We start from the raw sequence: 57671 nt of genomic DNA on the forward strand, positions 1-57671 counted from the left end.
AAGTAAAAATAACGGAAAGTCTCAACGAAATTATTATGGTAGAGCTTGATGAAAGTGTTTTGGGGGGTATTGTGGTAGTTGGTGGTGCCATTTCAAATGATAATATGCCATATATATCTGAAGAAGCGCGCGAAAGAAAAAAGCAAAGAACGTTTGCCCGTAAAAACGCTGCGACCTTCTATAAGCAAAAACGAAAAGACGACAGATTAAAAGTAAAAAGTGGAATGGTAGAACGCACAAAGGCTGGTAAATTTCTTCATAACATCACCAATGTATTTAGAAAGAAAACCAACTAGCTTAGTGCACCGGACTTTGAGTACACGGACAGTTACTAATACCTTGTAAAAAGTTTAATCCTATAGTAACTACATGGGTACCTGAATTGTATGCAGACAAATCATTGGTTGTTATTTGATAGGCATACCCAAAATAGAAAATGGATTTTTGGAACCCTACCATAGGCCCTATATTTAAGGGCTTAAAAAACTGGTCATTTAAAAAACGATATGAGATACCTGCCCAAAAATAGTCTTCATTTCTGTTAAATTTCCTGAATTTAAAATTAACATCGGTACTTGAACGTTTGTCACTACTAAACATTTGATAAAAAACAGAAGGTTCAAATTCCAAGCCGCTTTTCTTTGGCCCTCTAAAGGTATAACCGGAATATATCTGGTAGTTCAAAAGTAAATTTGGTTCAGCAGCCCTAATGTTTTGATCTATTTTTTTATCCAGGATATTATTAACATTAAAACTTAAAAAGAATCCTTTAATTCTGTATAATGCGCCTACATCAAAGTTGTTATTTGAAGTTCGCCTGTCATCAGTTATAAACGGGTCTATTATTGGATTTTCATACCCTGTATTAAAATTATTAATATCTATTCTGAAGTTATTAATGTTATATGAAATACCAAAAGATAAATATTGTTTTGAGTAGTAATCTAAAACCAGATGGTGTGCAAATGAAAACTTCACCCCCGTTTGAATGGTATTACCATTTCTATCATTATATAGAGATAAACCAATCCCTGAACGATCAGCAATTCTAACATCTCCATAAATAGATTGATTATCAGGAGCACCTTTAATACCTACCCATTGTGTCAATCCGTTAGCTCTAATTTTTAAATTATCACCAATACCGGCATACGTCGGTGATATTACAAAATTATTATCTGCCAAATGCTGGGTAAATACCGGCAAATTCAATTCCTGGCCATAGCCGTTTGCTACAACCAAAAAAAGGATATATATCATTAATTGTCTTATCTGCATAATTTTTTCATTTAGAGGTTTAAACCGCTAATTATTATCTATAAAGTGTAAAATGTCCAACAAACTCACGATCATCTTTGGGGTCATTAAGCTTAACAACATACCAATAATCTCCTGTAGGAAGTTCAATACCATTATACTTACCATCCCACTTATCTCCTGCTCTTAAGGTGGCTATTTTACGACCATATCTATCATAAATATCAAATGTTAAATCTTTATATTGCGATGTACATCCTGGCCCCCATCTATCCAAAGTACCATCACCGTTTGGTGTGAAATAGTTTGGTATACATACATCTATATATTCAAAGAATCTTGTTGCCGTTGCTACACAACCATTAGCATCTGTAACGGTTACTGTATAGTCTCCTGACGCATAAATAATAAACGTGTTTTCACTTCCATAAGCTTCCCCGTTTAATGTATATTCATAAGGTTCTACACCTCCTGAAGTAGCCGCTACAATCTCATTAAGCCCGCCATCTTCTAAAGCTAACTCTAATGGATCCACCTGATCAATATCAAAATCCAGTGTTGGTTTTATACATCCGTTTGTATGTCTTACATTGATATAATGGCCAATCCCAGCCGGTACATCTGTAAACACATGACTTGTTTGATAAGGGCCTCCGTTTAATGAATAATCTATATCAGCAAGATTTGTAATACTAGGATCAACAGAAACGGTAACCGTATTGGTTGATAAGTTGTTAACACAACCATAATCAACAACAACCTGAGGATCAAGAAGCACGGATTCAGGAAATGTAATATTCCATTCAGATTCACAGCCTTCATTATCTCTAACATAGACAATATGGTCTCCACCTGCCAGGTTATCAAAATCAAATTGTGTTTGTGTGGCTCCTCCTGTAGTGTATGTCCCATCAATATCATCTAAACTCACACTATATGGTAAGTTTCCACCGGAAATATCAATACTGAAAGCCCCGTTTAAATCTCCTGAGCAAACTTCGGGTATTATTGAATTAGGCACTATGCTTAGTACTACCGGAGTAGGCTCGTCTATAGTAAAATCAATAAGTACAAAACAGCCTAACTCATCTTGTGCTATGGCCTGATAAGTTCCCGCAGTAAGATTTTCAAAAATAGGAGATTCAAAAAACTGATTTAGTTGTGGAGAAATGGCATATTTTATAATACCGGTTCCTCCTGTTGCTGTTATCTCCATAATACCATCATCTCCACCGTTACATGCAACATCCGTAGTAGTATATGAAGCTTGTAATGCTAATGCAGGTTCTGTAATAGAGACCTGAGCAGATACTTCTTCACAATCCACACCGCTGGTTACTCTAACCTGATAAGTCCCTGCGGTAAGGTCTGTAAATACTCCCGGGCTATTTTGGGTTGGTGCTGGTGTAATATCTGTACCGGACGCATCTTGTAAAATGTAAATGTAATTACCAAGGCCTCCCTGTGCCTCAGCTACAATAACCCCTGTATTATCTCCTACACAATTAATCGTGGCATTTGTAGCATCTAAATCTATTGTTAATACCGGTAACGGATCAACTGTAATTTCGTTAGAGACCATTGATGTACACCCATTGGCATCTCTCACATAATACATATATGTACCCGGTGTTACTGCAAATGTCACATCAGAAGTAAATGTTCCTAAAACACTAGAAAAAGCCATATCATCACTATATTCATATGACCCTGTTCCTCCCACTGCGCTTAAAGTAAGTGTGGCATCAACAGTACAGGTTTGTGATGTGGCCTTAACCAATGTGGCCTGTATGGCATTTGGTTGCGTGATTATAACATCAGCTGTGGTAAACTCACAATTGTAACCGTCTCTTACAGTTACATTGTAGGTTCCTGCTCCTAATCCGTTGAATATTGGTGAGGTTTGCGGCCCCGAAGAGGTCACTGTTGGCAACACCATATTCAAAATATAAGTATAATTACTTCCCTGTCCACCTGTCACATTATTTACTGTTATACTGGCATTAGTATCACCAAAACACGAAACCAAAGATGGCGTTGCTATTGCCTGAGCATCAATAGGCGCCGGATTTACAAGTGGCACATTTACTATAGCAATACAGCCAGCACTATCCCTTACACTGACAATATAATCACCAGCCATTAGGTTCGTAAAATTGGGCACAGCACTGAATGGTGTTATAACTGTTCCTCCTGCCAGCTCCAATTGGTATTCATAAGCTCCCGGCCATCCGCCAGTAGCCGTAGCAGAAATTGAACCATCGTTATTACCAGCAATACAGGTGATTTCTGTATGTGTTTCTGAAATAGCCAGAGCTGCCGTTGGTGCAGAAATTGTAAAACTTTTACTTACTGTACAATATGGTGTATTAGTCAAGGTAGCCGTTATGGTATATGTTCCGGCAGCAAAGCCCGGAATATTTACCGGTCCAGCATTAGCAACCGAACCAGAGGTTACCGGATTACCCAATGCATCAACAATATTATAGGTAAACGCTCCAGACTCATCCGATGGTGTTGGTACTCTATCTATAAAAGTAACATTAACACTACCATCAGAATCATTAAAACAAGTTACATCAACAACATTATCAATAGTCAAATCAAACGTGTTTGGATCATCTACATAATGTGTTGTCTGTAAACTACAACCTGTATCTAAATTAACCACTGTAACCAGATAATTACCAATTGGTAAGCCTGTAAACACACCTGTAGTATTAGTTTGACTGTAAACCGCTCCTAATATTGTCCCATCTACATCTTCAACAGTATATTCAAGATTGGTTGGTGTGCCACCTGTACTGGTCACTGAAACAGTAATATCTTCGTCATTTGTACATGTAATGGCATTATCTATTGTTATGTTCAATGCATCTAACCCAATAAACGGTTGAATAGTCGCCGTAGTACTACCTGAACAACCGTTATCATCATAAACATTAATGGTGTAGGTACCTCCTAACAAATCGGTTTCCGTATACACATTATTGGCAGTAGCCTGAACAACAGTGCCTCCCCTAATAAATTCATATATAGTATATACTGAAGATCCACCGGTTACTCCATTCACGGTTATTGTAGCATAATTAGTTGCATTGGTATTTGCAGTACAATCATACTCCGCTACTATAGGATTTGCAATCACTACAGGGTTTGGTTCCCCAACAGTTTCTGATTGTGTCAACGTACAATTTCTTCCTGAGGTTACCGTAATATTATAAGTACCTGCAATTAATCCTGTGAACACATTAGACGTTTGTGTTGTAACACCTCCGTCAAGGCTATAAGTGTAAACCGGATTATCATTACTTGCGGGTAAATTAACCGTTATCATACCGTCACTACCTCCATTACAACTTACATCTGTTGGCACAGTTGTAAAAGTAACCGGTGTAGCTGCATCTAAGGTTACATTAACAGTTCTGGTACATAAGGTTGTAGTATCTTCTATGGTCACGGCAAATGTACCTGATGGCACCCCCGAGATCACATGTCCTGCAATAGAAACCGATGCGGGGCTTGGGCTAATAGAATACACATAGTTTCCTGAACCACCCGAACCAGTAATTGTAATTTCCCCATCATCATTTGAACAACTTGGTAAGCTTGTTATGGCTGCTGACAAGTCTAAAGCAGGATATACGGTTATAGTAGTTCCTCCGGTAACCTCACAACCATTTCCATCTCTAACCGTTACAGCGTATGTTCCCGGTGTAGATACTGTAAATGTAGGACTTGCCTGGAATCCATTTCCAATAGAATACGTAAATGGTGCAATACCTGTTGTTCCGGTAACTGTAAACGTATAAGGGTCTCCCGTTAAATTACACTGGTTTATTGCCAGTGCCGGTACACTTATTGTTGGCAACGGATCTGTAGCAATAACAACATCTATTTGATCTGTACATCCATTACTGTCCATAACCCAAACATCCCAATCCGTACTAATTGCAGGATCTAAGATGGCAGAAGTACTACTAGTATAATCCGATGCTATTGGTACAGAGCCATCCACAACAAAAGCATAAGTATAATCAGGAGTACCTCCTGTTGCCGTAACAGATACCTGGGCACCAAAGTTACAATGAGCATTTATATTAGTAGCTTCTACTAATATCAAGGCTGTTGGTTCTCCAACATTTACTGTAACAGTATCTGTACACCCAGTAAGCTCATCGGTAACCACTATGGTTTGAGCTCCTATAGCTAATCCTGTTAACGAAATTGTTCCTGCAGTTTGTCCTGTAATGGCACTACCTCCATTAATAGTATAGCTATATGTTGTTGCAAAACTTCCAACTGTAAACTCAACGGCTCCATCTGAACCGCCATTACAACTAACATCGTTAAGCAATAAACCTGATACTGTAATGTTTGTTACCGGGTTTACTGTATAGGATTCTGTATAATAACAACCGTTGGCATCTGTAACTGTAAAGGTATAAGTGTCCGGTGTTAATCCGGTAAAGATTCCGGTTGATGCTCCTGTAATATTCCCTGTAGCACTTGCTGGGGCTATAATAGCGTAACTTAATGGCCCTACTCCATTAGTTGCAGTAAGTGTCACATCACTTGTTAGTGCTAAACAGGTTACTGCTGTTGAAACAAAATCTAAATCTGTTGGAACATCTAAGGCCGGTATAACAACATCTATTGGTGTAGTTATAATACATCCATTAGCATCCTGAATATAAGCTGTTACAGTTCCTGAAGTATTGGTTGTGAATGTATTGGTTGATGTATAATTGGCTCCTCCGTCGAAACTATAAGTGTACGGTACTGTTCCCCCACTTCCGGTAATAGTAACTGTTGCCGGTTGTGTGGCATTACCTGCACCACAGGTTAAACTTTGGGTCAATGTTCCTGAACCGCTTACTGGTGAAGGCTCTGTTATTGTTACTGTAACCGGTAATGAATCACAGTTCTTACTATCTCTAACCACCACATCATAAGCTCCCGCTGACAGTCCGGTAAACACATTTGAAACCTGGAATGTTGCACCGTTATTAATGCTGTATTGGTACGGTGCAATACCATTGGCCGCAGTAATAACTATACTCCCGTCTGCTCCTCCATTACAGCTTACATTAGTTTGCACATATGTGAAGGTTGGCGTGGTATTTGGTGTTACAACAACAACATTTGATATTGCCTGACAGCCCTGAGAGTCTGTTACTCTAAACAGGTATGTTCCATCTAAAGTTGTTGTATATGGTGACCCTCCGATAGCGACATACCCTCCGCCATTATAGTTAACTTCATAAGTTGTATAGGTTCCTGTTCCTCCATTTGGATTTAAGGTTATACTGGCATCAAGAATACAGGTTAAATCCTGTGTTAAATCTGCATCTAATAACAATGGCGGTTCTACTACAAATGTGTCTGTGGCTATACACCCATTACCATCTCTAACACTAACAGTATAAGTCCCCGCTGTACTAATAGTAAAGGTATTACTGGATTGATAGGCTCCTCCAATACTATAGGTTAACGGTGCAATAGCTGTTCCAGTACCCTCTACTAAAGTAATAGTGAATGGTGTTCCGTCAAAACATTGCTGAGATACCGGGTTAATAGTTGGCTCAGGATCTCTTATTACAGTTACTGCAGCTTGCCTGATACAATTATAGGCATCCTTTACATAAACAATGTAGCTATCAGCACTTGCATTAAATGTATTTGCTGACCCCCAACCTGGGCTGGTTGCACTTGGTGCTGGATCTGTGGCCAACAACAATTGATATTCATATGGTGCTGTACCATCTTGGGCTACTGCAGAAATAACGCCTAACTCATTACAGTTTTCATTCTTCGAAGAAGAAGCTGTGATAGCTAATTCAACTGCTGATTCTGTAATATTAAATGTGGTAGAAGCTACACTACAACCTGCATTTGTAGCTCCCGCTAATTCTTCTACTAAAACCAAATACTCGCCAAATGGTAATGTTCCAAAATTAGAGATTGAAACCGTTCCGTTTGCCGGAATTGTAGTAGTACCCGAAATACCTGTGGTTACTAACGTCAGGGAATTATAAATTTCATAGCTAACATCTGTTGAAGCCGGATAGATACTTGTAATATCAAAACTTACATTACCATCGGCACTTCCTGTACAGGTGATATTGTTTGATGTTAATGCGCCAACTGTTAAAGTGGAATTAGTCGGGATTGGAGTATCTGCAACCTCATAGTAGTAACACCCGGTTAATTCATCATAAACTATAAACGTATATGTTGCACCAGGTATTAAACCTGTAAATGTTGATGTTTCACTTCCTGGAGCATCCTCATCCTGCCAGGGTGCAGTTGTTGGAGCGGTATAAGTCATTCCCGGCCCAGTATAAATGGCAAAATGATAAGGTCCGGAACCACTCAATGGAGTTCCTATTGAAACCTCTGCTGTTCCACCGGTAATACAATCGGCCGTAGCATTAATATTAATATCCAAATCATCTGGTGGAGATGCTACTAATATATTGGTTTCAATAGCCGTACACCCATTAGCGTCTGTAATTATTATTTCATACAAGCCAAAATCTACCACTTCAAAAACCTGTGTTAATCCTGTTTGATTAAGTAATTCCTGATTATAACCATTAACTCCGGTTACATGATAAGTATAATTTGGCGTGCCACCACTAACTGAATCAATAATTATTCGCCCTAACGAAACACCTCCTGCGCCACAGGTTATTGGATCTACACTATAAGCTAAATTAACTGGTGTTGGTTCAGCTATTGTAATAGTTTCCGTATCTGTACATCCATTAGCATCGGTTAATGTAATGGTATAATCTCCTGCTGCCAACCCGGATGTTTGAGTTCCATAGTCAGTACCGGTTGTATCATTATTCACATTAATGACAAAGGGTGCCAGACCTATCGTGTTATCAAAAGCAATATTAATTGCTGCGGTCTCTTCACTACTACATAGAATAAATTGGGTTTGGGTAACACTTGTAATAAGCGGATTATCTGGTGTTGACACCACTACTACATTAGTCTCTCTTGTACACCCATTAGCATCAGTAATTCTAAACTGATAATTCCCTGCCGTTGAAGCTGTATAAGGCGAACCTGCTATGGCTGTGTAAGTAGTACCTCCATTGGTACTAACTTCATAAGTGTATGGTGCATCACCTCCGGATACTGAGATGTCAATATTGGCATCTGTTGGCCCGGAACAGGTTAAACCTTTAGTCAATACAGCACTAGCTGTAATTGGTGCAAATACATCTGTAGTTGTAGGGCTTGTTGCCGTACATCCATTGGCATCTCTGACCGTAATAGTATAACTGCCCGGTGTGTTTACTGTAAACGTTGGACTTGATTGATATGAAGCCCCTCCGTTAATACTATACATAAACGGTGCTACTCCTGTTGGAGTTGAAACTGTAAACGTAAACCCAGATGTTACTGTACATTGATTAGCAACACCCGGCGCCGTTACTGTTGGTAAGGCATCTTCAATAATGGCAACTGTATTTATTTCAATACAGTCATTAGCATCTTTAACATAAACATCCCAGTTTAAGTCAGTACCTGTATTGGTATCAACATTTACAATATGACTACTGTTATAATCTCCAACTCCCGGAGCTGGGTTACCTGAAATAACTGCCGCATAGGTATAAGCAGGAGTCCCTCCTGAAGCTGTTACCGTAATTTGAGCATTATCATTGTTACAATTTATGTTTGTTGCTGTTGTGGTAAAACTTAAAGCATTTGCCGGTTCAGAAACTATTATGGTCTCATTAGCTGTACATCCTGTAGTTGTGTCGGTAACTTCAATAGTATAAGCCCCTACAGTCAGGTTCGTTAAGTTTATTGGTGATGTTCCGGCTACTGAAGCGCCTCCATTTATAGTATAGCTGAATCCAGTGGTATCGTAAACGGTAAATTCAATAGCTCCGGTATTTCCCCCTTGACATAATACATCACTTTGTATTAACCCAGTTACTGCAATTGGTGTTACCGGATCTATGGTGTAGGACTCTGTGTAATAACATCCGTTGGCATCTGTTACCCTAAATACATAAGTACCTTCTGTCAATCCTGAAAACACATTTGATGTTTGCTTTCCAACGATGATTGGTGACGGTGCAATAGTTTCATATTCCAGTACTCCTACCCCATCAGTTGAAGTTAAGGTTACTGTTGACGTTGTTGCCAGACATGTTATTGCCGTAGATACAAAATCAAGATCTGTTGGAGGGTCTAATTGAGATAGGGTTACCGAACCTCCTGCCGTACATCCCTGGGCATCCTGAACCGAATAAGTAATAGTTTGATCTGTACCGTTATCATTTACGGTAAAAGTATTAGTTGCGCTATATCCTGAGCCGTTAAAACTGTATAAATATGGCGCCGTTCCTGTAGTTGGTAAATCAACGGTGACTACAGCAGATTGGTTTGTATTTGCCGCATCACAACTAAATGCCGTTGCACTTGCCGAAACTATCAATGCTGTAGGTTCTGTTAATGTAACTGAGCCACTGAATACACAGTTTTTAGCATCTCGTACCTCATAAGAATAATTAATCCCTGCACTGAGTCCGGTGTATAAAGAAGTAGTTGTAAAAGCACTTCCGTTAAAACTATACTCATAAGGCCCCACGCCATCTGCCGGAACAATTTGCACAGAACCGTTAGTATCTCCATTACAGCTTGGATTTACAACTGTTGTTGTAGCTGTTGGAAATGATATCGGGCTAACTGTAATAACATTAGACAAGGCCTGGCAACCGTTAGCATCTGTGACCTGAAATTGATAAGTTCCATCAGATGCGGCAGTATAGGTAAATGGTGTCCCTGTAGCTCCCAAAGTACTAAAAGCACCTCCGTTTACTGAAACTTCATAGGTATATGGTGGGTATCCGTTAGAAATTGTACCTGTAATTTCTGCATCGGGTGAGCTTGTACAATCTAATTCTTTTGTAAGAACAGCACTGATTTCTACCTGTGTTTCTATTATTTCAGTTGGTAAGCTAAATGTACACCCGTAAGCATCTCTTACTGTAATATCATAATTACCGGGCGTTAGATTAGTAAATGAAGGTGACGTTTGAAAAGCGCCTCCATTGATATTGTATTCATATGGTGACTGACCTCCGGAAGCAGACACTTCAAGTGTAGCTCCATTGGTACCATCATAGCAATAATCAGCATTAATAACAGTAGCTGTTGGTGGTGTTGAGTTTACTAAACTTAGCGGTGTTGTATCTGTACAGCCATTAGCATCCGTAACTCTTACAATATAGTCTCCTGCTGTTACATTGGCCAAAATACCACTACCCGGGAAGTTTGATACTAAATTCAGAGACGTATCCAATAATTCATAAGCATATGCGGCTGTTCCTCCTGTAGCTGTTGCTGTAACTGTAGCATCATCAAGACAGGTAATGGTTGTTGCAGATGCACTAACATCAACTGATGCCGGTGTTAAAATATCCTGGTTAAATGTAAATTCACAAGTATCTACAGCATCTTCATAACGAATTTGCACTGTATAACTTCCATCAGTCAATCCTGTAATGGTATATGGAGAGGTCATTTGAGTAATCCAGTTCACACCATCTAACGAATACTGATAGCCATTTGCTGTATCAAAATTTTGAGCCGAAATAGTAATTGAGCCATCATTAGAGTCATTACAGGTTACATCAGTTGCACTTACAACCTCAGCTGAAAAAGCATTTCCTGATTCAATAACTATAGGAAAGTCTACTTGTGTAATACAAGTAACCGGAAGTTGAAAAACCTCTATATCATCAACAGCAAAGTCAATACCATTTCTTTGGGATAATTCTAAACGTAATACAAAATCTAAAGAGGTGTTGTTTCCGGGGTTGATTGTTCTAACATACTCTACCCATCCATTTGTTTTAGGTATACCTCCCGTAGACTCTGAAGACAATGCTATGCCGTTAGTGTCTTGTAATTCTACTGTAAGTGAGGCATCCGGTTGATTATTACCAACCCTTAATAAATTGGTTGCGAAAAAACGAACCTGTATAGGTTGATTGGGTATAATGTCACTAATGGTCTTTCTATAAAGAACAGCGTTATTTGGTATTGCATTTCCAGCATCAACCGCCATATATCTTCCATTAGAACTTCCACTGGTATGATCTACCGGGTTGTGCCAACCGCCATAAAAATTCCCCTTAAGACTATTGGTAACTGTATATTCCCCGTTTCCTAAAGTCCTTCTATTGTGGCATTTTGTAGCCTCAACTTGCCTTTCAAAACAAAATGCCGGATTAATACCTGGAGAAGGCACCTCTGAACCGGAGCCAAAATCTTCAATCAATAAATTACTATAAGTAGGTACGGTTTGCAATTGATAGGTTACACTAATGGTATGTGAACCGTTTGGTACATCTAAAAACGTAGTTGGGTCTGCCGTATTTGTATTTTCTACACCGTCTAACAGATAGGTATAAGTGTAGGCATTTGTTCCTGTATTATTTACGGTTACTGTGGAATTTGCCGTACCATCACAATTAAAGTCCGGATCTGAAATATCAATAGTTGGTGCTACCGGTTCCGGATCTAATGTAATATCTGTCATAGGGAAAATACAACCATTAGCATCTCTTATATATAAGGTATAGGTTCCCGGCATTACATAAGCTTCTGGTGTAGTTGACCATGTAGCCTGGTTGTCAAAACTGTATTCATAAGGAGCTGTTCCTCCCTGTGGATTAGTAATTCTTAATAACCCTTCACCTCCGGGACCACAACCTGCAAGTTCTGTAACCCCTGCTGAAGCTGTTACTGCTGCATCCGGTTGGGTTATAATAACATCTTCAGGAACACTAAAACAATCTGCGCCATTCAATGAATATTTAATCATGGTTTGGTAAGTTCCCGCACCAAGATTGGAAATAGTTGGATTGCTTCCATAAGTTACACCATTATCTATACTATACTCAATAGTGTACCCATTGGCATTGGTCACATTAAATCTGATTTCCCCGGAATTATCTCCATAACATAAAATATCTGTTTTATCTACGGTAAATTCTGGTGCATCAATTTGGTCAACTGTAATGGAGGTATCTGTAGAACAGTTATTGGAATCTACAACAGTAATATTATAAACTCCTGCTGCTGTAACCGGAATTATAGGTGTACTTTGAAATACCGTAGTACTATTTACAAAATAATAGTAAGGAGGGGTTCCACCGGTTGGATATACTGTTATCTCTCCATCTGTACAAGTGAGTGGTTGTGTAAGCGCTACAGTAGCTTCAAGTAATGGTGGTTCAATAATTTCAACATCTCCGGAGAAAACACATCCGTCTTCTGTAGATACATCTACGGTGTAAGTTCCCGGGTTTAAATTTGAAAATGTATAATCCCCTTGCATAATTGGGCCTACACTATTTATAACCGTAGCCCCCTGAGAAATAGAAAAGTAATATTGAGGTCTTACATCATTTGCTGCTACAGCAATACTTCCCAACTCGCCATGACACAACGGTTGAGTAATAATAGTTGACACTGAAAAATTATGATCAACAATCTGAACATCAGGAACGGTAAAAATACATGGGTTTGGAGACACTCCAATTTGTCTTATATAAACTGTATACAGGTTAGCTGTGGTTACTGTAAATGTATTACTTGGCTGGTAGTTAACACCATCAAGACTATACTCATAACCACTAGGTACCCCACCTACAACAATTTCGCCAGGGGTAGTACAATAAATATCCCTTGAGCTTACCGTTGGCACTAATAAATTGGTATATATGTTAAAATAAAACTGATTAAAACATCCTCCTGAATAATTTAAAGTTAACCGGTATTGTCCTGCTGTATCTGCCGTAAAATCCGGTCCGGAAGCTACCTGGTTCCAGGTACAACCCGGATCTTCATTGGCACAATCCTGATCTACAACAGCAGCACAACTGGTTTCATCCAGTTTTTCCCAGATCATAGACGTAGTATCTGTAATTCCTGTTTGTATTAGCCTGGAATCGTTAGCGCCACACAAAAATATATTAGGCAATTCTTTTCCGTCATTAGGGCAAATCACCACCTGATCGGCAAAAGGAATCACCGGGTTGGTTACGTTAGCTCCAAAGGTAATGACATTAAATACCTGATCTGTATCCTGACAAGGTGCAATAGCTGAATTATGTACATAATAAGTTCCTGTTTCCGTTACGGTAATAGACTGTGTTGTTCCTATTACAGGAGTTCCGGTTGGACTTGTAGACCATGAATATGAGTCATAACCACTACCAGCGGTCAGAACTACATCTGCACCACACAATATCACTTCTTCTTCAAATGTACAATCATTTAGATCGGCTAAAAAGTTTGTTGCTCCCGGTGTTATTAAACAGCCTGTATTTGTATTATAACTAGGATCATCAGAAATTGTGAAATCAGGATTTATAGTCCCTTTGTAAGTTGAATATGCCTGATTATCAATAATATTAGAACAGGCATCACTTAATAAGCTACAAGTAGACACTACGGTAACTTTAAAACGGATTTCTGAAACCGGATCATTCTCTTCTACAACAGACCTATTTACCCTAAAAACCAATTCTCTGGTTGCAGGATCATAGCTCTCAACGGTAACTCCCGGTGGTAGATATTCTATATCGGTAGGGTAATCAAATACTATATTTGTTGGAAGCACATCTCTAATAGTCAAATCTGTTGCGTCGTCATTCCCTGTATTTTGTAAACCAATAGTATAGTATAATTGGTCACCTAAATCTACTACCTGGCCCTCTATATTGTTACCAAATTCATCTTCTACAATTTTTGTTAAGACAATGTTTGGAGCAATAATTTCAATGGCAAATGCATTAAAATAGAAATAATAGATATCCAGATTACTCCCCAAACTAATGGTTGCCGAAGTAGCGCCATTGGCTATTACTGTATTTCCTGCATTGGGAATATTGATTATCCCGGAGTCAAAACCTAATGTATTTGATCCATTGGGATTCCTTGCCGTTAACAACTCCGGTGTATTTGTAACCGGATCAATTATTGATGATGTACTATTAAAAAAGTTATTGCCTTCACGAATCACCGTTCCGGCATTATTTGTTGCACTCACTGTAGTTCCGTTTAGCAATAAATAATCACCAGTCCATCTTCTGTCTCCTTCAATAGTACTAAAGGCATACTTAGCACGAACCGGCCCGGTTGGAATAGTTCTAAAGCCTGTAACTGGAAAGGTTTCATTAATACTACTTGTAATTTTAGTAAACCCATCAAAAGAGGTAATGTATTGACTTGGTAAAAGCGGATCTTCATAGATAACAAAAAGTGACCAACCCGCAGATAGTCCCTCGCTATTTGGTTTAGGGCCTACCATTGAAGAAATATTGGCAACGGTATAAGTCCCTTCGGGGTTTGGTAATGCCGAAAGAATACTAGTTACATCATGGTAATAAGCATAAGTATTTGAGTTTACATTATTTGATGCGTTTTGAAAATATATTTGGGTTCCTGTAATATCAATATATGAACCACCTGGTGTTTTAAATTTAATATCAGACATTGGCGTAGAACCATTGACTACAGAACTCCAATACAAACCGGCATATACTATTTGATAACAGTTTGTATCACTGGGAACATCCAGATCGGCACTACTTGAATTGAACGTTGTGGAATCCCCGTCAATATCTACATGAACCGCAGCATCAAGTCTATCATTGGTATTAGTTCCATTATAAGGATCAGAAACATGAATACCTACGTTACTATTTCCTATGAGAAGCATATCTCCTTTAATAGCTTCATCATATCTGGGTGCAAAAGGCACTAAATTTTGACTAAACAACGGTATGCTTAATACAAGCATTAGAACAACAAGTCCTTTGTTTAAACAAGCAGGTTTCTTCATGGCGGTTATTTTTAGTACTTCTTCTTAGTTTGGGCACTAAAAAGAAATATTATACGTTAATTACAATTAAACCAGAATGTTACGAGTAGGAATAATACTTCAAACATAACAAAACAACTGTGTTTAATGTATTTAAACGGTATAAATATCGTAAAAATATTTGTAACCTTGATGAATAAAAGTTAGAATTTATGCATTTAATCGATAAAACAATACTTTAAACTAAATTATTTAATTTTTTTGTAATATTTTAAATACAAAAAGATAATATTAATTTAAAGCATTCGTTTAGCTAAGCTTAGACTTGCGTTATTTAGTTCTAATTATATACTTAGAAATAAAGTAACACGCTTTATTTATCTGAGTGTTTTTTGATAAAATTCGTATCGGGAATACTATTTATTAAAAACTCTCACGCTCTCATTTTTATGTCTTTCAAAAAGTAAGCTGTTTATGAAAGACATAAACAAAGCTTACTTAAAGAAATTCAATACTAATTTTCAATTTTAACCATGGACATTTTGCCATTGTATGGTTTATTGCCTTTATTCTGCATGGCACCTTGTGCCTGATTCAGTCCATTGAATTTTTCATAATAAATATAATACTTACTTGTATTTACATCATAGAAGAAATTTACATCACTTTGTCCTGAAGCTACTGCTTTTCTTAAGAATTCATCACGTTTCTCAACATCAGAATGTACCGCTATTACCAAATAATAACCACTCTCTACATGTTTGACATCTTTAACAATTTGTATATTATTCAGTTCTTCTCCATAATCAAAATCTTCAGCTGTTAAAGGCGTGGAACTTACTGCTGTATTTTGTTTAATTCTATTTAAAGTAGCCCTGTCTTTTTCATACCTATCATCTTCATTATCATATAGAGCGCGTTTAATTCTTCTTTTTCTTTCTTCTTTTATGTCTTCTTTTAACTGTTCAATTTTAGTAAAAGAACGTTGCCTTAGCTGAATAGCCTGCATTTGTTGTGCCTTTAATTCCTGTATTTTTTCTTTATAATAGACATTGGCAGGATCATTTTTATCAGAGACATCTTTAAGTCGTTCGTTATAAATTCTCTCTAACCTTCTGATCTTTTCATTTTGCGATTGTATAACGCCTTCTATCTCTAATGATAAGGTTTCCAATTCTCTATTCTCTGCCGTTACACTTTTAAAAGGCTTGGGTGCTTTTACTATACCCTGTTCACTAAGATTATTTTCTTCTATCAGATCATCCAGATCTTGTTGCTTGATGGCCACTTTTTCGGTTAATCTTGATAATAATTCCTCTTGCTCTTTATTTGATGCTACAGTTTCTTGTGTAATATCATTCATTAATTGAGTAACTTCATCAGTTGGAACAATACCGTCTTTCAATGCCGCTTCTTGTTCAGCTTTTGCCTTTTCTATATCTGCTAATCGTTTAGCTTCTGCTTCGGCTAAAGCCTGAGCTTCCTGCTCTGCTTTTAGTCTGGCTGCGGCTTCTAAACGTTTAGCCTCTTGTTCGGCTTTTGCCTTTTCTATATCTGCTAATCGTTTAGCTTCTGCTTCGGCTAAAGCCTGAGCTTCTTGCTCCGCTTTTAGTCTGGCTGCGGCTTCTAAACGTTTAGCCTCTTGTTCGGCTTTTGCCTTTTCTATATCTGCCAATCGTTTAGCTTCTGCTTCGGCTAAAGCCTGAGCTTCCTGCTCTGCTTTTAGTCTGGCTGCGGCTTCTAAACGTTTAGCCTCTTGTTCGGCTTTTGCCTTTTCTATATCCGCCAGTCGTTTAGCTTCTGCTTCGGCTAAAGCCTGAGCTTCCTGCTCTGCTTTTAGTTTAGCTGCCGCTTCCAATTCAGCTTGCTTCTCTAACTCAAGTTTGGCTTTAGCCTCTTCTGCAATTTGATCCTGTTTCTTTTGTTCAGTTAATACTGAAGCTGTAGCTGCTTTTGGTTTATTTACTTTTCTTGTACTAGGCTTTCTCCTGGCTACAGGACGGTAGCTTTTCTTTTTAGGAATAATAAGCGCTTCTTCCTCATCATCACCGCTATAATCATACCTGTTTCTGTTTTTAAACTTATAGGCTATTGTGATATCATGAGCATTTCCTAAAGCTGATAAATCCCCTACCGCCTTTTCATAATTATATTCTAATGCAATTTGAGAACTGATGTTAAGTCCTATACCCGCTGAAACGCCATAAAATGAACTATAGCCTACCTGTCCCCAAAATCCTTTTGGTATGGTAAGCATCATAATTCCTGAAATTATAGTTTGATCTTTCTTGAATTCAGATCTTATCAGTCCCGAAAATTTACTTTCATCAAAAAAACCGCGACTGTTAACATAACCGGTATACATAGCATGTGCCTGAATACTTTGTTCCGGATTCTCTTCAATCATTTCTGATGACGTCAAATTATAAGATGCCAGATTATTTAGGGATACTCCGAAATCAAAAAAATCGGTTCCATAGTTTATCCCTGGGTTAATGGTAATTATTGAATTAGAAGGTATATTGCTTAAAGACGGATCCGGGAAATTAGTAATAACATTCCCTTCATTAATACTACTTTTATAAAAGCCAAGGTTTAATCCAAAGGTTAAATTATTATAACGGTCAAGTACCACATTATAAGCAAAGTTCAGGTTTCCTCCAAAGGTTGTTAAAACCCCATAGTCTTGCTGGAACAAACTTAACCCGGCACCAATATTTTCTCTAAATCTTCCAGAATACCCAAACAGATAGGTCTGAGGAGCGTTGTCAAACTGAACCCATTCCCGTTTATTATTAAAACTTATATATTTGTTTTGCTCTCTTACAAAACTAAATGTTGGATTAATAAATTGCCTGTTGAACTTTAGTGAGTTTCTCACAGGAATATTAAGAGCCACAACGCCATCCTCCTGAGCATTAACTTGTGACAGTAAGCAAAAAAATAACACGATATGTAGTATATATTTCATCATGTTACTTAATCAATGTAATTGAACCTTTTTTTTCACTGCCATTTGGTGGTGTTATAATATAGTAATAGATGGGATTAACATTGGTAAACTCTATTTGATTTTCCGGCCAGTTATTTTGGTAATTATCGGTTTTCAATACAACCTTTCCTTGGGCGCTTAAAATAGTTACTTCTGTATTGGTTCCGTTTACATAAGCTTGAGGGATGACCCAGGTGTCATTAATTCCATCTCCATTTGGACTAATCAGATTAGGAATATTGGCTACATCAGGAAAAGGAGAACTTACATTAAATAAAAATTCAGTTGATGACAAACATCCTATAGTTTGCCTAACAACTGCCCTGTAGTTCCCAACTTTAGTAACTTCATAATTGTTAGTAGTAGCTCCGGAAATTTCAGAGTCATTTAAAAACCATACAAATTCAGGGTTGTTTGCTGAAGTGGTGACCATTACCGGTAATGTTTCACCATCCTCCAGCATATTGTTTTCTTCAACATTTATACTACTGGTAAATCCGGTGTTATCTAAATTTATAGACGCACTAGTTGTACAGGTCCCTAAATCAATATTGACTGAATACTCTCCGGATTCATTAGTTTCATATGTTTGGCTGGTAGCGCCTTCAATCGTTTGTCCGTCTTTGTACCATTGGTAACTTCCTCCATTTGTTGTACTTAATATGGTAGGGCCATCTCCTATACAATATGGATTTCCTAAACTTGAATTTATAGAAGTAGAGCCTCCTGAAGCTATCTCGCTAACCTCTACCCTGTTTGAATATGAATTTGATGTACAGGTTCCATAATTAGTCTCTACAAAGTATGTTCCGGATTCGCTAACTGTTAAACTTGATCCGGCGGCTATAAACTCTTTGGTGGTTGGGCTTGTTTCCCTATACCAGTTAAATGTAAGCGATGGGTATTGTAAGGGAGAATCATTATCAGGTCCTCCGGGATTATCTATAGTTAACAGATAGCTACCCCCTGCGCAATAATTAGCCGTTGCAATTAAATTGTTTATTGAAAATGGTGTGTCTTGTAATTTGTAATAAGCAGGAAAGGCATCTGAACCGGAACTTGTAGCTGCCGGTGCCGTACTCTTAATTCTAACTTTATAGGATTGCCCTGAAACCGTAGTTGGTACGGCAAAACTCAAAGTGGCCGGCGATGTTTCGACCGAGCCCGCTGCTGATGTAAAAACAACTTCGGCATCTGTAAAGCTTCCTGATTCGTCTGAAAGTTCAATAATAAATTGATTGGTTGATACCAAAGACGTTTCAGGGGAAAATGAAAATGTGACATTATATGTATTAAATGAAGGGCTGGCACAGGCCTGGCTAAACCCCAAATTAGGCTTCCCTATAACAATCTGCCCCTGAATTGTTCCCAAAAAAGCAAAATATAGAAAGACCACAATATGTAATACAGTAAAATTTTTCATTGTTTTTATTTTCCATTGAAAACAAATCACCATATATAGATACTGAAATTATAAAGCATGCTTTTTGCAATGCTTTATAATTTCTACTATTCTATCCTATAAAAATGCCTGATGCTTTGTTAAGTTTCAATTTGGTTTGTAGAAAAGGTTTAGGGGCTATTATTACAACTATTTAATTTACGAAACAATGCTAAACATTCTAGTTATCCTTTAAACCAGAATCAACTTCATTTGATGCTATTATTTTATTAATTCTTAATCTGTAGTCCGGTCTTCTGGAACTGGCAATATCTATAAAGGTTTCTGCATTAGGGCTTTTAGAGTATACATTAAAAAATGCGTGGTTTCCATACCAATTTTCCAGATCCTCATTATTTGAATTATGCTCAACAAAAATATTTCCATTACAATTGTTAAAATACATATCCGTAAACTTAATTTTTTCTAAGTTTTCCTGGTTTATTGCAATCTTATCTTCAAAAATCACTGCTGGATTAAATCCTGAAATCACACTTTTATTCATATCAAGTGAAGCATTTTCTCCTATATAAATTGCTTCCTTAACCAGACCCATTTTAATATCTTCTTTAAGACTTTCACTGGCATTCAGCATAGTCAGGTTTTCGGCAACTAATGATGTGAAATTTTTAGTAAAATCAACTTCTTCTTTTTTGTCATAAGAAGCTATTTGCAAACATCTGGATCCGTCACTACTAGATACATAAGGCGATCTAACGACTAATGAATTTATTAATTCACACTGAGCGCCATAGTTAAATTTAAAGTCGTTATTATTAGATCTGTAAGATATCATTCTATTTAAATTCACGTTCCCTCCCCAAATCTGAACGGAGTTTCCTGCTGAATAGCTCACCATAATATTTTCTAAAACCGTTTCTCTTCCTACACCTGCCAGTAAAAGTCCGTTAAAATGGCCGGCACTTTTAATTCTATTACCCGCATATTCAATTCTTACATACCTCATCAAACCTGAATTACTATCCGGATTATCTCCCCCAAAGTTTGTATTGGCATAGTTTGCCGGGTTTAATTGCTCATGAAATGATGCAACAGATCCGTTACCAAATTTATTTGTGGCAGCTTCTCCAAGAATAATTATACCACCCCAATCTCCTGCTCTTTTTACGCTTCTATTTGACGTAAAAACAATAGGATCTGTTTCAGTACCGTTAGCATTTATAGCTGAACCTTTTGAAATTGTTAGAGACCCTTTTGATTTATAGTCTCCAATAATTACAGTTCCCGGTTCAATAGTCAATACCGCTCCATTAGCAACAAACACACTACCAACAAGGAGATAGACATGCCTCTTAATCAATTTTTTATCTTCTGTTATATTTCCCGTTAAAATTTGAGTAGGTTCTCCGTAATCCTGAGAGTTTGGATTAAACTCTGTCCAATTAGAAAGCCAGTTATTGACTCCTATAATTCCTTTTTCTTGTTGAGCAAAAACATTTGATAAAGCAAAAAGAAATATGAAAACGATTTGGGTAAAATTTTTCATAATAAACAATTTGTAGTTATAAACTAGTATGGTTTTAAAATTAATTAACAGTTCAAAAATAGAAAAAAATCTATGAAATACCAATTATTTCGACAAAATACACAAAATTTATGAATTTATATGAAATTTCCATCGATGAAATGCACAATAAAAATAGCTGAAATGAAATTTTAAGTGTGTTTTATAATTTTTTAAATGAATTCAAAAAAAAGATATCATAATAACCATTCTCTAAATAGAGAAAACTTATTATAATATCATCCTATAAATTATCAGAAAGAGAGATTTTTTATTTAGCGAAATTCATTATACTGATGCAATGATTTCATAATCTCTTCATAAAATAATATAGCGGCTATTAAATTTCTTGTGTCAGAATAAGGTAAATACTCTTTATGAAACTCAAGTGTGTTTTCTAAATAGGTATCTGTATTCTCAAACTGATTATCCAATGCCTTAATGTTATCGTTATTTTCAGGAATACCTAAAGTAGTCATTGTAACTCCTGGCTTAGTAGCAAAGGCTATATAGGGTAGTGTACTAATGAGCACTTTATTTCTTTCTGTATAAAGTGCTAATAATTGCCCCTTTTGCATACGTTCTAACTCTTCTTTATTGTGATATTTCCCAATAGTAACTTTCTCATTAATAATGCTTTTAGGTCCTTTGCCTTTTTTCTGGGCAAAACCAATTCCTGTTACCAAAAAAAGGCTAAAACTTAATAAAATAATCTTCGCTTTCATATCTAAGATTTAGGGATTCAATGCACAAATTTATGTAATTAATCGTAAAAAACAAGCGTTTTATCGATTTTTTTAATTAAATGTTAAATTTTACAAGCTTTTTTTAGCTTCTACAACGTCTTTGCTGTATTTAGAAGCGAATTAGATTATTGATAATCAAATATCAGTAACTTAAAAACGACATTATTTAATTAACTTAAACTTTTTCTTCCTATAAAATGCCAAAACTGATACTATAATGACCACAGCTACAAGAACATAAATAAAAGTTGGAATTGGCAAAGGATCTCCGGCAGCATAACTGTGTAAGCCTGACAAATAATAATTTACTCCAAAAGAGGTCATTATTATAGATCCAAAAGCAAAAACACTAGCTGTATTTAAAACATATGTACTTTTTAAATTAGGAATGAGGCGCAGATGTAATACTATAGCATAAACTATAATACTTATTAAGGCCCAGGTTTCTTTGGGATCCCATGCCCAATAACGTCCCCAGGATTCATTGGCCCAAATACCTCCTAAAAATGTACCTACTGATAATACAAATAAACCAATAGTCATTGAAATCTCATTAATATAGGTCAGTTCCTTTATTCTGATATCTATTTCTTTCTTTGATTTTTTAGTTTTAAAAATCATAAGCAATAATGCCATAAATCCTAAAATAGCGGAAAGCGCTAATGGGGCATAACTACTTACTATTGTGGCCACATGTATTTTTAACCAAAATGATTTTAAAACCGGCATTAAATTGGTTATTTCCGGACTTAGCCAATCTAAATAGCTCACAAACAACAAAGCCCCCGAAAACAATGTAGATAAGGGTAATGCAAAATCGGATTTTCTAAATGTTAACAATCCGCAGAGTAATAATACCCAGGACACAAAAACCAGCATTTCATAACCATTACTCCATGGGGCGTGCTGTGCTACATACCACCTGAGTATAATATTTCCGGTAAAACATATAAATGTGACCAGCGTAATAATAATCAATAGATTCCATAAAATATCTACGAGTTTCTTCTTAGTAAATATTTTTATAAGAGCCAGTATTAGGAGTATTGCTCCCAGGGTAAAGTAGACCTGAAATAACCAAAAATTTAAGTTTAACTGATTATACCATAGCTCAGCCTCTACCCTTTTACGACTGGGAATTATTTCTTTTCCTAAAACATCTTGAAATGTTTTTATATATCCTAATTTTTCACTGGCCTCTATCCAGTTTTTATTATTTACATCATTAAAATAAGTGGGGATAATCTGTTTTGCAAATTGTCCGTCTTCAGCAGGAAAATCCTGAAAATGATGTGTTTGACTGTGCCATTTATTGGTCTCATCATTACTATTGGGGAAAATTTTTAAATAGTTTCCGGCAAATACATTGTATAGAATATTGAAACGCTCATCAACCTTAAGTACCTCTTTATCAAATTCGCTTCGCTCTGCAGGCTTTTTTTTATTGGCAGCTTCCACGTCCTTTCCCAACATATATTTTCCTTTATCATCAAGCAAAGTAGTAAAGGAAACCAAGCCATCTTCACTAACATCTAAACTTTTAAACAAATCCCCTCCTTTTTGAGTATCTACTTTTATCAGTGGTATATATTGCCAAATATTTGACGCTGATTGCATGGACAGAAATGCCTGGTTGGCACTAAAACGAACACGTTCTCCTTTTTGAGTAAATTTAAAATACGGTTTGCGGGAAAGCTTTCTTAAAAACTCTGATGCCAAAGTATTCATAGGCTTTATTCGTCCGTCTAAATCCTGAACCATCAAACGCCCAAATAGCTCTGCGTGCTGTTCATCTATTCTAAGTTGCTCAATGGCCTTTACGCTGATCTCTGGTGCTTTTGTCTGTGCCCCGATAGCAGAAAAACTTAATAGCATTAAAATGAGTACTGCGCTTTTTAATTTTACCTTTTTCAATTTTTTATTTATAAGCATAAACCGGGAGGTTTTTCCAAAAAGTGTAAAAAACATACCAATCATCATCAAAAAATACCCTAAGTACGTCACATTCGTGCCTAAAGCATCATGATTAACAGCCAGCACTGTACCTAGCTCATCGGTATCATAACTGGCCTGAAAAAAGCGATAGCCTTTATAATCCAAAACATTATTCATAAAGATTCGATGTGGGATTTCCTTATCATTATCAAGTACTTTAACTTCACTGGCATAAGCTGAAGGGCTGGTAGACCCAGGGTACCTCTCCAGCTGGAAATCATCTAATTGTATTGAAAACGGTGTGATTATAGGTTCTGATCCGTAAGATAATGTTATAAGTATATCATCAATTTTCACCTCATGGTTTGTAGGCAGAAACCCTTCGCGGTATAATAAGGTTGACGTTTCTGTAGCTTCTCCTAAGGTTACATCTACCATCAATGCATCGTCTTTTTGCTCATCGTTATCTTTTGGTTTCTCTGAGGCACTTATCAAACTAATTTCAGCCTTTGGATGGTATGAAAGTGGTACAAACGAGGCATCTCCATCTCTATATAACGTTCTTAATTGTATAGTTTGAAGGCTGTCCTTTTTTATGGTGCTTGCCGTTTCAGTAGCCATAACAAAAGCACTCAAATTTCTGGGTGACAAAATACTGAATTCGCCATCTTTCTCTGTGATGTTAATAACACCTTCCTGGTTTACATCAAAACCTACTTTATGTTGATGTGCTCCAATAGCTTCTATTTCACCCTTTTCTAAAAATACAGTTTCTCTACCATTTCCGGCAGAAACCACCATTTGAATCAAGGGCTTACCGTGTTCTGCACCGTCAACTATTTCCGGAACAGCATCTGCTATAAATTTGTTATAAGAAATAGTTACAGCTCTACCTTCAAACTCACTATTAACTTCAAAGTCGTTATTACTTATTGGTGAAAAATTAAGGGCTTTTCGTATTGTTTTAGTAGTATTACCATTAGTTATATGAACATGAAGATAGTTGTTATCTGATATAATAACATTTGACGACGCGCCTTCTCTGATACGCATTATGCCTCCATACGATGCGTATCGCGTCATACCGGCTCCAATTAAAATAACTATAAATGCCAAATGGAACATGAGCAAGGCCCATTTTTCAAGACGCCAAAGCTTGTATTTATAAATGTTCATTATAAAGCACAGCCCAAGCCCTAACATGATCAGTTCAAACCACCAGGCATCATATATGATTTTCCAGGCAGTAGCTGTTCCGTAATCATTCTCTACAAATGTGGCAATTGCCATAGCCATTCCAAAAGTAAATAAGAGAACTACTGCTAATACTGGCGATGCAAATATTCTAAATATTTTATTCATAGTTATTATTATGTCCTTTAAAGTAAAAAGATACCTTATTATAGCAATAAGGTATCTTTATGTTTTTATAATAAAATACGTCTTAGTTAGTAGCGGAAACTGTATTTACAGGCATTTTATCTTCTCTGGCTTTTGCTGCCTCCAGCCATTTAGGCAATACATTCTTTTTAAATTCAGCTTTTTCTGCATTTAATTTATCCATATCTAAACCAATATATTCCTGAGCTTTTTCTTTTGAAGAAATATCCGGCATCTCTACAGGTTTATTATGTCCTAAATCTGCTAATAAACGTGCCAGTTTAACTCTAGCCTCTTGGGCTATTACCAATCCGCTACCAATAACTCTGGCTGTTTCTACCGGAGAATGAAATGATGCTCCATGTGCCGCAGCTGAATAATCCCAGCGCCATTGTCCGTGGCGAATATCTGTTAAAATAGGTTTCATTTGCTCTTCTGTAGCTCCTAGGTCCCAGCATTTTTTAGCTTCAATATGTGCCTTAACTAATAAGTCCTCTAATTTCAAACGATTTTCTGTGGCTTTACGCTGTCTTTCATAAACATTAGCAATCAATTTACTTGATTCTTCTCTATGGCATACCTGACAGGCATTAGAAGTATTATTCAATGGCGATTGAATGTGATGGTCTGTGAATTTTTGCCCGCCTTCACTCTTATATGGCATATGACAATCTGCACAAGATACGCCTCTATCTGCATGAACTCCGGTTGTAAAGGTTTCATAACCCGGATGTTGTGCTTTTAACATTGGGGTTCTACTGATTTTATGCGTCCAGTCTGCAAACTCTATATTATCATAATACTGTTCCATGTCTTCAACCGTCATACCATCTTTCCAAGGAAATACTAAGTATGGTGTTCCTTCCTTTCCTGGTAAATTTGTATTGAAGTAATATTCTACATGGCACTGTGCACATACCAAAGAACGCATTTCATTATGCGTAGCCTGATTGATATCTTTCCCCATAGATTCAAAGGCTTCAACCAAAGCAGGTCTTGTAATACGCAGTTTCATAGTTTCCGGGTTATGACAGTCTGCACAACCTATAGGATTTACCACTTCTTCTCCCTTATCAGCCCATTTACCACTGTAAAACTCCTTTATACCAATTTCATTCATTAAGCGTGGTACATCAGGACTCTTACAGGTCCAGCATGTAGCCGGCATTGGTCCGTCCCCTTTACCTTTAGGGCCACCGGTTCTTAAGGTATTATAAATATCTTCAACAGCATAAGCATGTCCTCTACCCTGATTATAATCTTTTGAAAAACCATAACCGGCAAACAGTACCACTAAATTAGGGTCTTCTTCAAGAACATCTCGCATGGCTGATCCACCTTGCATTGAAGCAAAAGATGTATCTAAAGTTTGCATATAGGATTGATACTCTAATGGAAAGTTTTCTCCCCAAACTTCATTTCTTGGTTCGTTCTCGGCTATATTAACCTGTGGAACATACTTGTATTTAGCTTCAGACTTTCTATTGACAATACTGGAAGCCAAAAGCCCTAATAGAAATACTACGATAACGGTTACAATAAATAATACTTTGTTTTTCATTTGGTCACTTTTATTATTCTTTAATCTGTTCCTGCATCCATGTAGGAATAACAAGTTCGTCTACTTGATCTGTTGGTAATGGTGCTACGTTATACTTAATTGTTGATAATCCATGGACTTTTCCATGTGGTACTTGTTTATGACAGCTCCAACATTGACGTCCGGTTCTATTGTCTTTATGGTCTTCTAACCAACCATTGTATTTTACTTGGGTAACTTGCTGAACATGGCAACGAATACAATTACTTTGAACCACTTCCTGAGAGGCTTCTTTCATTTTAATAACATCTGGTTCTGCTCTAAGCGTAAATACTGAAGCGTGATATACGCCATCCTTTGCTTTAAAATAATATTTGTTAAATATATTATCATGAGGTACATGGCAATCGTTACAATTAGCCCACTCCCGATGTGAACTATGCATCCAACTATTATATACCGGTGTCATGACATGACAGTTTACACAGGCCTGAGGATCATCAGACATATAAGACAATATTTTTGACTCTCTGGCCATAAATAATCCTAAGCCAACTATAACCGCAATGAAGAAAACCGCAGTTACTCTCCATCTGGATGTCTTTGGTGGTAATATTTCTTTTTTACGCTTCAATATATTGTATTTATAGGGTTTGCAAAATGCCTAATATATAATTGCGCTTAAGTCTCCACAATATTGAAGATAGAATATGTAATAACAAATAGCGGGTACTCAAGGTTGATTAGTTTGTTTAGTAAAATTAACGAATTTATTTTTTCAAACAACTTTTGTACAAATATATTTATTCATTATTTACATAAATATAACATTTGTCATAGTTTTAATTATTGTTGAGTTTTGGGTGATTTTTTTTGGAAAAGGCTGCTTCGTCCTTTGTCCTTGCAATAGCTGAAATGGGTAATAACCTGGTATAAAGTCGAATAAATTACCATACCTTGAAATGACCTTTCTTTGGACTAAACCGCTTCGTTTTGCCTTCTCGCAAAACGGTATAAGTAACAACAGGCAGATTACTTCGCCCTGGGGCCTCGTAATGACACTATAATGAAATATAAAAAAAGTAAAAGCCAATTCAAAATTAAATTGGCTTTTAAATTATACTAATGGGTTAATTGGTTTTTAATAACTACTAATTTTCTAATACTCTAAATTCTGTTCGTCTATTCTTTTGGTGTTCATTTTCAGAACAGTCCACATCATTTTCACAACGGTTAACCAACCTGGATTCTCCATAACCCTTTGCTGATAAGCGGCTTTTTGAAATGCCTTTTGACGCTAAATAGTTCACAACTGAATTAGCGCGTTGTTGAGATAATATAATATTGAAGTTGTCATGTCCTCTTGAATCAGTATGAGACATAATCTCAATGCTTATTGGTTTACTTTTAAGTAATGGTAGTAAGGTTTCATCTATTGTTCTCTTTGAAGCTGGTGTAAGGCGAGCACTTCCTAACTCATAAAATATTGGTAAAATATTAGCATCTAATAATTCACAATCTACCTCTTCCCAAGTAGTAATACCTCCTTTTTTTGTTATAATGGTTTTTGATACTTCTTTATACTGTGCTGGTACCTTTACATTTTTTGTTATTGCCGGTGAATCTACAACCAACTTTTTAATGGTTTTGTATTCTGCAGGAATTTCGATTTCATCTACCCTTGCCGGAGTTTTTATAACTCTTTTTTTATAAGAACCAGAACTTTGAGGTGTTTTTTCATTAGAAACTGTAGCATCTTTCACAAGAGCTGTATAGTTAACATTTCTGAATTGAGCAGGGTATTCTATAAAACAGGCTGCTACGCAGTCATCTTTATTTGGAGAGTCACAGGTAATTTCTTTGTATTCCCAACCTCCTGTTTTTGGATACACTTCAACAGTTTTACTACCCGTTGTAAAAGATGCCGGTATAATTTTTAAATCACTACTACTTTCTTGTTTGATATATGATACTTCTTCAGTTTCATATACAGCCGGTACATAAACAAATTTTTTTGAAGCTTCTTTTACTATAACACGCTCTTCAACTGTTTTATATGTGGCCGGCACTACCTCTAATTTGGTATATGCAGGATATACTTCAATGGCTTCTGTTACAGTTTTATATTCATTCTTGGTAATACACTTTACATAACATTTCCCTGGTTCTGCTTTGCCCGGCAGGTTTTCTTGGGCAAACAAGATTACCGATGAAAACATCATAATTACTAATAGATTAAGCTTTTTTGTCATAATTTCACTTTTTTATAGATATAATAAATGTTAATAATTCTTTATATGTCTTTGAAACAATAGGGCTTAAAGACTTCTTTGTTGTCCTTTTACCAAAGTGATTAAAAAGCAACATAGTATTAAAGCTATTGGAAAAATGTTTTCATGATATTGTATTAAAAAAATCTGGGGTTAATAATTTTATTAATGGTTGTTGCCAGTTCAAACCTTAGAACTATTTCATGAGAACCGGAATTGTAATTACTAAAATCTGTAGTATCATAATCATAAGCATAGCCTATCATGATTTGATCTGACACTTGAAATCCAGCTAAAGTACTTATTGCTGCATCCAAACTATAGGCTACACCTAACATAAGTTTTTCATTAAACAAGAAATTTGCAGAGCTATTAATAGCTAATGGAGCTCCTGATGTTCCTTTTACTAATACTGCAGGTTTAAATTGAGTGGTGTCATTCAGCGTAAACACATAACCTGTTATAAAATAAAAAGTAGCTTTTTCTGATGCGGTGGACACTAATACATTATCATTATAATGCTTGGTTTCCAACAAATTGGGACTAGACATTCCTAAATACCATTTATCACTACTTAAATATGCTCCTAAACCAATTATTGGTGAAAATTCATTATTAATATCTGCTGAATTGGGATCAGATGGATCATAATTCAATGTAGAATTTGTAAAATTGACATTGTATAGATTAAAACCACCTTTAAGCCCAAATGATAATTTAGTAGTATTTGAGATTCTAATTCTATATGCAAAATCTACAGCAAAATTACTTTCTTGAGATGGCCCTATTTCGTCATTAAAAAATGATACCCCTAACCCAATACCCCGTTGCCCTACAGGAGTATTTAAAGAAGCTGTTAAAGTTTTAGGGGCACCATTTATACCAGCCCATTGTGCACGATAGATAGAATTAATGTTAAACACCTCTCTACTTCCAGCATAAGCCGGGTTTATAGCCACTGTGTTGTACATATATTGTGTATATTGAGCATCTTGTTGAGCAAAACTTGAAATTATTGTAAAGAGACCTCCGCAAATAGTTATCACAATACATGAGCATATCTTTTTTAGGGACTTCATTTGTTTTTAATTAGTTATGACCTCCATTTATATATAAATAATCAGCTTTTTTAACTGTTTGGACCATTGAGGTATCACCATTTGTATAGTCTACCTCTAGTATATAATAATAAGTTCCTGTGGGAAGCTTGTTGTTTTTGCTTATAGTTAACCTGCCATTTGAAAAACCAGAAAACACATTACCATCAACGCCATAATCATCACTTTCAAATACTTTTATACCCCATCTATTAAAAACTTTTATGCCTAACCTTTTTACACAAGAAGCTCTTCCCGTTGCTGTTTTTATTTTTAAATAGTCGTTGATACCATCTTTATTAGGCGTGATAAGGTTATGTACTAATAAACCACATGGTAACATATTATCATCATTGATTCTCGCTAGAGTAAAGACACCATATTTATTTACCGCTGTAGTCACCGTTTGTGCATCTTTATTAACCAAACCTCCTTCATCGACCCATGATTTCAGATCGTCATCCCACCTTGCAATATGTATTGCATTGTATGGTTCTGTAATTATACTTTCTGGGGTTATAGCTTTATTCCATGATAGGGTTATCAACACATCTGTATTACCATTTGTTCGTTCTATAAGCCAATGTTCTGCATTATCAATATGCTCTAGTCTTGAACTTCGTTTGGCTATTGGATAATTGACATTGGTATCTTCAAAAAAGTACTTTGAAGTAAATACTTCTGATCCTGTATTTGGTGCAGAAATACCAGCTAAACGGTAAAATCCACCAGCTCCAACTGGATATGTAAATGAAGTGCTTCCATTTTTTATAACCGGACCATTTATATGGCTATCATCATTAGTATTAACATGGATTGCTTCTTGTTCAAATATAAAATCACCTCCATAGCTCTCATTATCTACAATTCCATTATTATATTCAACTTCATTAGTTATACTAATAGTTCCACTAAGTTCAAAAGCGTGTTGGGCTGCAATATTATTAAATAAACAATTGTACAAATAACTGGCCTGGCTTCCGGTAATTTGTTGTACCGTATCTCCAACGTAACGTGTTAAACCGGTAGCTCCTGAAAAATCAACAACGCCATCGTTATTCCAATTAGCATATATATAAGCATCTCCATCATTGATAAATACCCCCGAAGGTGTATTATTAAAGGGCATTATTGTAGAAAACTGAGTCCCTGGGTTAATGTACAGCTCTCCAATATTAGTAGTTTGTGCCCTGATAGCCATGCCAAAACACACTGAGATTAAGGAACCTGTTGTCATTATTTTTTTCAATTTTGTTTCCATAATCTTATATCCAAAAAGAAAGGGATAAACCTGAAGAGGCAGGAACTCTATATTTTAATTCAACTAATTAAAAACAGAAGTTTAGGGGCTTTACATTTGTATAAACAAATTAATCAAGAGAACTTTTTCTGTAAATATTGTGCTTTATTCAGAACATATTAACGCAAAAGAAAATTACACTTCCTGCGAATTCGGCTTAGTGATTGTGGAGTTATTCCCAAGTAAGATGAAATCACTCCTAATGGTGTATCTCGTATTACTTCCGGGCTTTTGGTTAAAAGTAGGTTGTATTGTTCTTCGGCTGTCTTGGTTAACAAGTTAAATTCTCTTTCTCTCTTTTTTACATATTGATTTTCAATAATTTTCTTAATAACAAGCTTAAAGTCTTCGCTACGATTGCAAAGCTTATTTAATGCTTGGTAACAAATACTAATTAACTTTACATCACTTAAAGCTACAATATTATACTTTGATACTTTATTTGTAATAAACGATTCAAATTCTCCAACAATCTCATTTGGAAATGCTATCTCAGTTGTTTGTTTATACACATTCCTATTAGTATCATCCTCAACTATTCTATAATATTCTACAATACCACTCTTTAAAAAATAAATATTCTTTTCAAACTCTCCTTTTTTCGTTATAAATTCTCCTTTTTTTAAACTATGCTCGCAAGTCTGAGAAGCGAAACATTTTATGTCTTCTTCACACAATTCAACTTCTATTGAACTTAATATATGCTTTAAACAATCTATATACTTACACATGGATTCTATTTTATAATTTAAAAAACCCTTCCACTACACTACTCTCTATTATATAAATCCCAAATACGATGACCAATCCTATTTAATTAATAGACATAAGCGTTAAAAGTTATAACGAACCAAAACTTTAAACACCACTTTAGTGGAAGGGTATATAACTAAGGTTTTACTAATTTTTATTATTTATACTTTAAAAATCCCCTTTTCACTTTGCTTAGCTCTCACAAACCCTTGCAATATGATGTTAGTAAAACAACCGTATTAAAAGAGAGCTTTATTGAAGGTACAACCCTAACATAACTTCATATTTAAAGCTCCATAAAAAGGGGGATTTTTTATTATTTCATTTCATTCTTAGCAAAAGCATTTTTTATAATAGATTACTGCGTCATCTATATTATTAAACTGTATGCCAAAAAAATGATTCAATCTGTCATTTAAGCCAGCAATACATCTATTAATGCTAGCTTCTGTTTTATCCATACAAAGTGCTATTGTTTTCACCGTATACTTTTTATCTCTTAGCAAATAGACAAGAACATTTTCCTGCATTTTGGTAAGCATTTGATTTATCAAAACATGGCTTTTTACAAATTCAGTGGCTTTATCATATTTTTTAAAATTTCTGTATACATTAACATTTATAACCTCATTATCATATTCCTTAATTGGTGTCAATACAAAATACACACCTCCCTTATTGGTAGTATTAGGAATGACCTTTAATAAGGCATATGAAAAATAATCGTGTCTTAATTGAATCGGTAAAACTACTTTCATGCAATAATCACTGCGATTCTTCTTCACAAAAGAGCTATTAAGAAAAATCTCAAAGTTTTTAAATATCTTTAAAAAATAATTTTTAAAACAAGGCTTTATTAATGAGACAAAGTTGTTATAATCGAGGTTTATATCTTCTAAAACTCTTAAATTAGAACTTAAAAGGCTAAAGCCTGACTCGTCTGTATCCAAACCCCAAATAAGTACCGGATCTATAACATGTTCTTTCTTCCTCATCTTGAAAACTTTTAATTCAAAATTTTAATAACTCAAAAACCAAGCGATACAAACAATGGTTTCATGTATTGCTTAATATTCAACATTTATAAGTCATCGTTAAAATCATTTTTAGCGCTTTTATTAAGCTCTCTCTCTATTAGCTTTATATACTTAACAATTAAAAAAGCCAACAATCCTATCAGTACAAAAAACAGTGTGAAAAAAATAATCTTCATTTCCAGCGTTGTAAAAATTAAATTCATATAGTTTTTTAGAAAGCTTCCATTATCATTTTATTGTTAAACCTTAATCAAATAATTCTCTATTCCTAGCTAAATTATTATGATATAAAATTACATTTAACAGCCTTTAAACCTCATGGATTTCGAGTAGTAATAGTTCGAGTTTTTCGTAGAAATATGTCCAGTTATAAAATAGTTTTAAAACTACACATAAGTAGTACTATAACTACATAATGGATTTTTTTAACCTGAGACATCTAAGTTTAATACCTTAAAGGCAAATAAAAGATAGTTTACTATAAGCTATCTGTAAACGCTTATAGTTTTCAATCTACATACGTGTAGTCTTTGGATTACTTTTAAATATGTTTTCATACCTCAACTTTATAGTGATGCTATATGAATTGATTCAAAGTGTCTTTGTTTGTAATGACATTATAACAAAATTATAGTTAAGTTGAACATCTATAATTAGGGTCTATATTATTAAAACAACTTTCTTTTTTGGTTGATTTTTTTAAGTAAATACAAGGATTAATGTAGCAAGCTGAACTACAGGCAAATATTATTAATTAAAAAGGACATATGAATTACCCCCTTTACTCAAAATCTTTAAAACTGTAAATTGTTTTAAGAAATAATTGTCATTTTTTTAGTTAGTATGTAGAACTGAAGACTAAACCCTTTATCAGTGTTTATTTGATGCTTTAACAACAATCATTAGAATAAGACGCTTATTATTTAATATACTTTGCTAAAAGAAATTAGCTCTGTAAAGTTTGATACCTCTAACTTTTCAAATATTCTTTTTTTATATGTACTCACAGTTGAGACTCTTAATCCCAACCTATTCGCTATTTCAATATTTCCTTCTCCTTTTATTAAATACATATATACTTCCAATTCTCTTTTTGATAAATTCTCAAGAGGATTTATTGATTTTTTATCAATAGATGCTTTTACAATTTTGTTAACAATATTGTCTGTATAATAACTCCCGGTATTCAATATGGAATTAACAACTTGTATGATTTCATGCTCTTCACTTTGCTTATTTAAATAGCCATTAGCTCCTGCCATAATATATCTGCATGCATAAACTTCTTCTTCAAAAGCGCTAAACATTAATATTTTAACCTCTTGTTGAATGCTTCTTATTTCTTGAACCATTTTTGCTTTTTTTCCTCCCGGAATATCAATATCTAATATTATTAAATTGACATCATTTTCTTTTAAAAAGTGTATAGCTTCTACATAGTTCCTAACTGTATAAACCTTCAAATCATCAATATTATCTTCTAAAATCATGCTTACACCTGTTCTGACAACAAAGTGATCATCCACTAATAAAACCTTCTTTAACATAATCTTTAATTTTAATATACATACTTAGTTTATTCAAAAACAAGCACTGCATTATTAGCTAAATATTCTTTTTTAATAACATCAATTACTAAATTAAATCTAACAATAGTTCCTTCTCCTTCTATACTCTGAATATCAATATGCCCACTAAACAATTCTATGATTTCCTTACATAAGTTTAACCCCAAACCTACACCTAGATCATTAACGTTTTCTGAAATTACACCTTGGTAATAGGGTTCAAAAATATTCTCCAAATCGCTATTTGCTATACCAATACCGTCATCTTTAATTAGAACTTCCAGACTTACTTTATCATTTGAAATTGGAACCAGATTTAAGGTTATTATTATTAAACCATTTTCAGTAAACTTATTAGCATTTCCCATTAAATTATGAAAAATCTGATGAATTTTTGGAATATCGGTAAATACTTCAAAAGCTTCACTTACATGAGAGTTTATTTGGATCTCATTCCCCTTATTCTCGATCAACAGTGCTATAGTGGAAATTATTTGGTCTAACTCTGTTTTAAGATTGACCTTTTTCTTTTTTAATTGAAGCTTTCTTTTTTCATTTTTATAAAATTCCAATATTTGGTTTGTCATAAGCAACAGTGAATTTGCTGTATATTCAATACCTTTAAAACTCTTCACAATATCAATATCTTTAACGGCTTTACTTATTTTATTACTATAAATGGAAATTATTTTTAATGGTGAACGCACATCATGACTTAACATATTCATTACTCTATTTTTAAAGTTTAAACTTTGTGTTATTTTATTTTGTGCGTTTGTTAATTGAGTTTCATACTGGAATGCCATACGGGTGAAATTAAAAAGCACAAATGATATGACTATCATCAGCAGAATTAATATTATTGAGGCATAATTTCTAACAACTTTTATAGAGTAAAATTCATTTAACAAGGTTTTTTGATTATTAGCCTGAAGCATACTTAATGCATTTGTTAAATTGGAGAGTACTTTTTGACTTAGATTAAACAACTGATTATTTAGTGTTATAACCTCTAAGTTTTTATCTCTTAAACTTAAAAAAGAATATTTTAAATTCTTAAATTCATTTTTATAATAATTGTTTGTTGTTGAAAATAATTCAGCCATTTGTTCTTCTATACTCCCGGATGACGGCTCATCTTTATACTTCATGGTAACCGTTATCTTTAATCGTTCTTTTTGAACATCGGCTTTTCCTGCAATAGCCTTACCTACTCTGGCAAACAAACCTTTACGGGAAACACTATCAATTTCTTCTTCATAATTAACATCTATACTACTTAAAATAGAGTTGTATTCAAACGTATTAAACTTAAACAGATTTGAAATAGTTTCTGGTTTCAAATCTATTTGCTTATCCAAAATGGCATTAATTGTTGAATCTAAAGCAACTAAATCATGTTCTTCTTCATGTACACTTGCTAATATGCTTTTAAATACTTTATCGTGGTCAGAAATAATATTTAAACTATCAAGTATACAGGCCATTTCATTCAAAGCATATTTATATTTATTTAATGAAGCTTCATTCCCTTCTTCAATATAACCGTCAAAATGCTCTTGGGAATTCACAAAAAAACTATTGATATTATTAGTAAATTCTAATACTTTATTTATAGCTGATAAGTTGTTAAAAACCCCGGAAATTTCGTTTTCATTATCAGATTCATTACACCAAATAAGAGCAACCAGAATTTGCAATAAAATAATACTTACTAATAAAATGTAATGGCATATTTTTCTGTATTTGGGTTTTTTGTTTTCCATAAAATATAGAGGGCTTTATAAGTAATTATTTTCTCTTGTAATAGTCTTGTTATTAAATATGTTATTTTCAAAGCATTTCTTATAGTAATCAACAGCATCATAAACAGTATTGAAATTAATATCAAAAAAATGAGACAATCTATTATGAATCATTATTTTATATTTATCAATTGCCAAAATATCTTTATTTAAATCCTCAGCAATACAGGAAGAAGAAAGGCCTTTTTCTTCTAATAAGAGAAAAAATACTTTTTCTTGTGAAAACGTAAAAATAGTTTTAATGAAAATACGGTTCTTGACATACGTTGTAGTGTTATTGCATTTTACGAAGCTCTTGAATACTTGCATACTTATAACTTCATTATTATACTCCTTAATTGGTGTTAGAACAAAGCAAAAGTCTTTAATTTTACCTTTGTTAGTTTCTGGTATAACTTTTAATAATGAATAGGTGAAATTCTTATTATTTATATGAATAGGTAGAACTATTTCCATATGATAAATGCTATTTTTAACACGAAAAAACCTATTGTTTAAAAATTCTTCAAATTCTTTAAGAGCTTCTATAAAATACCCTCTAAAACAATATTTAATTAAAGCTGTAAATTTTTTAAAACTACAGCTCGTCACATTTGCATTACCAAAATTCAAACTTGCAAGGTCAAAAATTAAAGTTTCAACATTTAAATTCCATATAATTATTTCATCAGTAGCCAGACTTTCTTTCATTATAAATTCCATAATTATCCGTAGGTTTTCAGAGGTTATTTAATAAATAAAAGTATTATTAGTCTAACCTTTTAAATTTACCATATGTTAACTATAGCTGAACTACATAAAATATTCGTTGAAATTACTTTAAGCCCTTTAGTCGTTTTTTAACTAAAACTTAACATTTGATAAGAATTTTTGTTAAAAAAAACTTAAATATCCTTAATCAATCATAAAGAGCTACATCAACCTGAACTTGTTTCAGGTTCTCATTATAATAATTTAACAATCAACTTAATGTGATTCCGAAATAAATTCGGAATGACGCTAAAAAATAGCATTATGACACAAAACGGACATTCAAAAAAAAGGTGCAAATTCGGGACAATTTTAGATTATTTGCCTAGATATTTAGTTAATCCTTTCTCCGGTTTTAGATGAAATTTACTGTTCTACAGCCCATTTTAAATCCCTACTGGCTGTAGTCTGACTAATATTGTTAATAATCCTTACGGCTAAATTGGTTGTCCTTTATGATAGTATCACAAAGATATTAGATCTTACTAATGTTTGTTTTAAGCAATAGATCGTGAGCTCCTCATTATTTTGTTCAAGACTCAACATCAGGACTTGTAATCCAAACGAGAAGCGGAAATTATGAAATTAGGATTCGGATACATAAACCTATCCATAGGTACTTTAGGACATTAAGTGTTAATTAATTAACAAAATTCAGAAAATATAGTTCGAGTGCATGAATTCGAACGCCTATAACTAACAGAAGTCTAATATTTGTAGATAAATAAAAAATAAATTATTAAATTATTTTCTTATAATTATCATTTGTTTAGCGCTTTTTTGGAATAGTATTTTTTTAATGATTATGATCAATCACATCTATACTTTGTCTGTTTTTTGGAGTCATTGTTATACTTCAATATACCGTTTCAATTAAACGTATTATTTGACTACTATCTAAACACTAAATATGGCTAATGACTGAATTGAAAATTATATATAACAGTACGAAAGAATGCTTTGTGAAGCACAATCAATCTGATACAACCATTATTACCCAAACACCAAAAGAGTTTGGAGGTTTAGGAAATGAATTTTCGTCAACTGACTTATTAGTCGCTGCATTAGGAACTTGTTTAGCTACTTCAATAAGCGCAATTTTAAAGAGAAATAGTGTAGCATTAAAAGATATAGAGTTAGTAGTGAAAAAAGAGTTATCCATTAAACCAAAGGCAATAAAAGGTATCCATGTATATATACAGATTAATACATTGATTGAATCAAGTTTAGTACAAAAATTAGAAAGAGCAATAAAAAGTTGTCTAGTCTTTAAAGCTTTATTAATTAGACCCAAAATATATATTAAAACAAAAACCAAATCATTTGAAATATGATAAATAGCAATAGTAATGCTCTATTTTTGTTTAGCCGTCATACACAGTAATGTTTAAGTCTCAGAATATAAATTTGAAAAGTGATGTGTCATTTTAATTTTTAATTAATGCTTTCATATACTAATGTCATCTATATTATCATAGTATTTCAAGGGACATTACTGTCTTTTTTTATACTTAATTCAAATAAAAGAAAATCAAAAAGCAATAACCTTTTAGCAACAATCATTAGTGTGCTTTCTTTTCAGGTTTTAGGTCTTTTTTTAGCAGGTAAAGATATCGCTATTGATTTTTTTCAAAATATTAATTGCGTTTATGGTTTCTTATATGGCCCATTATTGTTTATGTATAGTAAATCAATTACTGAAAAGGATTTTAAATTAAAGCCTCAGTATTTATACCATTTTGCCCTATCGCTAATCGTTCTTACAACATCATTAATTTTTGGAAAGCACATTGTTCAAAACTATATTTATATACTTTACCCACTGCATATCTTGACATATTTAATACTTTGTTTTTTAGAGTTAGCGAAATATAAAAAAGCAATCAAAGACAATTATTCTAAATTAGAATCACTAAGCTTAAATTGGCTAAAATGGGTTTTAATAATCTTTTCATTCACTACAGCTTTAGATGTAATACAGTCTACGCTTTTCTTTTTAAATATAGAATTGATTCCAACCGAAAATTTTGTTTTTATATTAATCCTTTTAATAATAAACATTCTCTATTTCAAAGGCTTTATGTCTTCCAATAATTTAATTGGTTTGAAAGAAGAAGATATTGTACTGTCTCAATCAATGTCTTCTAGAAAAAGATTAAATACAACACTCAAAGAGAACCAAATAATAGTTAATAAACTTGAAGATCATATTAAAGAAACCCGAACATTTGAAAATCCAGATTTAACAATCACAACGCTAAGTCAAGAGTTGGGTATACCAAAAAGGACGCTCTCAGAGCTAATAAATGATTATTACGACAAAAATTTTGTGGACTTCATAAACACGCACAGAATTATTGAAGCAAAACGGCGATTCATGAATCCAAAAGATAATAAAGAAACAATTTTGGAAGTCATGTATAGTGTCGGGTTTAATTCAAAATCTTCTTTCAATACTGCTTTTAAACGAAAAACGGGCTTAACACCAACAGAATTCAAATCGAAGTACAAATAAAAGTTTTCATTTAAGTAGCGTAGATCACAACCCTTTTCTTTCAACTAAATAAGTCCACATTCGCGAATGAGAACCTAACTAAGAACTTCTGTGCCTATGTTTGAATAAAATCTTTAAATATGAAGTTTATTCAAACCACAATGTGCCTTTTTATATTGATAATAGGACAAATACATGCACAGTCCTCTCAAACAATTTTTAAGATCAAAGTACCATCTAATAAAGTTGAACATGTTCAAATCAAGAAGTATAACTATGATCAGGGTAAAATGGAAAAAATTAAATCATTCAACAATTTTTCTCAGTATCCGGATAATAAATTTACTAGCATATTCTCTGAACCTTCTATTTATTTAATTGAAACCAACACTGGCAAAAAGTTAAGAATAGCTGTTGAGAGAGAGGGGCTCATTGACCTAATAATTGACAATAAAATTAATATAAACTCGCAAAATGCCGTAGAGTCCAACTTTGAGCAAACCATTAAAACTCTTAACGAGAAGTATTTTGGAAAGTTGATCAAAGATTTAGACGTGGCAATGAAAACAAATGATAAAGCTAAACTTTTGAAACTAGAGATAGCAAAAGAAAAGATTTTGATAAGCTTTATAAAAGCTATGGAAGACTCCGTTCGAGATATGGGAGCTTCAGCTCAAGCTTTTGATGCATTGCAGTATTTTGATCTAAACAAAAATCTTGATTTTTTAAAAGAAATGAATATCGTATTACGTGATAAATATCCAAATAGCGGCATGAGTAAGTCACTTTCCGCTAGAATTCATAGAGCTTCAATAACTTCAATAGGAAAAGATGCACCTAATATTAACACGACACTGCTAAATGGTTCTAAAGTTAGCTTGAAAGATTTTAAAGGCATCTATCTGCTCATAGATTTTTGGGCATCATGGTGTCGTGCTTGTAGAATTGAAAACCCAAAAATTGTAGATATTTATAATCGATATAAAAACAGAAAATTTGAAGTTATTAGTGTAAGTATTGATAAAAGTCATAAGGATTTAAAGAAAGCAATCAAAATGGACAAACTTCCATGGAAACAGGTTCATGATCCAAATTATAGTATTTACAATCAATACCAGTTATCATCGCTTCCTTCAAATTTTCTTTTGGACAAGAACGGAAAAATTATTGCTAAAAATGTCAAAGCTGAAGAATTAGAAATGATACTTTCTAACGAAATTTCTTCTAGTAAAGATCAATAATCGATTAATTACTAAAGAAAAGCTCGAGAACATAAAGTAACGAACGACACAGAAAATATAGTTAAGATGTAACATTTATTCTTCATGTTTGTTGATTCATATAGGTTACTTCTCAATACAATATATAACTTTCCTTATTTTATAAGGGTTTAAGTAGTATGAGGTGTAAATATGACACAAAAAAATAGCTTCTGTTTTTTTAGCTTGGTAATATTTTCTTCATTTTCATTGTTAATAAATAAAATAGTGTTACCAATCAATGAACTTATACTTCATCATAATCTAAATTGATATTTTGTTAATCTTTTATCTCCGGTTTTAGACAGTATTTGTTGTTCTACAGCCCATTTTAAATCCCTACTAGCAGTTGCCTGACTTATATCTTTAAAGTTATGCAAATAGTCCTTACGACTAAATTGGTTGTCCTTTATGATATCTTTGTATAGTTCAATCCTATCTCGCGTTGTAAGTGTTCTGTTCTGGGTTTTCAATAGGTTTCCTAAGGCTTGAAGTATAATGTTTAGCATAAACTCAATAAATGGTGTTGAATGCCCCGATTTATCAGACATACTCAATACCTTATAATATTCCTCCTGATTTTCTTTAATCAGGCTTTCTACTGGTAGAAACTCAAATACCGGGTATTGTTGCATTAAAATTAATGTTTGCCACAATCTCCCCATACGTCCATTACCATCTAAAAATGGATGTATAAATTCAAATTCATAATGAAATACACAGCTTTTGATTAGTAAAATATCCTTATCTGTTTTAAGATAGTTAAATAAATCATGCATGAGACCCTTAACCATATCTCCACTTGGGGCAAGATGTTCTACTTTTGAACCTTTAACAATACCAACATTTTTAGTTCGCAGCTTTCCTGCATCTTCAATTAAGCCATGCAATAAAATGGCGTGAGCCTTTTCTAAGTCTTTTAATTTATTTGGATTGAACATTCGTAGCTGCTCATATACTTTTATAGCGTTTTGAACCTCCAAAATATCCTTTTGTGGTGCAATCACTCGTTTATTGTTTAAAAGTGCCGTAATCTGCTCTTCTGTTAGCGTATTACCCTCAATCTCTAAAGAGGATTGTATGGTTTTAATACGGTTCTTTTTTCTTAATTCGGTTGGTGGCTTATATAAATGAGTTGCATTTATTTCCCCTAATCGCTCAGAAATAGCTACAACTAATTCTAAAATGTTATCGGTAACCTGGTATGGTGGCTTCATTTACGATAGTATCATTTGATAGTATCGTAAAGATATTAAATCTTAGTAATGTTTATCAGAAATTGGGGTTAGTTTTTTGTTAACTTATAATTGACGGATTAATTATTTCTCACATAAACTGATTTTTAGAGCTTTATACCCTAAATGTTTTTGATTTTGTCAGACTATTACTAAATAGCATTATTCAACCAAATTAATGAGCCGTAAATCCAGTCATAAGGAAGAACAAGAATCCTTGCACAAATCAATTTATAAAATTGATACCCTTTTTAAACAGAGATTATCTTTGCAAGAGATTGGAGAGTTGTTACCTGGTACGTTACATTTAAATGCTCTTGACGATTTTTCTTTACAGTATTTTGACGAATCTGGAGAGGATGTTTATAAATGTTCATATGATGTAGTGAAAGCTGAAGGTTATGAAATTATGGATAAGGTCATACATCATAAAGATACTATAGCCATTTTGCCTCACCTTCAAAAATATGTCATAAACCAAGACGCTTCTTCCAACATAAGTTTTTTTCAAAGGTTAAAGGGTATAGGAAAGAAGCACTATGAATGGTATTTTACTAATTGCAAATTGTCAGATGTTGGGTTAGTTTCTATTACTCACGCAGTAAAAGACTTACGCAATCATGGAGCTATCATAGAAAAAGTATTAGAAGAACATACTTTTTTTAAAAAAAACTTTAAAAAATTTCAGTCTTTAACAAAACGAGAAAGAGAAGTACTCAAAGAATTGGCTATTGGTAAAACGGCTCCACAAATCTCAGGTGCGTTTTTTATATCGGTGAACACCGTTAAAACACATAGACAACGCATTTTTGAGAAGCTGGAAGTTAATACCTTTACTGAACTTTATAAATATGCATTTCACTTTGATTTGCTATAACAAAATACTAACATGTTAGTATTGTTTACTTATGAAAATTTGAGTTGATTACATTAATTACTTCAGTGAAGCTAAACCAGATTAATGAGTCGTAAATCCAGTCATAAAGAAGATCAAGAATCCTTACATAAATCCATTTACAAAATAGATTCCTTATTAAAAAAGAAATTGACTCTTGAGGAAATAGGAGACCTTTTACCTGGATCTCTACATGTAAATTCTTTAAAGGATTTTTCTGTGAGTTTCATGGACAAATCTGGAGAAAACATATACAAACATCCTATTGAAGAAGTTATTTCGGGTGGTGTTCCCATGTTACAAAAAATCATACATCCAGATGAATTTTTGAGTATTCCTCCTTTATTGCAAAAATATGTTGAACAAAAAGATAATACGAGATCATTTAGTTTTTTTCAACGTTTTAAAGCGGTTTATGGAAAACATCACGAATGGTATTTTACTAACTGCAAATTATCTCAATTAGGGTTAATTTCTATTACCCACCCTATCAAAGACCTGAGAAATCACGTTGTATTAATCGAAAAAGTATTAGAAGAACATACTTTTTTTAAAAAGCATTTTAAAAAATTCCAGTCTTTAACAAAACGAAAAAAAGAAGTTCTTAAAGAATTGGCTATTGGGAAAACCGCTCCACAGATTTCAGATGAATTTTGTATTTCGGTAAACACCGTAAAGACACATAGGCAACGGATTTTTGAAAAATTAGATGCAAGTACCTTTACAGAACTCTACAAATATGCTTTTCATTTTGACTTGCTATGATAAAATACTAACATGTTAGTATTGTTTCCCTCTTACTTAATTAATAATTTTGATTAGCTATTATCAAAAAGTCTGAACCTATATATTTTAAACATTGGAAGTAGAAACTCTATTTTTAAATAAACATAGTCATTTTTGTTTTCAAATAACAATGCCTTCGATTAAACGTAAATCACTAATAATCAAAATACTTTTTTTGCTTGGTTTTTCTATTTATTCCTTTGCTCAAGAAAACGATAAAATTTATTTATTAAGTAAAGAAGTTGTTGAAGGAAAAATATTAAGGGTTACGGCTGACCATATTGAGATTAACCCTTCAGGAAATAAACCGTTTTTAAAAATAAATCGAGATAATGTTTCTGTTATTATTTATAATGATAATACTGTTGTAAATTTTAATGAATCTAAAAATATAAAAACAACTTCAATTACAGAAGAGGAAGCAGATGAAGGTATTAATGAAAACCATGATAAAACAATATCTGTGAAAAAAGAAGGTGAGTATTTCCCAAAAGATGAAAAAGAAGTTCTTGGATTAGCAAAAAAGCACTTGAATAAAATCATTTCAGAAGCTGGTGATATAGAAGAAAGACCTAATGTACCTTATTCTTTTCCGAGTTTACTAACTAAAGAGTACATAAAAAAGAACAAAATCAAAATAATCACTACAAAATATTCACAGGTAGTACCACTGGTAACACCTACATTATACCGAAAGCACATTGAAACATGGGAATATGACCAGAATGGTAATTTAATTCAAGAATTGGAAACAATTAATGAAAAAATTGAAAGTAAAGATAGGTATGAGTATGACTTTCAAGAAAGAATAATTAAAAAGAAAAGGTATAGTAGTGGAGGATTATTAGGTGGAGAAAGAACAGAAATAGCGCAATATAAGTATAGTGGAGACACTACTTTTATCAGAGAGTTCTACAGAAAAAAATTAAGCTATTTAACAATAAATTATAAAAACATAAGTGTGAGTATTAGTCCAAAATATAAAAGTGTTGGAACAAATGTGACAAAAAAATATGGCCATAAATATATAGAGAAAAGCTTTTATAAATCAGAAAAAGAAACTCCAAGGTCTAACACTTATGAATATCAATATAAAATTCAAAATGGGAGATTGCTAGAATATTATAATGGATATTTTAAGTATGTGACAGATTTTAAATATGATAAAAATGACAGATTAATAAAAATATCAGAGCATAAAAAATCAGAAAAAGGAACATATAAAATATCATACAATTCAAAGGGACTGATTAAAAAAACCGATGATTCTTACTACGGGGTACGTGCTTACGAATACGAATTTTACGATTAGCCTATGAACTATAAAAATTGATTAAGATGAATAAAAAATATTTTACGGTTATACTCTTGCTATTATTTGGTTCAATATTTATAGGTGTTGGCCAGAATTCAGATAAAATTTATTTAAAAAATAAAGAAGTAATAAACTGTAAAATCCTTAGAGTAACAGAAAAGCATGTTGAAATTGACCCTGAAGGCTCAAAACCTTTTTTAATGATTGATAGAACGGAAATTAATATTATAATCTATCAAGATAATACCATAGTGTCATTTAATGAAGAAGACAATAATAGAACTAATAAAGTTAACAAAGCATCTATTTCAAATAAAAGCATCTTGACTGTTGATAGTAAAAGCCTAAGACCACATGGAATAAGATCTGATGGGATATACATTGCACGAGAGCCATTCAAATTAGATAAACAGGGAAAATCTCTTGTAGGAGCTTTTACTGGTGCACATGCATGGTGGCCAATCTTTGCTATAAAAAGTGAAGGTTCGTCAAGAGATCGTATTTATTTTGCATTTATTACAATGAAATATAATCAATACAAAAAAATACAAAGACAAAATTTATCATCTACATCATTTGAAAATTTAAGAAATTCCATTTTAAGCGATCAAAAGATTAGAAGTGCTTTACTGTCCTCAAAGCATGATAATTACAAATATGATTACTACTATGTTCACGATAATGGTGTTCCATATCTATTTGTTTCTACCGGAAGTTATTTTTGGATTTTAGGAGAGCTTAAAGCTCTAGAAGATGGTTTAGTAACTTCTAATATTTACTGGGTGTCTGATACACCAAGTTTAATCAAGTTGACTGCTACTGCTTTACTTATAGATTCAGATATCAAAGGAGCTTCTAGTAAAAAAGCAATCACTAATTTATTAACAAAAGAGTCTACTAAAAATGAGATTGAGGCAAGAAGATATAGCATACCATTTGAGTTTATTCCAGTAAAAGTTAATTAGCGTGAAAACAGTAATTTAAATATTATGGAATGAAAAAACTTATTTTATTATTAGCTTTATGCTTCTCACCTTTTTTAAAAGCTCAAGAAAAAGTACCATGTAAAATTACATTGAAAGATGGTAAAACAATATCCGTTAGTCATTTTGGACATTTAACTTGTGGAGGGCGAGTAGACAAACATCCCTATAAAAATTATATGAGAGTATTAGGGGTTTATGAAGGACAAAATTTAGATATTAGAAAGTATAGCACGATAAGAAAAATTGAATTAATTGATTTTTATAATAGTCCTGAGCGCGGATATGGGTCTAAACCCGAAAAAAGTATTATAAAATTTTATAAAAAAGACGGAAATGTTTTTACACTCCAAAAGGCTTTTTTAAATAATAACTGTTATGGGTCTCCTGATCGCTTTAATCAAATAAGATTAATTGTATTAAATCCTATAACGGAAAGCAGAGGTGAAATATTAGTTGATATTAAGAATATTAAATACATTCATTTTTAAAATATTAAAGCTAACAAGCCTAATGCCCTAACATGTCCATTTTTAGGTAATCCATTAATTATTAAACGATTATAATAACCTTTTCTCGAAAAGAAGTTTTTCGTTTTTGTTAAATATTTAAATTAGATTTCTCCTACAGCTATCAATAGTTAAAACAACCCAAAATTTTCGAGAACTGAACCTAATTAAAACTAATCAATTATGAATTTCAGGATTAAACACTCCTTATTCGTCTTATTATTTATTATTCTCACTACTTGTTCGAAAGATGAATCTTCACAACAAAAACCACAATTTAACTTAAACCTGCAGGTAAACCCAATAAAAGGTGGTACAATAGCTCACGATTCAGGAACATTTGAAGGAGGTACTGAGATATTTCTAAGAGCTACACCTTCAGAAGGATATGTTTTTAAAAAATGGACCGGTGGAATTACAGGAACAGAGAACCCCATAAACTTTTTTATTGATAAGGATTTAGATATTTCAGCTGAATTTCAATTAGATCAGAATTCCGAAAATTTTACACTTTCTGAAAACACATATATAATTGACGAAAGAATCATGGATGATTATTTTGTAAGCCTCGATACAATTGACTTCACTTTTGCTTTTAAAGAAGACATTTCTGATATACTTTTTTTAAAACCAAACGATATTTTAATTGGAACTAAGGAAGCGGGGTTTTTAAGAAAAATCAAAAAGATAACTAAAAGTAATAATCAAGTTATTCTAGAGACTGATTTTGTCACAATTATTGAAGCATTTGAAAGGTTAAACCAACAAACTCAATTAAGCCTTGTTCCAAACTTAGATGGTGATGAATTTTGGTTAGATGAAGGAATAACTATATCATCTGGTAAAACTTCAGGGAAAAATAATAATAGAATTTTGAATTTTACAATTTCAAAGGTGTTATTCGACGCCGATGGAGATAATACAAGCGTGAATGACCAATTGAGGATTTCTGGGGACTATTCACTTACACCTACTTTTGGAGCGGATATACAATTAAACGGTAACAATTTTGAAAAAATAGAATTCGATGTCATCTATAACAATCAACTGAGTTTAACTGCTCATGTAGGTGGTACAATTGAGAATTCTGTAGAGAAGAAAATTGGTAAAATCCCTTTTGGTTATGTCACTGTGGGTCCTGTAATAGTTGAGCCTATAATTGAGTTTTATGCAGGAGTTAACGTTGAGCTTAATGGTAGTATACAATTTGGAAGCAGTCAAGATTATCGAGTATACACAAAAATAACCACTCAAAATGGCAATAATTGGCAAACAGAAAAGAGCATTATTAAAAACACAGAATTTTTTGAGCCTTTGGTAAATTTGGACGCAGAGGCTAAGGTATATTTTAAACCTGTCCTTAAATTTAGAATTTATAAAGTTCTGTCTCCATATGTTGATGCAGAGATATATGGAAAAGCAAAGGTAGAGTATCCATCTCCATTTAAGTACTTAAATCTACAAGGGTATAATGGATTTAATTTTGGTTTTGGAGTAAAAATGGGAATTTTCAAAAAGACTTTATTCGATTATCACTTTGACGCATATAGTGAGGAGGATTTAATTTTGGACAAGCAGATTCAGTTATTTAGCGACATCGTTTTCAATCCTAATCTTACATATGGTACGCTTAATGACATAGATGGAAATACATACAGGACAATAAAAATCGGAGACCAAACATGGATGGCCCAGAATTTGAAAACAACTAAATATAATAACGGTGATGAAATACCTTATTTAGTTGATAATAATTCTTGGGTGAATACACAAAGCGGAGCTTACAGCAAGTATGACAAAAGAGTTTATGGTAATTACTATAATAGATATGTAGTAACCGATGAAAGAAATGTTTGTCCAGAAAATTGGCATATTCCAACTAAAATCGAATGGGATAGGATGATTAACTTTTTGGGAGGAAGGTACGAAGCAGGCAGTGAGTTGAGAGAAACTGGTACAAATCACTGGTCTACTAATGATAATTCAACAAATAGTAGTGGGTTTACAGCACTTCCTGTGGGTCTTCGTTCCAGTGATCGTAATCGGGGGACACATCATGAATATGATGGTCAGTTTTTAAATCAAGGAGAAGGGGGGCAGGATAAATTAGGTTCATGGTGGACAGGTAGTGCTAAGAATAGTTCCGATTATTTTACTAAATCACTTTTTATGGAACATCCATCCATTGAAGATAATATATTTGATTCTACTAACTCTGACCCTAATGAAGGTTATTGTATAAGGTGTGTTAAAGATGATGAAAATGGCTCGAATGACAGTGATAATGATGGGGTGGCTAATAGTAATGATTTTTGTCCTGAAACTCCTGAGGGAGAAAATGTGGATGACAGGGGGTGCTCTTCTTCTCAATACCCTCAACTGGTGTCGTTACAACCATCTCAAATTACAGATAATAGTGTTCTCTTAAAAGGGCAAGTAGTTATTAATTCTTCTTATCCCGTTAAATTATTAGGTTGGCAAATAGCAGCGGTTGAATCAGGAGCCTCTTTAAAGCATGAATTATATTATGACGAATATAAAACAGGGACTATTTCAAAGACAATAACTGGTTTGAAACCAAATACTGAATATTGGTATAGAGTATTTGCATATGATAATTATAATGAAGATTTCTATGGAGGGGATATTTATTTCACAACAACTAACAACGGAAATACAGGGACAGACTCCGATGGAGATGGCGTTAGAGACGATATAGACCAATGTCCTAATACCCAGTCTGAAACCACTGTAGATTCTAATGGTTGTCCTATTACTTGGGACGATGATGGGGATGGATTATCAAATGAAATTAATGACTTAATCCCAAAATATATTCTTGATGAAATGATTAACTTGGGAATGCCAATACATACAGGCAATAATCCTCCTAACATTGAAAACTCATATTTATCATCCCCTAATATATTATTTTCAAGTAATATTTCTAATGATTTAATCGGTAGGCCTATGAGCGACTCTAGGATTAAATTCTATAGTCAGGATAACTCTAATTTAACAGTACAAGTAACTAATGAGGAAGAAGGTACTTTAACAACTGGCCTTGGTAGTTTTATAGCTGGAAATAATAATAAATTTACGGTATTTGCTGAAACTTCATCAACCGATGTCGACACTGGAGATATGGCCAAAACTGTACTTGTTTATTCTGGTACGCTGACTACAGGAGGAATAGCTGATTTACACACCTCATATTTTATGATTGATAATAATGGTAATCCTAATGGTAAATTTATAGAAAATGGTGAAGGTAGAGTAATCAAAGATTCGGATGGTTTTTCAGAGTTCATTGAAGCTTTTAGCAAGTTTATAAATGTTAAGAAAACAAATTCTTTTAAGAGTGGTTTTGCTAATTGAACCATTTATAAAATCATTAATTAAACTATATAAAACTTAATCACTTTGTTAGTTAGTAAACTTAAATTATGTAATAAATATGTACTAAAAAAAATCCAGATACCAAAACCGATAAAATAAATACAACAACCGCCCAAGTAGGATATATTTTAGCATCCTCAATCTTGCTGTTAAATCTCCTTTCAAAATTTTTAATCTCGTTTAAATGCGATTGCATCTGCTGTTGATGTTCTTTGATTATGCTTTTGTATTCTGATACGTCTATTTGGACTTTGGTATCATGTAACTGGTTATTGATTGTTTCCATTTTTTCTATACTGGTCTTAAAGTCATCCAGTTCATTGACCAGTAATGCTGTTAAATCCTCTAATTTTCCCATGATGTTTATTGTCTAATATCCGATTCCCTGTTGTATGGCTTTTTTAACGATGAACTTGGTTATTTTTAATACGATGTTTGGGGTCAGGTCAACTACTTTTCCCGCTAGTTGTACACTCTTTATGTTTTCCTTCGAAATCCTGTTTCCGTCTATGCCTGCTATTTGCTTGCCTATGTTACCTAATGACATCTGGCGGTGTACTTCACTGCCTTTGAGGTTATGCCCATCAAATTTAAATCTAAAGCCCTGTAATTTATTTTGGTTGTTTATACTTGGTATCACCTTAACGCCATTGGCTTCCATAGACTTTAGGTAATCATCAAAGGATTTGGGCTGAAACAGTTTCATGGTCAGATCATGCCGGCGCTTTATCTCTTCCCGTATTTCCTTTTGGTTAAACTCTTTTTCCAGTTGTACTTGCCTTACGGTGGTCAGTCCCATTTGTTCGGCTGTTTTTTCTGCTGCTTGTTGGCTGCGCTTGCCAATGAAGCTGTCATTATAGGCCTGCCCTTTAAAATCTATACGATTGACATATAAATGGATGTGTTTGTGTTCCTTATCCTGATGCACAAAGGCTATGGCCTGTCGCTCTCTGAGTTCCATTTCTTTTAGAAATTGTCTCGTTATGTTTTCCAGTTCTTTTTTGTTTAAGTCCTTACCATCTTCTATGGTGGGGCTTATGACAAATGAGAGGGTATTTTTTGTACAATGGTGATTCTGCTCTTGTATCATTCTGAATTCTTCTGTGATTTCTGTCGGGGTTTCGCCATATAGATAGTCCTTTAATATGACTTCGGCTTCTTTCTCCTGGTTCCATCCATAGGACATGGATGCCCTAGTGATATGCTTTTCCCCTTCCCTATCATGCTTGTAATTTTTTAAGGTGATTTTTGATTTCTGCTGCCAATTGGTATACCGTTTCTGTGAGTTTGGGGTTTCGTTTTCTGTACATATTCCCTATGGATTTAAAATTGTTATGGTATTTAATGAGCATCTTGTATATTTCTATATGTTCATCTGTCATACGCTCTACGATTTCTTTTCCCAATACGCTTCTTCTTATATATTCGCTTAAGCTCAAACCACTTCTATCGGCTTTGATTTTTAGGAGTTTCTTTTCAAAGGCTGTACATCGAAATTTTACGAGGTCTCCCTTGCCCTTAAACACTCTTTTTACTTTGCGACCTTCGGGAGCAAACGAGTTTGTGTCCACAGACACACATCTCGAATTCCTCCCCAACGTCAATTTTGTTTCCGATGCGTCCGTTTTTATATCCAAAGGGATGGCATCTGACTTTTGTAACTGCTCGGTCGGAATTTTTAAGTACTGTGGTATGTTCTGTTCTGGCATCCACTGTAAATCGTCTTTTGTCAACTCACCTTTCATTTCTTAATAATTCGTTTAGGTCTTTATAATGTTTATAACTCGCGCTTTGGTCTTTGATATGTTTAAATTTTTTGGTCAGGTAATGTGATATGTTTTGTCCGGCAGCATCGTTGTCTAAATAGAGTTGTACTATTTCATAGTTGGTTGTGTATTGTTCAACGTCTTTTATAAATGCTGTGGAATTTAATATGAGTATATCCGAAGTGTGCAATTGGGCGTTGTTTAATACGGCCAATGACATCAGGTCAAACATGCCTTCCATTATTATCAGTTGGGAGTGTCCTTGTTTTATATAAGTGTAGGTTTTGGGGCTGCTGCTGTTTTTAAAGATTTTGTTCCGTAGTTCCCAGCCTCCAAGAATATTTTGTAATCCTATGGCGAAATAGGTTTTGGTTTTATAGGTGTACCAAACTTCTTTGCAGTATAATTTTGCTATGGCTAATGGAATGCTTCGGGTCTGTAAATAGTGTATCAGAGCAGGGTGTTGTATCTCTTGAACTTTTGTAATTGTAATGCCCGCGGTTCTTTGCTGAATAATGGGTTGCTGTTGAAAAGAAAAATGAGAAATTTCATTGTTTAAAAACTCCAAGGCTTCTTTTACTGTACATCTTAGAATCCTGCTTACCAAATCTATGACATTACCCCCTATTCCCATTCCGTGATCGTACCACCTATTCCTAGTCAAAGAGACTTTAAAAGAGGCTTGGGTTTCTGACCTGAAAGGACTTAGAAACCAAGCTTCTTTTTCCGTTGTCCGATTGGGAAAGTGCCCGAGTTTTTCCAGGGCCATTAGCACGTAAAAATTACGGGCTGTTTCACAGTTTATCTTTCTTTTCATAAGCAAGTGTGTTTTAGGCTATTTTTTGATGATTTTCCCTGTAAAGCCTTATCAATACTAGCTTTGACCCAGCATCATTTTTTCATCGTTTCATCATTTTTAGTTTTTATCTCTATTATGCTGTCATCATTATTTTTTTTGATGACAGAATGATGACGGTTTGATGACAACCGTAGCATCAATAAATACATGTCTTCATCTATTCTGTCATCGTTTCATCAAAATTTTGGACTAAAAAATCCTTTTGAACTGTAAAATACCTTCCTTTGGCGTCTACCATAGTCATATCGCCATCAGTCCAAATCACAAATTTTTGATAGCTATTTGAATTATCTTTATTGGTCAGTTGCCAGTCCTTTTTTAGCAAGCGGCGTAACTGTGTTAAATCTGTTTTTACCCGGGTTCTATTGAGAGCCAATAATGCATCCATTGGGCAGAGATCTACTGCTTCTAAATCAAACTTTTCAATCACATCCAATAAAATACTGGCCAGTTCCTTTTCTACCCGATTACGGTTATTCTGTACCAACTTGGTCAGGGCTTTTGTTTTTATTTGATTTGGTGTAAACCACATACGGGTTACATGTTCTGAATGCATCTTACGGTTCGCTAGAAAATGCAGAAATGCTGGTATTTCTGTTATCAAATTTTCTAAGAAATGGGTATCTTCTTTGTCCAACACTGGTACTTTTATAACCCAGAACCGGGTTTCATTGGCATCTATCTTTATAAAGTTATCTTCATTATTACTACAGAGTATAAACTTTCCAAAAAATTCAACTTCCCGCTTGTCTTTTCCTTTCGCTTCCAGTTTGTTGATATTGGTTGTGCTCAGGTATTTTATACGTTCGGTCAGTTCTTCTTTGTTGAACAGGACTTCATCAATGCATATTAAGAGTTTATTGGCCCAATCTGCGTTGAACTGGCTGCTGAAACTATCATTGGTCAAATAAGTGAGGTTGTTCTCAAATATTTCCTTGAGCCATTTTAAAAAGGTGCTTTTTCCTGTGGAACGTTCTTTGGAAACCAAACATAAAATGGGTAGTACTTGTATGGGCTTTTGATATAATAATTGTAGATAATCCAACCCCAATTCAAAGTGCTTTCCGAAAATATGATTTACAAACTTTAGGGAGTTTGAAACAACACCCTCCTTGGGAGATTTCCCTAGTGGGTAATAAATATTATAGAAGCCCAGATATTCCTGTTTAAAATCTATATGATTTGGAATACAGGTGAATCCATCATATTTGGGTATTTTGCTTAGGTGGTCCTTGCCATGGTCTTGTTTGATAGTTTCCATATTCCAAGGCACTAAGATTTCATTAAAATGACCTGCTATGGTAGGTGCCTTGACTTTTTTATAATAGGATGTACCCACACGTATATATGGTATCTGTTTCATGTTAATAGTTTTTCTTATGGATACCCTTATCTTAATTTATTGCGATTGGTATAAATCAAGGCTTCTGCTTCGAGCTCCTGTTTTGATTTCCGGTTGTTTTGGAGTAACCAATCCACCAGTTTTTTCTTCTCAAAAAAGAGCATTTTGCCATTGGGCTTGGAGTGCGGAATCTTGCCGGAAGATGTTAGTTTATAGAGATAACTCCTTGATATACCTGTATAATCGCAGGTCTCATCAAAGGTCAATACTTCCTTATGGCCTATGAGCAGTTTTTCTAAACGATCTAATCGTTCAAGAATTAATAAATTGTCCATTCTAATTTGTTTTAAAGTTTATAAAATGAACAAAAGCGCTTTTGTTTTTCCCTTTTGGGTGTTTGGAAATAAAAGTATAAAAATAGGATAATGAAAGAAGAAACTAGCTTTATTAGTTATTCACAAAATACTTATATACAACAATTTAACTTAATTTAAGATAAATTTCATTACAATAATAAACTATAATTTTTTATGAAATTATTTGATACCATTTGGCTATAATATAAATTGCTCTAAAGTCTGATATTTAGACTGTTTTTGAGTTATTAACAATAGAAACGGTAAAGAATTAATTTTTCTACTCTAAGGAACGGCTATTTTCATTCTACCCCATCTAATTCCAGTTCTAATTTTTGAATCAAATTAGCAGCTTCCTTCATTTTCTTGTCTATGATTTTGGCATATATTTCTGTGGTTCTAATTTCTTTGTGTCCCAATCGCTTAGAAACCGTATAAATATCTGCTCCATTTTCCAAAAGCAAGACTGCATTTGTATGCCTAGCTGAATGAAATGTAATATGTTTAGTTATACCTGCAAACATACACCATCGCAATAATTGAAGATTCATATGAGCACTATAACGAAGTCCTTTAAATACGCGTGCTTTAGAATCTTGCCTTTTCCCCAAGAGCTCTCTTGCTTGTTCAGATATATACAAGTATTCAACACCATCCGTTTTCTTTTGTTGAAATACAATACGGTAAATGTCATTTCCTGAATTATCTATCCCCTCTTCTCGTACCTCAGACCATTTTAGTTTATTAACATCAGACCACCGAATCCCTGTCAGAGCTGAAAAAAGAAAGGCACGCTTTAGCAAAGGAATAGAACACCGCGTTTCAGCTAATTTTTGAAGCTCATCAGAGGTAAGATATTCTCTCGTCGATTCACCCATTGTGAACCCTTTAACTTTTTTGATTAGATTTTCTTTTAAATAACCTTCATCAAACGCGGCATTTAAACAAGCTTTGAATTTATTAAAGTAAGTGTGCTTAGTATTTTGCGATAATCTTTTTTTACTTTTAGTAACAGCAACCGTATCGAGATATTTCCTAAACCCTTTAATAAAATCTACGTCAACATCATTAAAGGTAATATGTTCTGGACAATATTTCTCTAAGTGTTTTTGAGCAGCATCCCAATTATCATAGTTACCCTTGGTTTGATAACGTTCTTCTTTCTTCATTTCATAAAAATCCAATAATGTTGTCTTACCCTTATGGGTATTTTGGATTTTAAATTTTCCTTGATAAATATCTGCTTGTCTTATTGCCAATATTTGTTTAGCTAATTCAAGTTTCTCTTTGTTCTTTTTCTTTTCATCAGCAGATATTGGGTTCTCAATCAAATAAAGTTGTAAGTACTCATAATCTCTGAGATGTCTTATTTTACCATTAGCTAGGGTTTTGAAGCCTTTATAATATTCGATATAAAGACTTTGCTTTCCCGACTTTAATTTTTTCTTTCTTAGATGAGCTTTTATCATTGCGACACAAATTTTTGTGTCTCGGCATTTTTGAGACACACATGAGACACAAAAAAGTACTAAAAATGAGATATAAAAAGAAATTATAAACCAAAAAGTTTTCAACAACAATTTGATTTACAACTAATTAACACCAAATAGCATCAAATAAAATTACTGTCTATTTGCCAATACAAAAATTAGCAAAAATATTGCCTAACAGATCATCATTAGATATCTCGCCTGTTATTTCTCCAAAATAATACAGGGCCTGACGGATGTCTATGGCTAATAAATCACCCGACAATCCGGTGTCTAATCCTTCTTTTACTTTAGCAACTTCTTCCAGTGCTTTTAACAAGGCATCATAATGTCTGGTATTGGTAACTATGGTATCATTATTTCTTAAGGCCCCTGTATTTACAAAGCCTAACAGGGTGTTTTTAAGTGCTTCAACCCCTTTCTTGGTTTTGGCAGAAATAAGTTTGATATCCTTAATACTCGCTGTAAGCTCATGCAGCTCTTTTTCTGAAATAGCGTCAATTTTATTAGCAATAACCACCAGAGGTTTTTGGGGGTATTTGTTCTTAATTTTTTCTATTTCAATTGCTATGGCTTCAATAGATGATTTTTGGGCAAAAATGGATTCGGCATCAAATAAATAGATAATTACCTGTGCCTGGTCAATCTTCTCAAAGGTCTTTTTAATACCTATACTTTCTACAACATCTTGAGTATCTCTTATACCTGCTGTATCTATAAACCTAAAACCTATACCTCCAATAGATATTTCATCTTCTATAGCGTCTCTGGTGGTTCCTGCTATATCAGATACTATAGCGCGTTCTTCGTTTAACAAAGCGTTCAGCAAGGTTGATTTCCCCACATTGGGTTCTCCTACAATAGCCACGGGAATACCATTTTTAATAACGTTCCCAACAGCAAACGAGTCTACCAATCGTTTTAGAACCAACATAATACGATCTATGAGATCTTTAAACTGGGTCCGATCAGCAAACTCCACATCTTCCTCCGCAAAATCAAGCTCCAATTCTATAAGAGACGCAAAGTTTAAAAGCTCTTCTCGGAGCTTAGCAATTTCAGATGAAAAACCGCCTCGCATCTGCTTCATAGCAATTTGATGGCTGGCCTCATTATCACTTGAAATAAGGTCTGCCACGGCTTCTGCCTGTGACAGGTCTAATTTTCCGTTTAAAAACGCACGTAAGGTAAACTCTCCGGCCGTGGCCATTCTACAGCCTTTTCTAAGAAACAATTGAATGATTTCCTGTTGTATATAACTGGAGCCATGACATGATATTTCAATAACATCTTCTCCTGTATAAGAATTTGGATTTCTAAAGACCGATACCAATACCTCATCAATAGTTCTGTTATCATCCATGATGTGCCCCAAATGGATGGTATGCGTTTTTTGATCATCAAGCTTTTTTTTACTTGTAACAGATTGAAAGCATTGGTCTGCAATCTCTACCGCAGTTTTCCCGGATAATCTAATTACTGCAATAGCTCCGGCCCCTGATGGAGTAGCTAATGCCACTATGGTATCTTCATTAATCATAAGACAAAAATACTAAAATTGAAGGGTCTATCCCCCATCCTGTAAAAGATTCGTAATACATCTTATACTAATATGATAATATCTTTAAAGCCTATGATTAACAATTTATTAACGTCCGTTATATCTATTTTAATGTAATTTTGCCAATCATTTTAGTCTTGATCAGTTAAGGCCATTGAA

At 33.9% G+C, this 57671-nt stretch carries 36 protein-coding genes (1 of these 36 only partly in view); 10 read left to right on the plus strand and 26 right to left on the minus strand.

All coding sequences use genetic code 11. The annotated features are described in order from the left end of the window. Positions 1–296, plus strand: partial view of a carboxypeptidase-like regulatory domain-containing protein gene (locus tag VOI54_RS16930; protein WP_326284378.1) — the end only. The gene continues 562 nt to the left of window position 1, outside the view; 296 of the gene's 858 nt are visible here — the last part of the coding sequence; the start codon falls outside the window, past its left edge; it ends in the stop codon at positions 294–296. 1 nt (position 297) lies between these two features. Here the strand turns inward: VOI54_RS16930 and VOI54_RS16935 are convergent, their stop codons facing one another. From VOI54_RS16935 to VOI54_RS17015, 17 genes are all read right to left on the minus strand, one after another. Beyond that, positions 298–1278: a PorP/SprF family type IX secretion system membrane protein gene (locus VOI54_RS16935; RefSeq protein WP_326284380.1), complete on the minus strand. Its 981-nt coding sequence runs from the start codon at positions 1276–1278 to the stop codon at positions 298–300. Positions 1279–1312: 34 nt separating this feature from the next. Further along, on the minus strand, positions 1313–15145 hold the full coding sequence (locus tag VOI54_RS16940; RefSeq protein WP_326284381.1) for a T9SS type B sorting domain-containing protein: 13833 nt from the start codon (positions 15143–15145) through the stop codon (positions 1313–1315). Positions 15146–15638: 493 nt separating this feature from the next. Next, positions 15639–18095, minus strand: coding sequence for a PorP/SprF family type IX secretion system membrane protein (locus tag VOI54_RS16945; protein WP_326284383.1), 2457 nt, complete (start codon positions 18093–18095; stop codon positions 15639–15641). 4 nt (positions 18096–18099) lie between these two features. Further along, the gene (locus VOI54_RS16950; RefSeq protein ID WP_326284384.1) at positions 18100–19539 is read right to left on the minus strand and encodes a T9SS type B sorting domain-containing protein; all 1440 of its coding nucleotides are present in this window, start codon (positions 19537–19539) and stop codon (positions 18100–18102) included. Between the two features lie 199 nt (positions 19540–19738). After that, on the minus strand, positions 19739–21064 hold the full coding sequence (locus VOI54_RS16955) for a beta-helix domain-containing protein (protein WP_326284386.1): 1326 nt from the start codon (positions 21062–21064) through the stop codon (positions 19739–19741). Between the two features lie 293 nt (positions 21065–21357). Beyond that, positions 21358–21807, minus strand: a complete 450-nt coding sequence (locus VOI54_RS16960; RefSeq protein WP_326284387.1) for a hypothetical protein — start codon at positions 21805–21807, stop codon at positions 21358–21360. Between the two features lie 183 nt (positions 21808–21990). Continuing rightward, positions 21991–25125 (minus strand): cytochrome c biogenesis protein, encoded by a 3135-nt coding sequence (locus tag VOI54_RS16965; protein ID WP_326284389.1) that lies wholly within the window; start codon positions 25123–25125, stop codon positions 21991–21993. A gap of 82 nt (positions 25126–25207) precedes the next feature. Continuing rightward, positions 25208–26704 carry an ammonia-forming cytochrome c nitrite reductase gene (gene nrfA, locus VOI54_RS16970; RefSeq protein ID WP_326284391.1) on the minus strand — a complete coding sequence of 499 codons (1497 nt, stop codon included), beginning with the start codon at positions 26702–26704 and terminating at the stop codon, positions 25208–25210. Between the two features lie 13 nt (positions 26705–26717). After that, a complete protein-coding gene (nrfH, locus tag VOI54_RS16975; RefSeq protein WP_326284392.1) occupies positions 26718–27317 on the minus strand; it encodes a cytochrome c nitrite reductase small subunit in 600 nt (199 codons plus the stop codon). Between the two features lie 517 nt (positions 27318–27834). Continuing rightward, positions 27835–28935, minus strand: coding sequence for an OmpA family protein (locus tag VOI54_RS16980; RefSeq protein ID WP_326284394.1), 1101 nt, complete (start codon positions 28933–28935; stop codon positions 27835–27837). Positions 28936–29090: 155 nt separating this feature from the next. Further along, a complete protein-coding gene (locus tag VOI54_RS16985) occupies positions 29091–30032 on the minus strand; it encodes a PorP/SprF family type IX secretion system membrane protein (protein WP_326284396.1) in 942 nt (313 codons plus the stop codon). Between the two features lie 10 nt (positions 30033–30042). Continuing rightward, positions 30043–31287, minus strand: a complete 1245-nt coding sequence (locus VOI54_RS16990) for a T9SS type B sorting domain-containing protein (protein ID WP_326284398.1) — start codon at positions 31285–31287, stop codon at positions 30043–30045. Between the two features lie 182 nt (positions 31288–31469). Beyond that, positions 31470–32081 carry a Crp/Fnr family transcriptional regulator gene (locus VOI54_RS16995; protein ID WP_326284400.1) on the minus strand — a complete coding sequence of 204 codons (612 nt, stop codon included), beginning with the start codon at positions 32079–32081 and terminating at the stop codon, positions 31470–31472. A 354-nt stretch (positions 32082–32435) separates the two neighbouring features. Further along, entirely contained in the window at positions 32436–33098 is a 663-nt protein-coding gene (locus VOI54_RS17000) for a hypothetical protein (RefSeq protein ID WP_326284402.1), read from the minus strand. A gap of 965 nt (positions 33099–34063) precedes the next feature. Beyond that, positions 34064–34687: a response regulator gene (locus VOI54_RS17005; protein ID WP_326284403.1), complete on the minus strand. Its 624-nt coding sequence runs from the start codon at positions 34685–34687 to the stop codon at positions 34064–34066. A 29-nt stretch (positions 34688–34716) separates the two neighbouring features. Beyond that, positions 34717–36474: a sensor histidine kinase gene (locus tag VOI54_RS17010; protein ID WP_326284405.1), complete on the minus strand. Its 1758-nt coding sequence runs from the start codon at positions 36472–36474 to the stop codon at positions 34717–34719. Between the two features lie 15 nt (positions 36475–36489). Beyond that, entirely contained in the window at positions 36490–37215 is a 726-nt protein-coding gene (locus tag VOI54_RS17015; protein WP_326284407.1) for a hypothetical protein, read from the minus strand. Positions 37216–38180: 965 nt separating this feature from the next. On the opposite strand from VOI54_RS17015, the gene VOI54_RS17020 reads away from it, so the two are divergent. The 3 genes from VOI54_RS17020 (at position 38181) to VOI54_RS17030 (ending at position 40998) form a co-directional block, all read left to right on the plus strand. Next, a complete protein-coding gene (locus VOI54_RS17020; protein WP_326284409.1) occupies positions 38181–38597 on the plus strand; it encodes an OsmC family protein in 417 nt (138 codons plus the stop codon). Positions 38598–38830: 233 nt separating this feature from the next. Continuing rightward, on the plus strand, positions 38831–39778 hold the full coding sequence (locus VOI54_RS17025) for a helix-turn-helix domain-containing protein (protein WP_326284411.1): 948 nt from the start codon (positions 38831–38833) through the stop codon (positions 39776–39778). Positions 39779–39897: 119 nt separating this feature from the next. Beyond that, positions 39898–40998 (plus strand): TlpA family protein disulfide reductase, encoded by a 1101-nt coding sequence (locus tag VOI54_RS17030; protein ID WP_326284413.1) that lies wholly within the window; start codon positions 39898–39900, stop codon positions 40996–40998. A 275-nt stretch (positions 40999–41273) separates the two neighbouring features. Here the strand turns inward: VOI54_RS17030 and VOI54_RS17035 are convergent, their stop codons facing one another. Then, positions 41274–42233: a Fic family protein gene (locus VOI54_RS17035; protein ID WP_326284414.1), complete on the minus strand. Its 960-nt coding sequence runs from the start codon at positions 42231–42233 to the stop codon at positions 41274–41276. A gap of 196 nt (positions 42234–42429) precedes the next feature. Here VOI54_RS17035 and VOI54_RS17040 point away from each other — a divergent pair, with 196 nt between their 5' ends. From VOI54_RS17040 to VOI54_RS17065, 6 genes are all read left to right on the plus strand, one after another. Then, the gene (locus VOI54_RS17040) at positions 42430–43128 is read left to right on the plus strand and encodes a response regulator transcription factor (RefSeq protein ID WP_326284416.1); all 699 of its coding nucleotides are present in this window, start codon (positions 42430–42432) and stop codon (positions 43126–43128) included. Between the two features lie 84 nt (positions 43129–43212). Next, entirely contained in the window at positions 43213–43911 is a 699-nt protein-coding gene (locus tag VOI54_RS17045; RefSeq protein ID WP_326284418.1) for a response regulator transcription factor, read from the plus strand. Between the two features lie 94 nt (positions 43912–44005). Further along, positions 44006–45244, plus strand: a complete 1239-nt coding sequence (locus tag VOI54_RS17050; protein ID WP_326284420.1) for a hypothetical protein — start codon at positions 44006–44008, stop codon at positions 45242–45244. 26 nt (positions 45245–45270) lie between these two features. Further along, positions 45271–46212 carry a hypothetical protein gene (locus tag VOI54_RS17055; protein ID WP_326284422.1) on the plus strand — a complete coding sequence of 314 codons (942 nt, stop codon included), beginning with the start codon at positions 45271–45273 and terminating at the stop codon, positions 46210–46212. Between the two features lie 29 nt (positions 46213–46241). Further along, positions 46242–46721: a hypothetical protein gene (locus tag VOI54_RS17060; protein WP_326284423.1), complete on the plus strand. Its 480-nt coding sequence runs from the start codon at positions 46242–46244 to the stop codon at positions 46719–46721. A 201-nt stretch (positions 46722–46922) separates the two neighbouring features. After that, entirely contained in the window at positions 46923–50117 is a 3195-nt protein-coding gene (locus VOI54_RS17065) for an FISUMP domain-containing protein (RefSeq protein ID WP_326284424.1), read from the plus strand. A 61-nt stretch (positions 50118–50178) separates the two neighbouring features. Here the strand turns inward: VOI54_RS17065 and priC are convergent, their stop codons facing one another. From priC to mnmE, 8 genes are all read right to left on the minus strand, one after another. Then, positions 50179–50496, minus strand: a complete 318-nt coding sequence (priC, locus tag VOI54_RS17070; RefSeq protein ID WP_326284426.1) for a primosomal replication protein PriC — start codon at positions 50494–50496, stop codon at positions 50179–50181. Positions 50497–50508: 12 nt separating this feature from the next. Then, positions 50509–51324 carry a relaxase/mobilization nuclease domain-containing protein gene (locus VOI54_RS17075; protein WP_326284428.1) on the minus strand — a complete coding sequence of 272 codons (816 nt, stop codon included), beginning with the start codon at positions 51322–51324 and terminating at the stop codon, positions 50509–50511. A gap of 34 nt (positions 51325–51358) precedes the next feature. Then, positions 51359–51883, minus strand: coding sequence for a mobilization protein MbpA (gene mbpA / locus VOI54_RS17080; protein ID WP_326284429.1), 525 nt, complete (start codon positions 51881–51883; stop codon positions 51359–51361). Then, positions 51873–52721 (minus strand): DUF8464 domain-containing protein, encoded by an 849-nt coding sequence (locus VOI54_RS17085; protein ID WP_326284431.1) that lies wholly within the window; start codon positions 52719–52721, stop codon positions 51873–51875. Before VOI54_RS17085 ends, mbpA begins: the two co-directional genes overlap by 11 nt. Positions 52722–52920: 199 nt before the next feature. Further along, positions 52921–54126, minus strand: coding sequence for a primase-helicase family protein (locus VOI54_RS17090; protein WP_326284432.1), 1206 nt, complete (start codon positions 54124–54126; stop codon positions 52921–52923). A 26-nt stretch (positions 54127–54152) separates the two neighbouring features. Continuing rightward, positions 54153–54440, minus strand: coding sequence for a helix-turn-helix domain-containing protein (locus VOI54_RS17095; RefSeq protein ID WP_326284434.1), 288 nt, complete (start codon positions 54438–54440; stop codon positions 54153–54155). A 323-nt stretch (positions 54441–54763) separates the two neighbouring features. Then, on the minus strand, positions 54764–55930 hold the full coding sequence (locus tag VOI54_RS17100) for a tyrosine-type recombinase/integrase (RefSeq protein WP_442809405.1): 1167 nt from the start codon (positions 55928–55930) through the stop codon (positions 54764–54766). 160 nt (positions 55931–56090) lie between these two features. After that, positions 56091–57491, minus strand: coding sequence for a tRNA uridine-5-carboxymethylaminomethyl(34) synthesis GTPase MnmE (gene mnmE, locus VOI54_RS17105; RefSeq protein ID WP_326284436.1), 1401 nt, complete (start codon positions 57489–57491; stop codon positions 56091–56093). Positions 57492–57671 lie beyond the last annotated feature (180 nt).

The organism is Alterotamlana spongicola (assembly GCF_035818475.1).
Lineage (GTDB): Bacteria > Bacteroidota > Bacteroidia > Flavobacteriales > Flavobacteriaceae > Cognatitamlana.

What these genes read in the sequence shown, in the direction of transcription:
- priC (WP_326284426.1), bottom strand. Translation starts at nt 50,496, where the DNA reads ATGGGAAAATTAGAGGATTTAACAGCATTACTGGTCAATGAACTGGAT.
- VOI54_RS17000 (WP_326284402.1), bottom strand. Translation starts at nt 33,098, where the DNA reads ATGAGGAAGAAAGAACATGTTATAGATCCGGTACTTATTTGGGGTTTG.
- VOI54_RS16980 (WP_326284394.1), bottom strand. Translation starts at nt 28,935, where the DNA reads ATGACAAAAAAGCTTAATCTATTAGTAATTATGATGTTTTCATCGGTA.
- VOI54_RS17100 (WP_442809405.1), bottom strand. Translation starts at nt 55,930, where the DNA reads ATGATAAAAGCTCATCTAAGAAAGAAAAAATTAAAGTCGGGAAAGCAA.
- VOI54_RS16940 (WP_326284381.1), bottom strand. Translation starts at nt 15,145, where the DNA reads ATGAAGAAACCTGCTTGTTTAAACAAAGGACTTGTTGTTCTAATGCTT.
- mbpA (WP_326284429.1), bottom strand. Translation starts at nt 51,883, where the DNA reads ATGAAAGGTGAGTTGACAAAAGACGATTTACAGTGGATGCCAGAACAG.
- VOI54_RS16960 (WP_326284387.1), bottom strand. Translation starts at nt 21,807, where the DNA reads ATGAAAGCGAAGATTATTTTATTAAGTTTTAGCCTTTTTTTGGTAACA.
- VOI54_RS17030 (WP_326284413.1), top strand. Translation starts at nt 39,898, where the DNA reads ATGAAGTTTATTCAAACCACAATGTGCCTTTTTATATTGATAATAGGA.
- VOI54_RS16950 (WP_326284384.1), bottom strand. Translation starts at nt 19,539, where the DNA reads ATGAAAAATTTTACTGTATTACATATTGTGGTCTTTCTATATTTTGCT.
- VOI54_RS16965 (WP_326284389.1), bottom strand. Translation starts at nt 25,125, where the DNA reads ATGAATAAAATATTTAGAATATTTGCATCGCCAGTATTAGCAGTAGTT.
- VOI54_RS16995 (WP_326284400.1), bottom strand. Translation starts at nt 32,081, where the DNA reads ATGTGTAAGTATATAGATTGTTTAAAGCATATATTAAGTTCAATAGAA.
- VOI54_RS16985 (WP_326284396.1), bottom strand. Translation starts at nt 30,032, where the DNA reads ATGAAGTCCCTAAAAAAGATATGCTCATGTATTGTGATAACTATTTGC.
- VOI54_RS17005 (WP_326284403.1), bottom strand. Translation starts at nt 34,687, where the DNA reads ATGTTAAAGAAGGTTTTATTAGTGGATGATCACTTTGTTGTCAGAACA.
- mnmE (WP_326284436.1), bottom strand. Translation starts at nt 57,491, where the DNA reads ATGATTAATGAAGATACCATAGTGGCATTAGCTACTCCATCAGGGGCC.
- VOI54_RS16955 (WP_326284386.1), bottom strand. Translation starts at nt 21,064, where the DNA reads ATGAAAAATTTTACCCAAATCGTTTTCATATTTCTTTTTGCTTTATCA.
- VOI54_RS17055 (WP_326284422.1), top strand. Translation starts at nt 45,271, where the DNA reads ATGAATAAAAAATATTTTACGGTTATACTCTTGCTATTATTTGGTTCA.
- VOI54_RS17035 (WP_326284414.1), bottom strand. Translation starts at nt 42,233, where the DNA reads ATGAAGCCACCATACCAGGTTACCGATAACATTTTAGAATTAGTTGTA.
- VOI54_RS17065 (WP_326284424.1), top strand. Translation starts at nt 46,923, where the DNA reads ATGAATTTCAGGATTAAACACTCCTTATTCGTCTTATTATTTATTATT.
- VOI54_RS17085 (WP_326284431.1), bottom strand. Translation starts at nt 52,721, where the DNA reads ATGAAAAGAAAGATAAACTGTGAAACAGCCCGTAATTTTTACGTGCTA.
- VOI54_RS17040 (WP_326284416.1), top strand. Translation starts at nt 42,430, where the DNA reads ATGAGCCGTAAATCCAGTCATAAGGAAGAACAAGAATCCTTGCACAAA.
- VOI54_RS16990 (WP_326284398.1), bottom strand. Translation starts at nt 31,287, where the DNA reads ATGACAACAGGTTCCTTAATCTCAGTGTGTTTTGGCATGGCTATCAGG.
- VOI54_RS17090 (WP_326284432.1), bottom strand. Translation starts at nt 54,126, where the DNA reads ATGAAACAGATACCATATATACGTGTGGGTACATCCTATTATAAAAAA.
- VOI54_RS17015 (WP_326284407.1), bottom strand. Translation starts at nt 37,215, where the DNA reads ATGGAATTTATAATGAAAGAAAGTCTGGCTACTGATGAAATAATTATA.
- VOI54_RS17075 (WP_326284428.1), bottom strand. Translation starts at nt 51,324, where the DNA reads ATGTCCTATGGATGGAACCAGGAGAAAGAAGCCGAAGTCATATTAAAG.
- VOI54_RS16935 (WP_326284380.1), bottom strand. Translation starts at nt 1,278, where the DNA reads ATGCAGATAAGACAATTAATGATATATATCCTTTTTTTGGTTGTAGCA.
- VOI54_RS17010 (WP_326284405.1), bottom strand. Translation starts at nt 36,474, where the DNA reads ATGGAAAACAAAAAACCCAAATACAGAAAAATATGCCATTACATTTTA.
- VOI54_RS16945 (WP_326284383.1), bottom strand. Translation starts at nt 18,095, where the DNA reads ATGAAATATATACTACATATCGTGTTATTTTTTTGCTTACTGTCACAA.
- nrfA (WP_326284391.1), bottom strand. Translation starts at nt 26,704, where the DNA reads ATGAAAAACAAAGTATTATTTATTGTAACCGTTATCGTAGTATTTCTA.
- VOI54_RS17020 (WP_326284409.1), top strand. Translation starts at nt 38,181, where the DNA reads ATGACTGAATTGAAAATTATATATAACAGTACGAAAGAATGCTTTGTG.
- VOI54_RS17095 (WP_326284434.1), bottom strand. Translation starts at nt 54,440, where the DNA reads ATGGACAATTTATTAATTCTTGAACGATTAGATCGTTTAGAAAAACTG.
- VOI54_RS17045 (WP_326284418.1), top strand. Translation starts at nt 43,213, where the DNA reads ATGAGTCGTAAATCCAGTCATAAAGAAGATCAAGAATCCTTACATAAA.
- VOI54_RS17060 (WP_326284423.1), top strand. Translation starts at nt 46,242, where the DNA reads ATGAAAAAACTTATTTTATTATTAGCTTTATGCTTCTCACCTTTTTTA.